Annotated in this window: 44 protein-coding genes (1 of these 44 running past the window's edge); 26 read left to right on the top strand and 18 right to left on the bottom strand. The window is 69.3% G+C overall.

Going from position 1 to position 57,671, the window contains the following annotated elements:
• The 7 genes from DSX2_RS12550 to DSX2_RS12525 all read right to left on the bottom strand — a co-directional run.
• Positions 1-600, bottom strand: the 5' portion of a protein-coding gene (locus DSX2_RS12550; protein ID WP_020881195.1) for a tetratricopeptide repeat protein. It extends 279 nt beyond the left edge of the window; only the first 600 of its 879 coding nucleotides appear in the window; it begins with the start codon at positions 598-600; the stop codon falls past the left edge of the window.
• 129 nt (positions 601-729) lie between these two features.
• On the bottom strand, positions 730-1,068 hold the full coding sequence (locus DSX2_RS12545; RefSeq protein WP_020881194.1) for an AzlD family protein: 339 nt from the start codon (positions 1,066-1,068) through the stop codon (positions 730-732).
• Positions 1,065-1,829, bottom strand: coding sequence for an AzlC family ABC transporter permease (locus DSX2_RS12540; protein WP_020881193.1), 765 nt, complete (start codon positions 1,827-1,829; stop codon positions 1,065-1,067). Before DSX2_RS12540 ends, DSX2_RS12545 begins: the two co-directional genes overlap by 4 nt.
• Positions 1,830-1,920: 91 nt before the next feature.
• Positions 1,921-2,784, bottom strand: a complete 864-nt coding sequence (locus DSX2_RS12535; protein ID WP_020881192.1) for an AraC family transcriptional regulator — start codon at positions 2,782-2,784, stop codon at positions 1,921-1,923.
• Positions 2,781-3,554 (bottom strand): MBL fold metallo-hydrolase, encoded by a 774-nt coding sequence (locus tag DSX2_RS12530; RefSeq protein ID WP_020881191.1) that lies wholly within the window; start codon positions 3,552-3,554, stop codon positions 2,781-2,783. The genes DSX2_RS12535 and DSX2_RS12530 overlap by 4 nt, the downstream gene beginning before the upstream one ends.
• 662 nt (positions 3,555-4,216) lie before the next feature.
• Positions 4,217-4,405, bottom strand: a complete 189-nt coding sequence (locus DSX2_RS18380; RefSeq protein WP_152512942.1) for a hypothetical protein — start codon at positions 4,403-4,405, stop codon at positions 4,217-4,219.
• Complete coding sequence (locus tag DSX2_RS12525) at positions 4,377-5,012, bottom strand: hypothetical protein (RefSeq protein ID WP_020881190.1); 636 nt, start codon at positions 5,010-5,012, stop codon at positions 4,377-4,379. Before DSX2_RS12525 ends, DSX2_RS18380 begins: the two co-directional genes overlap by 29 nt.
• 127 nt (positions 5,013-5,139) lie before the next feature.
• On the opposite strand from DSX2_RS12525, the gene rnd reads away from it, so the two are divergent.
• Positions 5,140-6,351 carry a ribonuclease D gene (rnd, locus tag DSX2_RS12520; protein WP_201764416.1) on the top strand — a complete coding sequence of 404 codons (1,212 nt, stop codon included), beginning with the start codon at positions 5,140-5,142 and terminating at the stop codon, positions 6,349-6,351.
• 118 nt (positions 6,352-6,469) lie between these two features.
• Here rnd and DSX2_RS12515 read toward each other — a convergent pair whose 3' ends face one another.
• Complete coding sequence (locus tag DSX2_RS12515) at positions 6,470-7,447, bottom strand: radical SAM domain protein (RefSeq protein WP_020881188.1); 978 nt, start codon at positions 7,445-7,447, stop codon at positions 6,470-6,472.
• Between the two features lie 15 nt (positions 7,448-7,462).
• Positions 7,463-8,125, bottom strand: coding sequence for a CatA-like O-acetyltransferase (locus DSX2_RS12510; protein WP_020881187.1), 663 nt, complete (start codon positions 8,123-8,125; stop codon positions 7,463-7,465).
• Between the two features lie 115 nt (positions 8,126-8,240).
• On the opposite strand from DSX2_RS12510, the gene DSX2_RS12505 reads away from it, so the two are divergent.
• Together DSX2_RS12505 and DSX2_RS12500 are read left to right on the top strand one after the other, a co-directional pair.
• Positions 8,241-8,534, top strand: coding sequence for a type II toxin-antitoxin system HicB family antitoxin (locus DSX2_RS12505; protein ID WP_020881186.1), 294 nt, complete (start codon positions 8,241-8,243; stop codon positions 8,532-8,534).
• Positions 8,531-8,755, top strand: coding sequence for a type II toxin-antitoxin system HicA family toxin (locus DSX2_RS12500; RefSeq protein ID WP_020881185.1), 225 nt, complete (start codon positions 8,531-8,533; stop codon positions 8,753-8,755). The genes DSX2_RS12505 and DSX2_RS12500 overlap by 4 nt, the downstream gene beginning before the upstream one ends.
• A gap of 458 nt (positions 8,756-9,213) precedes the next feature.
• On the opposite strand, the gene rlmD is transcribed toward DSX2_RS12500, so the two are convergent.
• Together rlmD and DSX2_RS12490 are read right to left on the bottom strand one after the other, a co-directional pair.
• Positions 9,214-10,590 carry a 23S rRNA (uracil(1939)-C(5))-methyltransferase RlmD gene (rlmD, locus tag DSX2_RS12495; RefSeq protein WP_020881184.1) on the bottom strand — a complete coding sequence of 459 codons (1,377 nt, stop codon included), beginning with the start codon at positions 10,588-10,590 and terminating at the stop codon, positions 9,214-9,216.
• Between the two features lie 5 nt (positions 10,591-10,595).
• Complete coding sequence (locus DSX2_RS12490; protein WP_020881183.1) at positions 10,596-11,756, bottom strand: DegT/DnrJ/EryC1/StrS aminotransferase family protein; 1,161 nt, start codon at positions 11,754-11,756, stop codon at positions 10,596-10,598.
• Between the two features lie 242 nt (positions 11,757-11,998).
• On the opposite strand from DSX2_RS12490, the gene DSX2_RS12485 reads away from it, so the two are divergent.
• Both DSX2_RS12485 and DSX2_RS12480 read left to right on the top strand, forming a co-directional pair.
• Positions 11,999-12,916 (top strand): NAD(P)-dependent oxidoreductase, encoded by a 918-nt coding sequence (locus tag DSX2_RS12485; RefSeq protein ID WP_020881182.1) that lies wholly within the window; start codon positions 11,999-12,001, stop codon positions 12,914-12,916.
• A gap of 118 nt (positions 12,917-13,034) precedes the next feature.
• The gene (locus DSX2_RS12480; protein WP_020881181.1) at positions 13,035-14,324 is read left to right on the top strand and encodes an HD-GYP domain-containing protein; all 1,290 of its coding nucleotides are present in this window, start codon (positions 13,035-13,037) and stop codon (positions 14,322-14,324) included.
• Positions 14,325-14,378: 54 nt separating this feature from the next.
• Here the strand turns inward: DSX2_RS12480 and DSX2_RS12475 are convergent, their stop codons facing one another.
• Both DSX2_RS12475 and DSX2_RS12470 read right to left on the bottom strand, forming a co-directional pair.
• Entirely contained in the window at positions 14,379-15,290 is a 912-nt protein-coding gene (locus tag DSX2_RS12475; RefSeq protein WP_020881180.1) for a DMT family transporter, read from the bottom strand.
• A 225-nt stretch (positions 15,291-15,515) separates the two neighbouring features.
• On the bottom strand, positions 15,516-16,229 hold the full coding sequence (locus DSX2_RS12470) for a superoxide dismutase (RefSeq protein ID WP_020881179.1): 714 nt from the start codon (positions 16,227-16,229) through the stop codon (positions 15,516-15,518).
• Positions 16,230-16,441: 212 nt separating this feature from the next.
• Between DSX2_RS12470 and DSX2_RS12465 the strand changes: the two genes are divergently transcribed.
• The 13 genes from DSX2_RS12465 (at position 16,442) to DSX2_RS17705 (ending at position 34,952) form a co-directional block, all read left to right on the top strand.
• Positions 16,442-16,693: a hypothetical protein gene (locus tag DSX2_RS12465; RefSeq protein ID WP_020881178.1), complete on the top strand. Its 252-nt coding sequence runs from the start codon at positions 16,442-16,444 to the stop codon at positions 16,691-16,693.
• Between the two features lie 190 nt (positions 16,694-16,883).
• Complete coding sequence (locus tag DSX2_RS12460; protein WP_020881177.1) at positions 16,884-18,383, top strand: alkaline phosphatase; 1,500 nt, start codon at positions 16,884-16,886, stop codon at positions 18,381-18,383.
• 85 nt (positions 18,384-18,468) lie between these two features.
• A complete protein-coding gene (locus DSX2_RS12455) occupies positions 18,469-19,602 on the top strand; it encodes a YibE/F family protein (RefSeq protein WP_020881176.1) in 1,134 nt (377 codons plus the stop codon).
• A gap of 235 nt (positions 19,603-19,837) precedes the next feature.
• Positions 19,838-20,071, top strand: coding sequence for a hypothetical protein (locus DSX2_RS12450; protein WP_020881175.1), 234 nt, complete (start codon positions 19,838-19,840; stop codon positions 20,069-20,071).
• Between the two features lie 158 nt (positions 20,072-20,229).
• Positions 20,230-21,123 (top strand): radical SAM/SPASM domain-containing protein, encoded by an 894-nt coding sequence (locus tag DSX2_RS12445; protein ID WP_020881174.1) that lies wholly within the window; start codon positions 20,230-20,232, stop codon positions 21,121-21,123.
• 21 nt (positions 21,124-21,144) lie between these two features.
• Positions 21,145-22,674 (top strand): hypothetical protein, encoded by a 1,530-nt coding sequence (locus DSX2_RS12440; RefSeq protein ID WP_020881173.1) that lies wholly within the window; start codon positions 21,145-21,147, stop codon positions 22,672-22,674.
• Between the two features lie 36 nt (positions 22,675-22,710).
• Positions 22,711-24,129: an MBOAT family protein gene (locus tag DSX2_RS12435; RefSeq protein WP_020881172.1), complete on the top strand. Its 1,419-nt coding sequence runs from the start codon at positions 22,711-22,713 to the stop codon at positions 24,127-24,129.
• 1 nt (position 24,130) lies between these two features.
• On the top strand, positions 24,131-25,333 hold the full coding sequence (locus DSX2_RS12430) for an alginate O-acetyltransferase (protein ID WP_020881171.1): 1,203 nt from the start codon (positions 24,131-24,133) through the stop codon (positions 25,331-25,333).
• 437 nt (positions 25,334-25,770) lie between these two features.
• On the top strand, positions 25,771-28,233 hold the full coding sequence (locus tag DSX2_RS12425; RefSeq protein ID WP_020881170.1) for a SpoIIE family protein phosphatase: 2,463 nt from the start codon (positions 25,771-25,773) through the stop codon (positions 28,231-28,233).
• Positions 28,230-29,645 carry a TolC family protein gene (locus DSX2_RS12420; protein ID WP_020881169.1) on the top strand — a complete coding sequence of 472 codons (1,416 nt, stop codon included), beginning with the start codon at positions 28,230-28,232 and terminating at the stop codon, positions 29,643-29,645. Before DSX2_RS12425 ends, DSX2_RS12420 begins: the two co-directional genes overlap by 4 nt.
• Positions 29,646-29,670: 25 nt before the next feature.
• On the top strand, positions 29,671-31,230 hold the full coding sequence (locus tag DSX2_RS12415; RefSeq protein WP_020881168.1) for an efflux RND transporter periplasmic adaptor subunit: 1,560 nt from the start codon (positions 29,671-29,673) through the stop codon (positions 31,228-31,230).
• A gap of 9 nt (positions 31,231-31,239) precedes the next feature.
• Positions 31,240-34,347: an efflux RND transporter permease subunit gene (locus DSX2_RS12410; RefSeq protein WP_020881167.1), complete on the top strand. Its 3,108-nt coding sequence runs from the start codon at positions 31,240-31,242 to the stop codon at positions 34,345-34,347.
• 41 nt (positions 34,348-34,388) lie between these two features.
• Positions 34,389-34,952: a hypothetical protein gene (locus tag DSX2_RS17705; RefSeq protein WP_020881166.1), complete on the top strand. Its 564-nt coding sequence runs from the start codon at positions 34,389-34,391 to the stop codon at positions 34,950-34,952.
• Positions 34,953-35,078: 126 nt separating this feature from the next.
• On the opposite strand, the gene DSX2_RS18085 is transcribed toward DSX2_RS17705, so the two are convergent.
• Positions 35,079-35,237: a DUF3309 family protein gene (locus tag DSX2_RS18085; protein WP_020881165.1), complete on the bottom strand. Its 159-nt coding sequence runs from the start codon at positions 35,235-35,237 to the stop codon at positions 35,079-35,081.
• A 410-nt stretch (positions 35,238-35,647) separates the two neighbouring features.
• Positions 35,648-36,796, bottom strand: a complete 1,149-nt coding sequence (locus DSX2_RS12395; RefSeq protein WP_020881164.1) for a geranylgeranyl reductase family protein — start codon at positions 36,794-36,796, stop codon at positions 35,648-35,650.
• 74 nt (positions 36,797-36,870) lie between these two features.
• Here DSX2_RS12395 and DSX2_RS12390 point away from each other — a divergent pair, with 74 nt between their 5' ends.
• Together DSX2_RS12390 and DSX2_RS12385 are read left to right on the top strand one after the other, a co-directional pair.
• Entirely contained in the window at positions 36,871-37,560 is a 690-nt protein-coding gene (locus DSX2_RS12390; RefSeq protein ID WP_020881163.1) for an HAD family hydrolase, read from the top strand.
• 145 nt (positions 37,561-37,705) lie between these two features.
• Complete coding sequence (locus tag DSX2_RS12385; RefSeq protein ID WP_020881162.1) at positions 37,706-40,606, top strand: insulinase family protein; 2,901 nt, start codon at positions 37,706-37,708, stop codon at positions 40,604-40,606.
• A 573-nt stretch (positions 40,607-41,179) separates the two neighbouring features.
• Here DSX2_RS12385 and DSX2_RS12380 read toward each other — a convergent pair.
• Positions 41,180-45,460: an acyl-CoA dehydratase activase gene (locus DSX2_RS12380; RefSeq protein WP_020881161.1), complete on the bottom strand. Its 4,281-nt coding sequence runs from the start codon at positions 45,458-45,460 to the stop codon at positions 41,180-41,182.
• Between the two features lie 92 nt (positions 45,461-45,552).
• Positions 45,553-46,299 carry a tetratricopeptide repeat protein gene (locus DSX2_RS12375; protein ID WP_020881160.1) on the bottom strand — a complete coding sequence of 249 codons (747 nt, stop codon included), beginning with the start codon at positions 46,297-46,299 and terminating at the stop codon, positions 45,553-45,555.
• Positions 46,300-46,507: 208 nt separating this feature from the next.
• Between DSX2_RS12375 and DSX2_RS12370 the strand changes: the two genes are divergently transcribed.
• From DSX2_RS12370 to DSX2_RS12355, 4 genes are all read left to right on the top strand, one after another.
• Complete coding sequence (locus DSX2_RS12370) at positions 46,508-47,098, top strand: N-acetyltransferase (protein ID WP_020881159.1); 591 nt, start codon at positions 46,508-46,510, stop codon at positions 47,096-47,098.
• A 136-nt stretch (positions 47,099-47,234) separates the two neighbouring features.
• Positions 47,235-50,576 (top strand): maltose alpha-D-glucosyltransferase, encoded by a 3,342-nt coding sequence (gene treS, locus DSX2_RS18895; RefSeq protein ID WP_020881158.1) that lies wholly within the window; start codon positions 47,235-47,237, stop codon positions 50,574-50,576.
• A gap of 16 nt (positions 50,577-50,592) precedes the next feature.
• The gene (malQ, locus tag DSX2_RS12360; RefSeq protein WP_020881157.1) at positions 50,593-52,107 is read left to right on the top strand and encodes a 4-alpha-glucanotransferase; all 1,515 of its coding nucleotides are present in this window, start codon (positions 50,593-50,595) and stop codon (positions 52,105-52,107) included.
• A 400-nt stretch (positions 52,108-52,507) separates the two neighbouring features.
• Complete coding sequence (locus tag DSX2_RS12355) at positions 52,508-52,765, top strand: hypothetical protein (RefSeq protein ID WP_020881156.1); 258 nt, start codon at positions 52,508-52,510, stop codon at positions 52,763-52,765.
• A 109-nt stretch (positions 52,766-52,874) separates the two neighbouring features.
• Here DSX2_RS12355 and DSX2_RS12350 read toward each other — a convergent pair whose 3' ends face one another.
• Positions 52,875-54,755, bottom strand: a complete 1,881-nt coding sequence (locus DSX2_RS12350) for a potassium transporter Kup (RefSeq protein WP_020881155.1) — start codon at positions 54,753-54,755, stop codon at positions 52,875-52,877.
• Between the two features lie 230 nt (positions 54,756-54,985).
• On the opposite strand from DSX2_RS12350, the gene DSX2_RS12345 reads away from it, so the two are divergent.
• Both DSX2_RS12345 and DSX2_RS12340 read left to right on the top strand, forming a co-directional pair.
• Positions 54,986-55,420, top strand: a complete 435-nt coding sequence (locus DSX2_RS12345) for a 4Fe-4S binding protein (RefSeq protein ID WP_020881154.1) — start codon at positions 54,986-54,988, stop codon at positions 55,418-55,420.
• Entirely contained in the window at positions 55,413-57,179 is a 1,767-nt protein-coding gene (locus tag DSX2_RS12340) for an aldehyde ferredoxin oxidoreductase N-terminal domain-containing protein (protein WP_020881153.1), read from the top strand. The genes DSX2_RS12345 and DSX2_RS12340 overlap by 8 nt, the downstream gene beginning before the upstream one ends.
• Positions 57,180-57,671: the final 492 nt, after the last annotated feature.

Genomic DNA, 57,671 nt, shown 5'->3' with positions numbered 1-57,671 from the left:
CGTGAGCAGGTGGTTGTAGGGTCGCGGGTCCTTGGGATCGCCCTTGATGGCCTCTTCCAAATATTCCACGGCCTCCTGGAACATGCCGCAGCGCACGAGGCGGCCGCCGATGTCCTGCAGGATGCCCGGCTCGCCCGCGAAGCGGTCGGCCGTCTTGCGGAAGGCCAGGCGGGCCTGGTCCATCTGCCCTTCCTTGGCCAGCTGCTGCGCGCAGAGGATGGCCTTGTCGATGGCCTGCTTGTAGGCGTAGACCTTCTCGTACTCGGCCTTCTCGATGGCCAGCCTGATCTTGTCGCGCAGGGACGAGAGGCGGGCCAGGAGCTGCTTCTCCTGCCCCTTGCCCAGCGCGATGCCCTTGGGCAGGAGCCCCTGCATCTGCGGCATGGCCGCGAGGGTACGCAGCACCTCGTCGATGAGGATGGTGATCTCGAACTTCTCGCGCCCCATGATCACGGGCGTGGCCACGAGCAGCGAGAGTGCGTCGCACAAGGCCTCAAGCGTCCTCGGCACGTCCATGCGGCCGACGTAGGCCTTGGCCCGCGCCACATGCTCCCGGATGGTCTTCACGCCCTTCTTCAGGCTCTGCAGATCCTCGGCCATATCGTCAAACTCCGCGCCCCGGGCGCATGCTCCCCCTGGTCTTTCGCGCCTTGTACGCGAAGGCGGCGAAGCTTGGCAAGTCGGCGGGAACCCTTGGGAAATCAGGCACTCAGGGCGGACAGTCCGGATTCAGCGGAAGAAACGGCGCAGGACGAAGACCGCGGCCACGCCCACGAACATGGCCAGGGGGAGGTTGCGCCACCTGGCGGCCACGCCCACGGTGACCAGGGAGGCGGCGGCCTCGGCCGGTCCCTGGGCCAGGACCGCGGGCGCGACGATCGCCGTGAGGATGGAGCCGGGCAGGGCCTTGAGGAAGGCCTCGCCGCGCGGGCCGAGGCGCATGCGGCTGGAGAGCAGCAGGCCGGCGGCGCGCGTGATGTAGGTGGCCACGGCCATGCCCGCGATGGCCAGCCAGGTGCGGGCGTCCGGGGAGAGGGCGTCGGAGCCGAGGAGATCGAGGAGGCTCATGCCGCGCCTCCCATGCCGCTCTCGGCCGCGCCCCCGGCAGTCTCCCCGGCTGTCGCTCCGGACGCCTCGGCGTCCCTGGGCGGCACGCGGCTGCCCGCGAGGGCTCCGGCCAGGCCGCCGGCCAGGATGTACCACTTGCCCGGCACCAGGGCCCAGACGACGAGCGCGACCGCGGCCGCGGCCCCCCAGGGCAGAAGGTCCGCCTTGCCGCGCCAGAATCCGGTGAGCAGGGCCAGGAAGACCGCGGTGAAGGCGAAGTCGAGCCCCAGGGCGGCCGGGTCGGCCAGCCCGCCGGTCAGCACCCTGCCGAGCCCGGTGGCCGCGAACCAGGCCAGCCAGACGCACAAGCCGCCGCCGACCATGTAGGCGCCGTCGCGCTCGCCGCGCGCATAGGCGGACATGGCCAGGGCCCAGTTCTCGTCCGCCATGAGGAAGACCGAGCCGTAGGCCTTGCCCGGGCCGAAGCTCCGGTACCACGGGGCCACGGCCGCGCCCATGAGCACGTGGCGCAGGTTGACCACGAAGGTGGTCAGGACCACGGCGGCCACGCTCATGTGCGGTCCCCAGAGGTCCAGGGCCAGGAGCTGCGAGGCCCCGGCGTAGACGAAGGCGCTCATGGACAGGGACTGCGCGCCGGAGAGCCCGGCCTGGCGCGAGAGCACGCCGAAGACGATGCCGTAGACGAAGACCCCGAGGCCGAGCGGCAGGGCGGCGATGAAGCCCCGGCGCAGGCCGTTCGCGGTGAAGGAGGGCGTATCCATGCGCCCCTTCTAGCCACGGCCCGGAAGGACGGCTTGTACGAAATTGCCGTGCGGAAGACGGCGTCGCCCTGTGCGCGTCGCCCTGCGCGCGTCACCCTGCGTAGACGCCGGGGGTGATGCCGTAGATGCGCTTGAAGTGGCGGGTGAGGTGGCTCTGGTCCGTGAAGCCCGCGGCCGCGGCGGCCTGGGCCGGGGGCAGCCCCTGGCGCATGAGCCGGGCGGCCGCCGCGCAGCGCCGCTGCACCAGCAGCGCGTGGGGCGTCAGGCCGTAGCGGCGGCGGAAGCTGCGCAGGAAGTGCCAGGGCGAGAGCCCGGCCTCGCGCGCCAGAACCTCCAGGGCCGGGCCGCCTTCCGCCCCGTCCCCCGCGTTCTCGGCGCTTCCCGCCTCGCGGATCAGGGCGAAGGCGCGGGCCAGCCCGGGCGCGCCGGGCTCGGGCCTGGGCGCGGGCAGGCTCGCGTGCCGGGTGAAGATCTCGCTGAAGGTCTCGCAGAACAGGGAGGCGCGCGCGAGGTCCAGGGGCAGCGCGGCCAGGGCCCCGTGCAGCCGGGCCAGGCGCAGGGCCAGCTCCCGGTCCTGGGCCAGGGGCGCGGCGAAGCGCGGCGTCTCCTCCGGCGCGCGGCCGAGCAGGCGCGCCACGAGCTCCGGCGCGGGGTAGAACATGCGGTAGACCCAGCCGTCCGGCGTGGCCGCCTCGCCCGTGTGCACGTCGTCCGGGTTGATGGTCGCCACGGCGCCCGGGGTCAGCACGTGCTCGCTGCCCTGGTGCGAGAAGCCCTCGGCCCCGGCCAGGCAGACGCCCACGGCGTAGGTCTCGTGCACGTGGGGCACGAAGCGGTGGGTGACGTAGGTCGCGGCCAGGAGGTCGAGCCCGGGCAGGGCCGGGTCGCGCCAGCAGTGGGCGAGCTCCTGCGCGCCCCGCGCGGCGTCCCGTGCGTCACGTCGCTCGGCGCTCACGGCAGGGCCTCCAGGCTGTCGCCCGGCTCGGGCAGCAGGGCGGGGATGGAACTCTCGCGCGTGAAGGCGGCAAGGGCGGCGCGGATGGCCGCGGCCTTCGCGTGGCGCTCCTCGCGCCGCACGTGCACGCAGGCCAGGGCCCCCACCCCGGCCTCGCGGGCCAGGGCGCAGGCCGCGGCCACCGAGGCGTGGCCCTCCATCTCGCCCTCGAAGCAGAAGGCCTCGTGCACCGCCACCGAGGCGCGTTCCGCAAGGGCCAGGCTCTCGGGCGTGGGGCGGCCGTCGCCGCTGTAGAAGCAGCTCGCGCCGTCCGGAGCCGATACGCGCACGGCGAGCGCCGGGGCGGGATGGCCCGCCGGGGCGAAGGAGAGGCCGAAGGGGCCGACGCGGACGTCCTCGCCCGGCCGCGCCTCGACTGGCTCGAGCGCGAAGGGGAGCCCGGCTGGCAGGGAGGAGTAGGCCAGGGGCAGGAGCGCGGCGAGCCTGTCCGCGATGCCGGGCAGGCCGACCACCGGGAGCGGCTCGGCGCGCCCGGCCAGGCGCATGCGCAGAAGCAGCGCGGGCAGGCCGAACCAGTGGTCGCCGTGGAAATGCGAGATGAAGACCCCGGCGAGGCTCAGGCAGGCGTCCGGCGCCGGCGCCAGGAGGGAATGGGCCGCGGTGAAGCCGCAGTCCAGGAGCAGCCCGCGCTCCCCGCTCCGGCAGAAGATGGAGGTGTTCGGCAGCCGCTCGTCCACGGCCTCGCCCACGCCCGCGAAGAGGACGCGCATGGCTAGCCTCCCCGCGCGCGGCGCGGCGAAACGGTTCCCGCACGGCGGGCGACTAAAGGGGGTGTCGAAGGGCGGGCGGATGCGGACATGGCTTTGCTGCCGAGGTTGGGCGCCGCGGCGCCGAGAGTCGAGGATAGCGGCGCGGGGGGCGAAAGAAAAGAGAAAAGGCCCCAGGACGGGGCCTTGAGAGATGAGAAGGCGGGATTAAGAGGATGGAGGTGTTTGGGTCTGCCGGACTTGCGAGGAATAAAGCAGGGAGCGTGCCAGAGGTCGGACACGCCACGTTATTTCCTCGCAACATGTCTGCATGACTTGTCATTTTATTATCTTCAGGCCACGCCGCATTCCGGTCGCACGCGCCCGGCGCCTCCCTTTCCAGACCATTTTGCACAAAATTGTATACCATTGAACAGGCGCTCACCCCGCACATGCCGGGCAGAGGCATAGGTAATTATCCAGAATAAATCTGTTTTACCAAAAAGTGTGAAGTTTACAAAAAAGGAAGGTCTTGGCCGCTGCTTTGCGCAAATGCAGCAAAGCGAAGAGCGGCCGGATGCCCGGCCCGCGGCCGAAAAACGCAGACGGCCCGGGCCGCAGGCATTCCTGGGGACCGGGCCGTGACAGGGCCGGAACGGGACCGCCGGGGCGGCCCGCGGCGTGGACTAGTCGTTCTGGAACGTGGTGGAGATGATGCGCAGCGTGACGATGACGCTGACCAGGCCGAAGAGGAACCAGAAGAAGTCCATGACCGCCTCCTGCGTTTTGCGTTGTGAAAAAGTTCCCGCTCTATAGCCCGCAGCCGCCCGTCTGGCAAGCGCGCCCCTAGCGGGGCTCCAGGCGCACGTCCGCAAGCCCCCAGGACTCCACGCGCCTCGCCGTGGGATGGCCCACGAAGCGCAGCCTGAGCTTGCCGTCCGCGAAGGAGCCGGGCTCGATGTCCAGGCTCACCGGGACGACCCAGTAGCCGAGTTCGCGCTGCGACAGAGGGGTGCGCACCAGCCCCGCGTTGCCGATGGGCTTGGACTCGTTCGTGCCCTCGATGCGGCAGGGGAACTCGGTCATGTGCAGGAGCGTCCTGTCCGCGCCGTCAAGCACGTCGAAGGTGTCGGCCTTGTCCGAGCCCGCGCTGTCCCAGCTGCCGATCAGGTAGAGGTCGAAGCGCAGGCGGTACTTGCCGGGCGTGAGGTTCTCGAGCGTCAGGGTCGCGGCGCTCGGCACGCTGTCGTTCCTGTAGTTGAAGGGGCCGAGGATGGTCGTCTTGCCCACCTTAAGGGTCTCGCTGACCGACCACTCCCCGCCCACCCCGGAGGCGAAATCGCCCCCGGACCAGGCCGTCTGCCCCATGGCCGGTCCGGCGGCCCGGGCCGTGCCGGGCAGGGCGGCTGCGCTGAACACGAGCGCCGCGCCGAGCAGCGCCATGATGGAAAAAGTCAAGAAATATGCCTTGCTAACGCGCATCCGTGCCTCCTTTTGAGCCGTCGTCCGGCCTCGGCCCCTCTCCCATTCGAGCAGACTAGAGCCTCGTCCGGGCGCCGTCAAGACGCCACGCTGGCGGTCCGGGCGTCTTTGGTATATAGCCACGCCCGTGAACACTCTCGATCTATGCCGCGTCTTCGGCAAGGCCATGCTCCGCTTCTGCCCCCTGGTCGCCGCGCCGGTCGCCGTCTCTGAAGACGACATGAAGCCTCGCTACGTGGCCGACGACGCCACGCTGCGCAAGGCCTGCGCCAGCTTCAAGCGCTCCGGGGCCATCGGCGTGGACACCGAATTCGTGCGCGTGCGCACCTATTTCCCCATGCTCGGCCTGATCCAGGTCTCGGACAAGCGCCGCACCTGGCTCATCGACCCCCTGGCCCTCTCGGACCTCTCGCCCTTCGCCGCCGTGCTCACCGACCGCTCCGTGCTCAAGGTCATGCACTCCTGCTCCGAAGACCTGGAGGTCCTCTCCTACCTCACCGGAGACCCGCCGGGGCCGATCTTCGACACCCAGATCGCGGCCTCGTTCCTGGGCCACGGCTTCCAGTCCGGCTACCAGCAGCTCTCCAAGGAGCTCTTCGGCGCCGAGATGGGCAAGTCCGAGACGCGCTCGGACTGGCTGCGCCGCCCCCTGTCCGAGAACCAGATCCGCTACGCGGCCATGGACGTGGCCTGCCTGCTGCCCATGCAGCGCGAGCTCTCCAAGCAGCTGCGCAAGCTCGGCCGCCTCTCCTGGGCCGAGGAGGAGTTCACGCGCATGCGCCGCGACTCCACGCGCGACTACGAGCCCGAGGAATACTACCTGCGCTTCGGCGGGCTGTGGCAGTACGACCGCCGCGAGCTGGGCCTGATGCGCGACCTCTTCGCCTGGCGCGAGCGCCGGGCCATGACCCGCGACCTGCCGCGCTCGTTCATCACCCAGGACGCAACCCTGCGCGCCCTGGTCAAGCACAAGCCCCTGACCATGCGCGACCTCTCGGACATGGAAGGGATCAAGCCCTCCTTCGTGCGCCGCTACGGCCGCACGCTCACGCGCATCGTGCGCGAGGCCATGAAGGCCCCGGAGGAGACCCTGCCCGAGACGCCGCAAAGGCCGCCCAACCCGCGCAAGGTCGGGCGCATGGTGGAGAAGCTCCGCCCCATCGTGGCCGAGACGGCGGAGAGCCTGGGCCTGCCGCCCGAACTCGTGGCCCGCAAGCGCAGCATCATCGACCTGACCGAGAACGTCCTGCGCGGCCAGGAAAATCCCCTGCCCGACGAGCTCTCCGGCTGGCGCAAAGGGGCCATCGGCGACAAGCTGCTGCAGGCCTTGAAGAAATAGCATTCTGCACCATACGCCGGAAACGGCGGGCAACGCGAAGGGGCGGGCGCAACCACACGGTGCGCCCGCCCCTTCGCGTTGGCGCGGCCGAAACAGCCGCGCACCACATGGACCCGCCCTACTCCTTTTCGCCCTCCTCGCGCAGCAGCCGCCGCATGAGCGCGAAGGCCGGCCGCTCGTGCCCCTCGTCCAGACGCAGGCCGAGCCCCCTGGCCGCCCGTCTGGCAGCGGCGACCTCGGCGGGCGCGGGCGTGCGGCAGAGCTCCTTGTAGGCGTGCGCCTGGCCGCAGGGCCGGTACTGGTCCATGACGTTCACGTACGTGTCGGGCGATATCTCCCGGGAGAGAAACTCGAGCCAGGCCGCGCTCCCGGCGAGGTCGCCGGGCATCACCAGATGGCGCACCAGCAGCCCGGACACGGCAAGCCCCGCATCGTCCAGCGCCAGGTCCCCCACCTGGCGGTGCATCTCGCGGATCGCGGCCCGCGCCGCGTCCGGATAGTCCGGCGCGCGGCAGAAGCGCGTCGCAGGGGCCTTGTCCCAGAACTTAGCGTCCGGCATGTACACGTCCACCACGCCGTCCAGGAGCCTGAGCGTGGAAAGCTCCTCGTAGCCGCTCGTGTTCCAGACCAGGGGCAGGTCGAGCCCCATGGCGCAGGCCGCGACCAGCGCCTCCAGCACCTGCGCGGCCACGTGCGTGGGCGTGACCAGGTTCAGATTCACCGCGCCGCGCGCCTGCAGCTCGCAGAACATGCGCGCCAGCTCCTCGGCCCCGGCCTCGGGAAATGCGCCGTCCCCCTGCGAAATCTCCCAGTTCTGGCAGAACGCGCAGTCCAGGCTGCACTGCGCGAAGAACACCGTGCCAGAGCCGCCCTCGCCCACGAGCACGGCCTCCTCTCCGAAATGAAGGTCGTAGGAGGCCACCTGCGCGTACCGGCCGGTGCGGCACCAGCCGAGCCTTCCGGCCCCATCTCCCCCAGTCCGGTCCACCCCGCAGCGCCGGGGGCAGAGATCACAGGCGGAAAGCCGCCTGAGCGCCGCCTCGGCCCGGCGCGCCAGCTCGCCCGAGGCGAAGAGCTCGACGTACCGCCCGGCCATGCGCTCCCCCGCCCCTTACGCCAGCATTGCGCCGAGCGCGTCCTGCGGCGAGTCCAGCACCGACTGGAAGGCGTCCAGCAGGCGCGCCAGGTGCCGCCCGTCCACCAGCGCGTGGTGGCCCATGACCGCGACCGGCAGCTTGAGCGCCCCGTTCTCGGGCGTGAGCCGCCCCCACGCCACGCGCGGCACCGTGTCGTCGGGCCCGAGCACCGGGAAGGTGAGGCTCGTGAAGCGCGTCCAGGGCAGGCTCGACAGGAACACCATGTCGTCGCGGTCGTCCGCGATGTTCGTGAGCCCGTCCGCCTGCTCCGCCTCGCGCAGCCGCGGCGCGTTCAGCGCCACGAACTCGGGCAGCGCCGCGGCGTGCGCCAGGATGCAGAAGTTGAACCGCCCGCCCGAGAGCGGCACGGTCACCGAGGGGTCGAGGCGCTCGTGCTCCACCACGTCCTCGCCCTGCCCGGTCTTCCGGATGCGCACCCGCAGCTCCGGCACCGAGTTGGCCGCCGTGCAGGCCGCCCAGGCGAGGCCCATGAAGAGCGGCAGGCCCGCGGCCTTGAGCCGCGCCTTGAAGTCGCGCGCGTCGAGCTCCGCGCAGATCGTGAACTGCGGCACGGCGTGCCGCCTGAAGAACTCGTAGTGCGAGCGCCTGGGCCAGGTGGAAAGGTCTATGGTCTTCATCTTCCCATGCTACCCGAGTCCCGGTGGCGCGACAAGACCGCCGCCCGGCGAGCCGATTCCGCGCGCCGCCCGGCGCAGGAATAATTGACCTCCCCCCGCCCCCTTGGCTACGACCATGGGCATGCGCACCTTCCGCGTGATCATCGAGCAGGACGAGGACGGCCTCTTCATCGGCAGCGTGCCCGAGCTGCCCGGCTGCCACGCCCAGGGGACGACCCGCGAGGAGCTCCTCGCCAACGTGCGCGAGGCCGCCGCGCTGTGCCTCGAGGTCCACGGCCGGGAGATCTCCTGCGCCCCGGACGGCGTCTGCGTCTGCCCCGACTGCCCCGATTCCCCGGATTCGCCGGATTCCCCGGATCCCATGGACCCCGCGGCCCCCTCCCTTGCAAAGCCGGACGGTCCCCCATGAGCCACATCCGCGCCGTGACCTCGGCCGAACTCCTGCGCGCCCTCGAGCGCCTGGGCTTCGAGCCCCTGCGCCAGAAAGGCTCCCACGTCTTCCTGCGCAACGCGCACGGCCGCGGCGCCGTGGTCCCCACCCACTCCGGACAGCAGATCGGACGCGGCCTGCTGCGCAAGATCCTCGACGAGACCGGCGTCACCTACGCCGAGCTCGACGCCTGCCTGTAGGCAAAGAAAAATGCCTCCGGCGGGCAGGGAGGGCTCCTCGCCCTCCCTGCACCCTCCCCGCAAGGGGTGACCCCTTGACCCGCTCCGCACGCCGCACGCCCGGACCACGAACACGGGCCGCCCGGGCGTGAAGGGATGTCGGGGCGGGACTGTCGCGCGCCGTGGGGTGGAGGAGGAAGAACCGGAGCGTTTTTTTCGCCGTCCTCTCCTTTGCCTGCGGCAAGAACAGCGAGCGCCTTTGAAGGCCCCTGGCAAAGGAGAGGAAAGAAAAAAGTTTTAACTGATTCCGATGAGTACGGACGGCGGCAACCGTGCCCGGTCTTGCGGCCTCTCACGCCCAGGCGGCGTCTGCCCGGCCGTCAGCCGTACCGCGCGCGAAGGGGGTCCAGGCTCAGCCTGGCGCGGGGTGGGTCCAGGGCGGGGGCGCGCAGCCCCCGCCCTGGCCGCCGGAGGCATTCCTACCTCCGCACGAGCAGGGCGACGGTCTCGACGTGGTGCGAGTGCGGGAAGAGGTCCACGGGCTGCACGGCCTGCACGCGGTAGGCCAGGGAGAGGCGCGAGAGGTCGCGGGCCAGGGTGGCGGGGTCGCAGGAGACGGCCACGATGCGATCCGGGGCGAGGTCGATGAGCCGGGTGGTGACGGCCTGGTCCAGGCCCGCGCGGGGCGGGTCGGTGACGACCACGTCGGGCCGGGGCAGGCCGGGGGCGAGCAGGGTCTTGGCCAGGTCGCCGGGGATGAAGCGGCAGTTGCGGCAGCCCAGGCGCTTGGCGTTCGCGCCCGCGTCGCCCACGGCCTCGCGCGAGACCTCGAAGCCCACGACCTGCTTGGCCGAGGGGGCGAGCGCCAGGGCCATGGCGCCGATGCCGCAGCAGCAGTCGAAGAGGGTCTCGGCGCCGGTGAGGGCGGCGAAGGAGGCGACCTGGGCGAAGAGGCGTTCGGCGGCCAGGGTGTTGGTCTGGAAGAAGGCCTCGGGCGAGAATTCGTAGTCCACGCCGCCGCAGGTCTCGGAAAAGCGGGCCCGGCCCCAGGCCACGGCTGTCTGCTCGCTCTGGGCGACCTGGGAGCGGGCGCGGCGAGTGCCGTGGACCACGGAGACGAGGCCCGGGCAGGCGCTGCCCAGCGCGTCGGCCAGGGCGCGCACGGCCGCGAGGCCCTCTGCGTGGGGCGAGGTGACGACCACGGCCATGACCTCTCCGGCGAGGTTTCGGCGCAGGACGAGGAAGCGCCAGAATCCGGCGTTCTTCGAGGGGTCGAAGGCGGCGAGGCCGTGGCTGCGGGAGAGCTCGCGGGCGGCCTCGCGCGCGGCGGCGAGCCACGCGCCGACCTCGCCGTCCATGAGGCGGCACTCGGCGACGTCGAAGACGGCCTTGCCTTCTCCGCGCGGGTGCAGGCCGAGGTGCAGCTCTTCCCCGCGTCCGGAAAAGGCGAACTCCATCTTGTTGCGGAAGCCCTGCGCGCGCGGCGAGGCCAGGGTGTCGAGGACCGGCGCGTCGGCGAGGTTGCCCACGCGGGCCAGGGCCTCGGCGACGAAGGATTTCTTCGCTGCCAGCTGGGCCTCGTAGGCGAGATCCTGGAAGTCGCAGCCGCCGCAGACGGAAAAGTGGGGGCAGAAGGGCGCGACCTCGTCCGCGGAGGGGGCGAGGACGCGTTCCACGCGGGCCTCGGCGTGGCGGGGCTTCAGCCGCTCGATGACGGCCTCGACCTTCTGGCCGGGCAGGGCGTGGTCCAGGAAGACGGCCATGCCGTCCACCCGGGCCACGCCCCTGCCGCCGTAGGCCAGCCGCTCCACCGCGCAGGCGATGCGCTGTCCGGCGGCCAGGGGCGCGGCGGGCACGGGACTCAGGCCAGGGAGGCGCGCACGGCGTCCGCGATCTGGCGGACGACGGGCTCCTCGATGTAGGGGTGCATGGGCAGGCTGACCACGTCGTGCGAGGCGGCCTCGCACACGGGCAGGTCGCCCGTCTTGTAGCCCAGGTGGTTGAACACGGGCTGCAGGTGCATGGGGATGCGGTAGTAGACCATGGTCGGGATGCCCTGCTCGCGAAGATGCGCGATGACGGCCTCGCGTTTCTCGGTGCGCAGGGTGTACTGGGCCCAGGCCGAGAAATACCCGGCGGGCACGTGCGGGGTCCGGACCACGTCCGAGAGCAGCTCGGTGTAGCGTTCGGCCGCGGCCTGGCGCAGCTCGAGCTCCAGGGGGAAGGCCTCGAGCTTGGGCAGGAGCACCGCGGCCTGCAGCGAATCGAGGCGGCCGTTGATGCCCACGGCCACGTTCTCGTACTTGTTGTCGCCGGTGCCCTGGCCGTGCACGCGCAGCGAGACGAGCCTGGCGTAGAGTTCCTCGTCGTCGGTGAAGACGGCTCCGCCGTCGCCGTAGGCGCCGAGCGGCTTGGCCGGGAAGAAGCTGGTGGCTCCGGCGTGGCCGTAGGAGCAGGCGCGGCGTCCCTCGATGGAGCCGCCGAAGGCCTGGGCGCCGTCCTCGAGCACGAGCAGGCCGTGCTTCTCGGCGACGGCCGCGATGGCCGCGTAGTCGGCGCAAAGGCCGAAGAGGTCCACCGGGATCACGGCGCGCGGGGTGAGCTTCTCGTAGCCCGCGGGCAGCGGATGGATGGAGGGGTCCTTCTTCTCGAGGGCCTCGACGGCGCGCTCGAGCCCGGCCGGGTCCATGTTGAAGGTCTTGGGGTCGATGTCCACGAAGACCGGGGTGGCGCCGAGCAGGGCGATGACCTCGGCCGTGGCGTAGAAGGTGAAGGCCGTGGTCAGCACGGCGTCGCCGGGCTTGATGTCCCAGGCCAGCAGGGGCAGGAGCAGGGCGTCCGTGCCCGAGGAGCAGGAGAGGCAGAAGCGGGTGCCCGCGAAGGCGGCCAGCTTCTCTTCCAGCTCGCGGACCTCGGGTCCCATGATGTACTGCCCGTGGGCCAGCACGGCGTCCATGCGCCGGCGGATGGCGGGCTCCAGTCGCGCGAATTGCGCCTTGAGATCGATGAAGGGAATTGCCATATGTAGTTCTCCTCGCGCCGCTCGTGCGGCGCACGCGGGCCTTGTAGCCCCGGGTGGCAAAAAGCACAAGCCGAGTGATTGCGCGGCTCTCGCGACTCCGGAGGGGCTGCCGCGTTTGCGTTTTCGTCCGCCAGGGGCTAGGTACGCTGCCGCGGGCCCGGGGATTTTTCCGGCCCCGCACGCACGGCGGAATCAATCTCTACCATCGCCGCGCCGCAGCGGCGAGAGGAAGTGAGAAGAAAATGAAGGTCACGGTTTTCGGAGGCTCGGGGTTCCTGGGCTCGCACGTCTGCGACAAGCTCGCCGCGGCCGGCCACGAGGTGACCGTCTTCGACCGCAGCGCCTCGCCCTGGCCCGTGCCCGGGCAGCGCACGATACAGGGCGACATCCTGGACGAGACCGCGGTGCGCGAGGCGGTCTCCGGAGCCGAGGCGGTCTTCAACTTCGCGGGCATCGCGGACATCGGCGAGGCCAACGTGCTGCCCGTGGAGACGGTGAAGGCCAACATCCTGGGCAACACGGTGGTCCTCGAGGCCTGCCGCCTGGAGAACGTGCGCCGCTTCGTCTACGCCTCCACGGTCTACGTCTACAGCGCCTCGGGCGGCTTCTACCGCTGCTCCAAGCAGGCCAGCGAGCTGTTCATCGAGACCTACCACGAGAACTTCGGCCTGGAGTACACCATCCTGCGCTACGGCTCGCTCTACGGACCGCGCGCGGACCTGCGCAACGCCATCTACCGCTTCGTGCGCCAGGCCATGGACGAGGGCGTGATCCGCTACTACGGCTCGCCCGACGCCCTGCGCGAGTACATCCACGTGGAGGACGCGGCCCTGGCCAGCGTGGAGATACTGAAGCCCGAGTTCGCCAACTCGCGCATCGTGCTCACCGGGCACCAGGCCATGCGCGTGGGCGACGTGATGAAGATGATCGCGGAGATCCTGGGAGGCGGCGTGCGTTTCGAGTTCTTCTCGGAGAAGGGCTCGGCGCACTACGAGATCACGCCCTACTCCTTCAATCCGCGCATGGGCCGCAAGTACGCGCCGCCGCTGCACATGGACCTGGGCCAGGGCGTCCTGCGCGTGGTCGAGGAGGTGCACCGCGAGCTGCACCCCGAGCTCGAGAACCACGACGGCGTGCTCCTGGGACGAGGCGAGGACTAGGGAAGGGACCGCTCCCGACGCCGGGCAATGGGTGATATAGGCGGTGTCGATGGCCTTGCCATAGGACGCGGCTCTTCTTATCGTCCTCAGAACGATTCATACGAGGATTTCTATCCGCATGGCGACCTTCAGCATCCCGGAATACCGGGTACACGTGGACCAGCTCCAGCCCGGCGTCTTCATCAAGCTCGACGGCGCGTGGTTCAACCACCCCTTCCTGTTCAACAAGTTCAAGATCAAGTCGCAGGAGCAGATCAACACGCTGCGCGACAGCGGCGTCACCGAGGTCATCTGCGTCCCGGCCAAGTCCGACAAGCTGCCGAGGCCCATGCCCGCGGACGCGCAGCCCAAGGCCGAGGCCGTGGTCAAGAAGAAGCCTGACGCGGCCACGGAGCGCATGTGGCAGGTCAAGAAGGAGCGCATCGAGAAGCTCAAGCAGAAGCGCGAGGAGATCAAGCGCTGCGAGGAGAAGTACGCCAAGTCCATCGCCGCGGTGCCCGGCATGCTCACGGGCGTGATGACCGGCTCGGGCGAGGCCGTGCAGAACGCCCAGGCCCTGGTCTCGGACATGGCCGACGTCTTCCTCTCGGAGAGGGACGCCATCGTCCACCTCATGGACACCAAGGCCACTGACGAAGGGCTCTACTACCACTCGCTGAACGTCTCGGTGCTCTGCCTCATGATCGGCAAGGCGTGCGGCCTGCCCGCCGAGGAGCTGAAGGCCGTCGGCGTGGGGGCCATGTTCCACGACGTCGGCAAGAACCGCATCGAGAAGAAGATCCTGCGCAACCCGCACCCCACCAAGGCCGAGCTGCAGCTCATCCACATGCACCCCAAGTACGGCCTGGAGCTCGCGGCCAAGGCGGGCGGCTTCACCGACCCCTCGCTCGCGGTCATCTTCCAGCACCACGAGCGGCTGGACGGCACGGGCTACCCCTCGCGCCTGTCCGGCACCAAGATCCACGTGGGCGCGCGCATCGCGGCCATCGCGGACATCTACGACAACCTGGTCAACAACCCGGACCAGCAGAAGGCCGTGACCCCGCACCAGGCCATGTCCTTCATGTTCGCCAAGCTGAAGACCAAGCTGGACATGCAGATCTTCGCCAACTTCATCCGCTGCCTGGGCATCTACCCCCCGGGCACCCTGGTGCAGCTCTCGAACGAGGTGCTGGGCATGGTCATCGCGGTGAACCAGAAGAACCCGCTGAAGCCCTCGCTGCTCATCTACGACCCCGAGATCCCCAAGGAGGAGGCCATCATCTTCGACATGGAGGAGGACCCGGACCTGCAGGTGGTCAAGTCCATCCACCCGGGCCAGCTCCCTCCGGAGATCTTCGCCTACCTGAACCCGCGCTCCAAGGTCACCTACTACATGGACCACGCGAACGAGGACTCGGCGAAGTAGCCGCCCCTCCGGCCGCCCTGCCCTTCCGTCTCCGCCTCGCCCACCCTTCGGGGCTCAGGCGCTCTGCACCGCTTCCTCCGCCGCCGTGCCCCTGCCGCGCGCGGGCCGGGCGGCGGCCGCGCCGCGCAGGGTGACCGCGCAGAGCACCACCGCGCCTCCGGCCAGGGCCCACGGTCCGGGCCGCTCGCCGTAGCCCACGGCCACCCACACGGGGTTCAGGATGGGCTCGAGCGTCATCACCAGAATAGCCTCCAGGGCGCAGAGCCTCCTGATGCACCAGGCGTAGAGGAGCAGAGAGACGCCCTGTTGCGCCACGCCCAGGTAGAGGAGGCCGAGCAGGCTCGCCGCGCCCGGCCAGGGCCCGCGCGCGAGGTCCGCGGCGAGGAAGGGCAGCCCGGCCGCGGCCGTGAGCAGGTGGCCGAGGAGGATGGAGCGCAGCGGCGAGGCCTCCTTCTGGCTGCGCAGGCTCAGGGTGAAAGCGGCATAGGAGAGCCCGGTGCCCACGGCCAGGAGGTTGCCCGTGAGGCCGCCGGGCGAGAGCCTGTCCAGGAAGAAGAGGACCATGCCCGCGAGGGTGGCCAGGACGAAGAGCCAGTCGCCGCGCCGCGTGGGCTCGCCGAGCAGGCGCGGGGCGAGGAGCGCCACGTAGACCGGCGCGGTGTAGGCCAGGAGGATGGCGTTGGCCGCGGTGGTCAGCTTGGTGGCCGCCACGTTGCTCACGAGCAGCCCGGCGTAGGCCACGGCGCCGCAAAGCTCGGCGCGCGAGAAGCGAAACCGCGCCCGGCCCTCCCCGTCCCTGCCCCGGGAAAGCCGGAGCGCCAGGACCAGGACAGCCGCGGCCAGGGCGCTTCGCGCGCCGGTGATGGCCATGGGGCCGAGGTCGATGAGCTTGATGCAAAGGCCCCCGGAGCTCCAGAGCAGAGCCGTGAGGGCGAGAAGGGCCACGGCCGCGCCGCGTCGGTTCATGGGCGACTCCGCTCGTTCGCCCGCCGCTGTCCGCGCCCGGGAGAGGACGCGCGGGGCGGGCCGGAAGGGCGCAGTCTATGCGCGGGGAAACGCGGGGGCAAGGGGGCGGCGCGGAAGACGCCGGGGAGGAGTGCCCCGGCGGACAGGGAGGAGGGCGCTTCCCTGCCCGCCGGGGATCCTTGGGGGTGTGAGAACGTTCGTGCCCGGCCGGGCCGGGCGAAAGCGTCAGGCCAGGTTCCTGGCCACGAAATCCCAGTTCACGAGCTTGTCGAAGGCCGCCTTGACGTAGTCGGGGCGCCGGTTCTGGTAGTCCAGGTAGTAGGCGTGCTCCCAGACGTCCAGGGTCAGGATCGGGGTATGGCCCAAGGCCACGGGCGTGTCGGCGTTGGCCGTCTTGACCACGGCGAGGCCGTCCTTGGACTTGGCCAGCCAGGCCCATCCGCTGCCGAACTGGGTCTTGGCCGCCTCCTCGAACCGGTCCACGAAGGTGTCCCAGGAGCCGAAGGCCGCGGCCACGGCGTCCTTGACCTTGGAGGGCGGGGTCTTGCCGCCCGGGGCCAGGCAGTTCCAGTAGAAGGTGTGGTTCAGCGCCTGGGCCGCGTTGTGGTACAGCCCGATCTTGTCGGGATCGCCTGCCACGGCCTGGACCACGCCTTCGAGCTTCATGGAGGCCATGGGCGTGCCCGCGACCATCTTGTTCAGGTTGGCGTAGTAGCCCGCCGTGTGCTTGCCGTAATGGAAGGAGACGGTGCGCGCCGAGATGACCGGCTCCAGGGCTTTCTCCGGATACGGCAGGGGCGGCGCCGGGAAGGGCTCCGCCGTGGCGGCGAAGGCCCGGCTTGCCGGGCCGAGCAGGCCCGTGGTCGCAAACACGGCGACCGAGGCGGCGGCGGCCATGGAGCTCTTGATGAAGCTGCGGCGGTTCATGGTGGGGGACATGATCCTTTCTCCTGTCACAGGGCTCTGGGGATTGTTTCCAGTATAGCACCCTGCCGGGTGCGGGGCACGCTGTCAAGCAGCCTTTCTCCCTTGGCCGCAGGATCACGAATTATACAAAATCTTCCATTATCCCTTGAATAACCTGACCTGTTTGCGTAGATAATGACATAAATGCGCAAAGCGCACATTTCCCAGCAAAGGAGCACGACGTCATGAAGGACATCTGGATCAAGGTCATCGAATACGCCTCGATGCCCCACCTCGGACTCTCCCGCAAGCTCAGGGCAGGCTACTCCATCGAGTTCAACGGCGACGGCAAGGTCATGGACGGCGACGTGGTCTTCGAAATATACGAGACCTATCTGCGCGTGATCTCGGAAGAGAAGGGAGAGGTGGCGAACATCTACTACGACTGGGAGAAGCTCGCCTCGGTCAAGACCACCGGCAGCCCGAAGAAGAAGTAGCCCCGGGCACGCCTTCCGCGCGCCGGCACGAATGCGGACAGGGCGCGGGGCTTCTGCCCCGCGCCCGTTTTCTTCGGCCCGAGCCTCTTCACGCCGTCCCGATATCGCAACCTCCATGTCACGCCCGCGTCACGCGGCGGCGCGACAAAATCGGGTGCCAAAAACACCCCACTTCAGGAGGACGACGGCAATGAAGCTTTCCCCCACCATCCGCGCCTCGGTCCTTGCCCTGGCCGCGGTCCTGGCCGTGGCCATGGCCCTTCCGGCCGGAGCCCAGGCGGCTGCCAAGCCCAAGTATGTCTTTCTCTTCATCGGCGACGGCATGGGTCTGCCCCAGGTCAGCGCCACCCAGTACTACTACGCGGCCAAGCAGGGCAAAGTCGGCGACGACAAGCTGCTGATGACCGCCATGCCCTACCAGGGCATCACCACCACCTATTCCGCCGAGTCGCCCATCACCGACTCCGCCGCCGCGGGCACGGCCATCGCCTGCGGGGTGAAGACCTACAACGCGGGCATCGGCGTGGACGTCCACAAGAAGCCCTACAAGAACATCGCCGAGCTGGCCCACCAGCACGGCATGAAGGTCGGCATCGTCTCCAGCGTGTCCATCGACCACGCCACCCCGGCCTCCTTCTACGCCCACCAGGAGTCGCGCAAAAGCTACTACGAGATCGGCATGGAGCTGGCCAAGAGCGGCTTCGAGTACTTCGGCGGCGGCGGCTTCCTCGACCCCACCGGCAAGAAGTCCAAGAACCCCCACGGCAACGTGCTCGACGCCGTGCGCGCCGCGGGCTACGACGTGGTCACGGACAAGGCATCCTTCGAGAAGCTCTCGGCCAAAAACGGCAAGGTCGTGGCCATCAACCCCCGCCTGCCCGACGACCAGGCCATGCCCTACGGCATCGACACCAGGCCCGGCGAGCTGACCCTGGCCGACTTCACGGCCAAGGGCATCGAGCTGCTGGACAACCCCAAGGGCTTCTTCATGATGGTCGAGGGCGGCAAGATCGACTGGGCCTGCCACGCCAACGACGCCACCACCACCCTGCGCGACGTGAGCGCCTTCAACGACGCCGTGGCCCAGGCCATGTACTTCATGAAGAAGCACCCCCAGGAGACCCTCATCGTGGTCACCGCCGACCATGAGACCGGCGGCCTGACCATCGGCTTCGCGGGCACCAAGTACGACAGCTTCTTCACCGTGCTCGACGGCCAGAAGATCTCCTTCACCGAGTTCACCGACGTGGTGCTCAAGAACTACAAGGACAAGGCCGCGGGCCACTACGACTTCAAGGACGTGGAGCCGCTCATCACCGAGAACTTCGGGCTCAAGTTCGCGGGCGATCCCAAGACCGACCGCACGGTGCTCAAGCCCTTCGAGATCGCCATGCTGCAGGAGGCCTTCGAGCGCTCCATGAAGGGCGAGACCGAGAAGCCCAAGGACGAGCAGACCTACCTGCTCTACGGCAGCTACGATCCCCTGACCATCGCCGTGACCCACATCCTGGACCAGAAGGCGGGCTTCGGCTGGACCACCTACTCCCACACCGGCGTGCCCGTGGCCACCTCGGCCGTCGGCGTGGAGGGCCAGCTCTTCGGCGGCTACTACGACAACACGGACATCTTCAAGAAGCTGGCCCAGGCCATGGGCATCTCCGCCACGCCCGTGACCCTGGCCGCGAACTAGCCACCTCCAGCCATACACCCCATAAACCGCGCGGCGGCGGGCCGATCCCCGCCGCCGCGCCCCATCCGGAGCCCGGAGACCTGCCATGCTCGCCCGCCTGCGCGCCAACCGCGACCTCACGCTCTCGCTCCTCTTCCTGGCCCTGTCCGCGGCCCTGTGGTTCACGCCCACGGGCTTCGAGAACCGCATCGACGCCACGGCCCTCCGCGCCCGGGCCCGGGTGGTGAGCGTGGACAACGACCGGGTGCTGCACTTCGGGATCATCAAGACCGGCTGGCAGACCCTGACCATGAAGCTGCTCGACGGCCCCTTCAAGGGGCAGACGGTGGAGGGCGACAACCTCCTGACCGGCAAGCTCGAGCTGGACAAGATCTTCGTGCCCGGGGACGAGGCCCTGGCCGTGATCACCACCACGCCGGACGGCAGGATCTCGCGCGTGAACCCGCAGGACCACTACCGCCTGGACAAGGAGCTGCTGCTCCTCGCGCTCTTCGCCGGGCTGCTCGTGCTCTACGCCGGGGCCACGGGAGCCAAGGCCCTGCTCTCCTTCGTCTTCACCGGCCTGGCCATCTGGAAGCTGCTCGTGCCCGCCATGCTGCACGACTACGACCCCATCTGGGTCACCCTCGGCCTGGTCACGCTGCTCATCTCGGCGGTCATCTTCCTGGTCGGCGGGCTGTCGCGAAAAGGCCTCGTGGCCTTCTGCGGGGCCATGCTCGGCCTGCTCACCACCTGCGTGCTCTCCCTGGCCCTGGCCCCGGGATTTCATCTGAACGGCGCGGTCAGGCCCTTTGCCGAGACCCTGCTCTACACCGGCTTCGCCCACCTGAACCTGACGCGCATCTTCCTCTCGGGCATCTTCCTGGCCTCGGCCGGAGCGGTCATGGACCTGGCCATGGACGTGGCCGCCTCCCAGAACGAGGTGCTGTGCAAGAAGCCGGACCTGCACTTCCGCGAGGCGCTGCGCTCGGGCTTCGCCGTGGGCCGGGCCGTGACCGGCACCATGACCACCACCCTGCTCCTGGCCTATTCCGGCGGCTACATGACCCTGCTCATGGTCTTCATGGCCCAGGGCACGCCGGTGGCCAACCTCTTCAACCTGACCTACGTGGCCGCGGAGATCTTCAACACCATGGTCGGCTCGCTCGGCCTCGTGGCCACCGCCCCGCTCACCGCGCTCATCGGCGCCTTCGTCTTCACGCGCAGACGCGCCTGCTGACGTGCCTGCCGACGGGCCTGCCGACTCACCCGGCGACGCGCCCGGCAAGCGGGCTTCGGGGCGCCTCGCCCAGGCCTTCGATCCCGCGCGGCGCAGGGTCCGAAGGCCGCGTTACGCCCCGGCCGTCCGCCGGTCACATCCGCCTCTGCGCCGCCACGGAAACGTCGTTTGTCGCGCAGCTTCGAGCAGCATAAAAATGGTCCGAAATATAACGCCCTGCCCGGAGCCCATTGCAATGGAAAAGGAATTTTCCCAGTTCACCGTCCTCGAGCTGGTGGACACCTTCAGCTCGATCTCGCGCTACGGCGGGGTCATGCCCGTGCGGCTGCTCGTCCAGATAGAGGGCATGATCGAGGAGCTGGTGCGGGCCGGAATCCTGCGCAGCGTGCACGTGCGCACGCCCGAGGGCTACCTCATCGAGGGCGTGCAGCTCACGGATCTCGGCCGCCGTCTCCTGGTGACGCGCTAGCCCGGCCGCCGCACGGCCCGGCGCGGCCGTTCCGGCGGCGCTTGTGACTCGAATCCGGCTCTGCTATGTGCATCCCGATTCGCTTCGTACCGCACCTTGACAACCTTCGCCGGGCGTCTTCTCTTTGCGGCACACCATCCGAAGCGTGGAGTCCGCTCATGCTGCCTGTCAAACTCGAGAAATTCGGCTTCGACATCGTGCACGGCTGCCAGCTGCGCTGCGTGGGATGTCCGAATTCCACCCTCGCGCCCAAGATCCGGCACGTGCTGCCCGAGGACTTCGCGGCCTGCCTGGACAACCTGGACGTCGCCGAGGTCAAGCTCATGCGGCTGTTCAATTTCGGCGAGCCGCTGCTGCACCCGGACGTGCCCGGGCTTCTCCGGCTCATTCCCGGCCGCTCCTTCTCGGTGCGTACGGTGGAGATATCGACCAACGCCCAGCACCACGACTTCGCCATGCTGGAGGAGATCTTCCGCACCGGCGTCCTCGGCAAGCTCGTGGTCAGCTGCGACGGCGACGGCACGCCCGCCGAGTACGAGCGGCTGCGCACGCCCGCCAAGTGGGAGAAGCTCGTGGCCTTCCTGGCCAAGGCGGGCGAGCTGCGCAACGCCTACGCCCCGGGCGTGCGGCTGCACACCCGGACCATCTGCGAGACCGACGAGGGCCGCCGCAGGTGGCTCGACACGCTCACCCCGCTCGGCTGGGACGCGGAGTTCCGCGTCTGGCTGACCCTGCCCGGCTCCAAGGACAACCCCTCGGGGCGCGAGGTGCGGGCGCAAAACGGCCTGTGCGAGTACATGCAGCGCCGCACCCTCTACGTGGACAGCGACGGCACCGTGGTCACCTGCTGCGTGCACCCGCAGGCCGGGATCTTCGGCAACCTGCGCCACGAGAAGTACAGCGCCATCTACAAGGGCGCCGAGCGCACGGCCTTCCTGAAGTCGCTCAAGACCGGCCGCGCGGCCATGCCCGTGTGCGGCCGCTGCGAGGAACGCCCCCACAGGAACAAGCTGCAGAAGCTGGCCGACCGCCTGTCCGGCGGCGGCCGCTGAGGCCCCGGAGACCACGCGAGAATGCTTCCCGTCATCGTCACGGAGGGCACGAGCGGCATCCTCGAGCTGCGCGGACTGCGCGGCCGGGAACAGTATTTCCCGGACAACGACCTCGAGGCCGCGCTCGAGCACCTCTTCGCCTTCTACGAGCTGCGCGCCGCGAACGGCAAGAAACTCAGGGACAACTACCGCCACCTGGGCTTCAACTGGCTCTCCTCGCGCGTCAACTTCCTCTTCTGGCGCTGCATGTTCCGCTTCGTGCAGTACGGGCCGCTCCTCGAACGGCTCGCCAGGCGCCGCGAACGGCCCTGGATCACCAACAGGCTGAACTTCGGACGCCTGTGGGACCTCATGCATCCCGGCTTCTCCCCGGCCAAGGGGCGCAGGCAGGCGGCCTTCGCGGCCCGGGTCGAGGAGCACAACCGGGCCGTGTCCGCAGAGCAGAGCGGCGGGGTGCTCTTCTACCGCTACGGCCCCTCGGACTTCCGCACGCGCGAGATGCTCTCGGTCTTCGAGGAGAAGAAGGCCCCCTTCGTCTTCAACTACTCGCCGAGCGCCAAGCTGCTGGACAAGGCGGGCGGGCAGCCGCACCCGGTCTATTTCCTGCACCGCACCATCCCGGGCGAGCCGGTCTTCAAAAATGAATACGACCTTTCGGCCTTTCCGCCGCTGACGCGCGCCTTCTACGCCGCGGCCGTCCGCTCCATCGAGGAGACCATGTCCTCGGGCGTGCGGGAGTTCGAGCGGCACAAGGAGAACCTCGCGCGGCTCAAACCCGACGTCTACTTCGGCATCGACGACGCCAACGAGGTCTACCCCATCCTCTTCGCCTGCAAGGAGCTCGGCATACCGAGCGTGGGCTACCAGCTGGGCATGTACGCCCGCCGCCAGGCCGGATACGTGATCGAGGGCTGGGAGCCGGGCGAGTACCAGTGGTTCGACAACGTCATCGTCTGGGGCCGCTACTGGGAGGAGGTCATCCGCCGCCACAGCCGGGTCTATCCGGAAGGCTTCTTCCTGCAGGGCGCGAACAAGCACAGCTACTCCTACGAGCGGCTCGAGTCGCCCGACTTCTCGCAAAAGAACGTGCTCGTGCCCTACGAGTTCTGGGGCAACACCCGGCTCATCGGCCGCTACATCCAGAAGCTCATGGACCTCGGCTACACGATCTTCTTCAAGTTCAAGCCGGACGAGCGGCCCCTGCGCCAGCTCGACAGCTACTGCCTGCCGCCCGAGTACCGGCAGCGCATCGTGCAGGTCTTCGACATCACGGACGAGCTCATGGCCAGGATCAACATCGTGGCCGGGGCCATGACCACGCTGCTCTTCGACCTGCTGCCCTACGGCAAGGAGACCTGGGTCTTCGAGACGGAGTTCAGGCTCCTCGACGACATGATCGAGGACGGCTTCGCCCGGCGCGTGCGCCTGGAGGAGCTCGACGACATCGTCCCCCCGGAGCGCGCCGACCGGCACATGGACTACGGCCGCCTGTTCAACGACACCCCCCTGGCCGAGGTGCTCGCGCGCCACGTGCTGTCCAGATTCAGCTAGGACTGGAATTCCCCGAGGCGGAGCGGTCAGGAACGCATGGTCTTCACCTCGAGCATCTTCCTCTTCTTCTTCCTGCCACTGGTGCTGGCGGGCAATCTCGTCGCCCCGAAAGGGACGCGCAACGTCTTCCTGCTGCTCGCGAGTCTCGTTTTCTACGCCTGGGGCGAGACCTTCTACGTGCTGGTCATGCTGGCCTCCATCCTGGCCAACTACGGCTTCGGGCTGGCGCTCGAGCGCGCCCGCGGAAGGCGGCGCGGCGTGGTCCTGGCATTGGCCGTTGTCTACAACCTGGTACAGCTCGGCTGGTTCAAGTACGCCGGATTCGTGGCCGGGAACCTGGACGCCCTGCTCGGGGCGCTGGGCCTGCCCGGGCTGCCGCCCCTCTCGGTGCACCTGCCCATCGGCATCTCCTTCTTCACCTTCCAGGCCCTGTCCTACGTCATCGACGTCTACCGGGGCGAGGTCGAGGTGCAACGCTCTCCGGCCAAGATCGCGCTGTACATCACCCTCTTTCCCCAACTCATCGCCGGTCCCATCGTGCGCTACAAGGACGTGGCCGAGCAGATCGAGTCGCGCCGCCTGACCTTCGACGGCTTTGCCGAGGGCGTGCGGCGCTTCGTGCAGGGCATGGGCAAGAAGATGCTCCTGGCCAACTCCATGGGCGCGGTGGCGGACAGCATCATGGCCGTACCGGCGGGCGACCTGCACGCCTCCCTGGCCTGGCTCGGCATCGCCTGCTACGCCCTGCAGATCTACTACGACTTCTCCGGCTACTCGGACATGGCCATCGGGCTCGGCCGCATGCTCGGTTTCGAGTTCTGCGAGAATTTCGACTTCCCCTACGTCGCCTCGTCCATCCGGGAATTCTGGCGGCGCTGGCACATCTCTCTGTCCACGTGGTTCCGCGACTACCTCTACATCCCCCTGGGCGGGAACCGCCTGGGAGCTCTGCGCACGAGCCTCAACCTGTGGACCGTTTTCCTCCTCTGCGGCCTGTGGCACGGGGCGAGTTGGAACTTCGTCATCTGGGGCGGCATCCACGGCCTGTTCCTGTCCCTCGAACGCACGCGCTTCGGCCGCGCCCTCGACCGGCTGCCGCGCATGCTGCGCCACGCCTACACGCTGCTCGTGGTCCTGGTGGCCTGGGTCTTCTTCCGCTTGGAGACGCTTCCCGAGGCCCTGCATTACCTGCGAGTCATGTCCGGCCTTTCCGGCGCCTCGGCCAAGACCTACGCCCTGAGCGCCTACCTGCCGCCGGAGAAAAAGGTCGCCCTGGCCGCCGGCATACTCTTGTGCGCGCCGGTGCTGCGCTGGCTGCAGACCACGCCCCTGCCGCACCCGGTGAGGGCCTCGCTGCGCGGGACAGAGGCCCCGGCCCTGGCCCTCGTCCTGTTGCTGTCCCTGCTGAACGTCGCGACCAGCACGTACAACCCCTTCATCTACTTCAGGTTCTAGGATGCGAAAGCCTTCCGGACAGGGCCTCGGCGGCATCCTCCTGGCGCTACTCTTCCTGGCGGCCGTCTTTCCGCCGCTGATGGGCTTCTTCACGGACCTTCACGCCCATGTCTCGCTGACAGAGAAGCGCGAGCTGGCGCCTTTTCCCGGCATTCCGGCGAGCCCCGGGGCGCTCAGGGCATTCCCCGGCGCCTTCGAGAAGTACTTCGGCGACCGTTTCGGCCTGCGCCAGCCCATGATCAGCCTGCACAACTGGATCGAGATCACGTTCTTCAAGCCGGACAGCTCGACCCGCGTGGTCAAGGGCCGGGACGGCTGGTACTATCTGCACCAGTCCATCGGGTACTGCACGCGGCAAAAGCCCCTGGATCAGGCACAGCTCGCGCAGTGGGCCGAAACCCTCGCGGCCCGGCGAGACTTCCTGGCCGCGCGCGGCGTCACGTACCTCTTCGTGGTCGCGCCGAGCAAGCCGGGCATCTATCCCGAGCACCTGCCGCCGGACGTCCGGCCAGCCGAAGAGAACGCCCTCGACCAGCTCTCGGCATACATTGCCGGTCTCCCCGGCAGGGTACCCCCGCCGCGAGCACCTTTTCCGCCGCCCCCGCCGCCGGATATCCCGTTCCTCGACCTGCGCCCGGAACTGCGCCAGGCCGCGCGGCAGGCACAGGTTTACGAAACCACCGACACCCACTGGAACGACAGGGGCGCGCTCGTGGCCGCCCTGCGCATCGCCGATGCCCTGCGCGAGCGCGGCGTCTTCCTGCCGCCGCCTCCTCCCTTCCGCGAGACCGTGCAGGAGCGCAACGGCGGCGATCTGGCCCAGATGCTCGGGCTGCAGTACGTGCTGCGCGGAACAGCGCCGCTGGTAGAGCCCGTGATCCCCGGTGCGGTCAAGCGCATCGTGCCCGACTACATGAGCCGCGCCTGGAGCTATTACCCCCCTACGGTCTGGGAGAAGAGGGGCCTGCCGGGCCACCTGGTCATGATCGGCGACTCCTTCACCATGAGCACCGCCTGCTCCTCGTTTCTGGCCGAGTTCTTCGGCCGCAGCGTGGCCGTCCACCGGGACCTGCTGCCGCCTGACGCCGAGGGCCTCGAGCGGATCGTGCAGGCAGAACACCCGGACGTCGTGGTCGAGGAGATCGTGGAGCGCAACCTCGTGCAGCCCGTATCCGCCACGCAAGGACTTCTCGCCCGCCGCTAGCCTCAAAAAGGCGTCCCCGCCTTTTCCGAGGTCCAGCCTATCCCCCCTTCCGGGGTCCGAAAAAATCATTGTGGCTCGCGCCCGGGGAGCCTCTATTCTTTCTCCTCTTGCCGGACCTTTGTGCAGTTTTGCGCCGCTCGATGTGCAGATGTCCGTGCAGATGTCTGTGCATATACGTGCAACGAATTGCACATGGCTCTCGTATCGAATTTCCAATTAATTGACATCATAGAATATTTCTGTTTGGTACGAGTCCTGCTTTCCACGATGCAGACTTTTTCGGGAGGGAATATGTCCGCGCGCGCCGACCAGATGGAACGCCCCTCCGCCAGGGAAAACCCGGCATCCCCCGGTCTGCCGTCGATGCGTCCGGGAGCAAAATCCCGCTGGCACAAATAGCCGAACTTCTGTTACCTGTTGAGGAAAAACCTCCGAGAATGACCGTGCGAATCCGTTGGAAGCTGCTGCTCCTCCTGCTGACCATCTCCCTGCTGCCCGCACTGGCGATCGGGCTCTCCGGCCTTTCGACCATGCGCCACATGGGCGCGGACGTGAGCCGACGCACGCGCGAGACGCTCTCCCTGCAGGCGCGGGCCAACCTGCGCCGCCTCATCGAGGACCACGCCCTGGTCCTGCACCGCGAGTTCGACCTGCTGCAGGCAGTGCTCGGCGCGCAGGCCCGCGACGTGGAGGACCTCCTCTCCCACCCCCCGCAGAGCGCGGCGCTCTATGTGCGCACCGTGTCCGAAGGCGGCATGGGCCAGGGCATGGGAGGCCGGGGAATGGGCGGCCGAGGAATGGGCGGCATGATGCGCGGCATGATGAACGGCATGGACCAGGACATGCGGCACATGATGGGCGGCACGACGCAGGACGGCACGGAGCAGCCCGGCCCTGGCGAAACCGGGAAGGCGGCGGTCCCGCAGGACGAAGGCCGCGATTCGGACTCCGATTCCGGCCGGATGGGCATCTTCTCGCCCGGCGCCGTGGCCGCGGGCGAGGGGCAGAGGTCAGCGGACATCCGCGCCCTCTCGCACATGGCCCCGCTGCACGCCCGGGCCCGCGACCTCCTGGGCGACCTGGCCCTGCGCCAGTTCACGGCCCTGGACGACGGGGTCTTCGCCTTCTATCCGGCCAGGGAGAGCCTGCCCGCGGGCAGCGTGCCCATGATGTACGATCCCCGCCGCATGCCCTGGTACTCCAAACCCCTCGAGACGGGCGGCATGACCTGGTCCCTGCCCTACGAGGACCCCTTCACGGGCGAGCCGGTGATCACCGTGAGCACGCCCGTGCGCCTGGACGGGCGCCCCGTGGGCGTGACCGCCATCTGCGTTCCCCTGGCCTTCCTGCTGCACCAGAACCCCCAGCACCTGCTCTTTTCCGGCCTGCACACCTGGATCGTACGCCCGGCCGACGACGCCGACGGCAACCGGGGGCTTCGCCTGGTCGCGGCCGACGTCTCCGGCGCCGACGCGCAGGCCGGAGCGAGGACCGAGCTCGAAGCCGCGCCCCCCTCTCCCGGAAACATGCGGCCCCGGGGCCAGGGCCTGGGCGCCGGAGCCGCGGGCCGGCGCGGCGGCCCTTTCCTCCACCGCTGGCGCCTGCCGCGGGCGCCCGAGTGGTTCAGGCTGAAGGACCCCGCCGTGCTCGAGGCCATGATCGCGGACATCGACGCGGGCAATTCCGGGGACAGGCTGGTGGACCTGGCAGGCAACCCGTCCGCCCCGGGCGCCTCCCAAAGTTCCGGCACCTCGCTCCTGGCCTACGCCCCGATCTTCCACGGCGGCACCGCGCTGGTCATCGCCGTGCCGGAGCAGGAGGTCGTGGCCCAGGCCACCGCAACCGGAGAATACATCACGGCCCAGGCCCGGAAGCACGAGCACACCGTGATCTTCGACCTCGCGGCCGTGCTGGCCGTCTGCCTGGGCGTGGCCCTGCTCGTCTCGCGGCGCATCACGCGCGTGGTGGCAAGCCTGGCCGGGGCCGTGTCCCGGGTCGCCAAGGGCGACTTCGCGGCCCGCGCACCGGTCATCGCCCACGACGAACTGGGCGACCTGGCCCAGACCTTCAACTCCCTGGTCCCGGCACTGGAGGACCAGGTGCGCATGAAGGAGACCCTGCGCCTGGCCCAGGGCATCCAGTCGCGGCTGCAGCCGCACAGCCTCCCCGCCGTCCCCGGCTTCGACGTGGCGGGCGGCAGCGACTCCTGCGACGAGACCGGCGGCGACTACTACGATTTCATCGGCCTGGCCGACGGCCGCCTGGTCGCGGCCGTGGGCGACGTCTCGGGCCACGGCCTGCCCGCGGCCCTGCTCATGGCCTCCATCCGCGGCTTCCTGCGCGGCCGCTCGGTCGAGCAGGGATCGCTCAGCGCGGTGGCCGGGGACGTGAACCGCCTCGTGCTCGCGGACACTTACGAGACCGGCGACTTCATGACCCTCTTCCTGCTCTCCCTGGATCCGGCGACCGGCGGGCTGGCCTGGCTGCGCGCGGGCCACGACCCGGCCTTCCTCTATGCCCCCGGCCACCCCCGGGCGGAGGCGGGCGGCGTGCTCGAACTCGCGGGCAGCGGCGGCACCGCCCTCGGCGTGGATCCGGAAGCGGTCTACCCGGAGAACGCCGGCGTGGCCCTGGCCCCGGGGCAGGTGGTGCTCCTGGCCACGGACGGCGTGTGGGAGGCCACGGACGGCGAGGGGCGGCAGTACGGCAAGGACAGGCTCAAGAGGCTGCTGGCCGGGGCCGCGACCGCCTCGGCCGAGGAGATCAGGCGGCTCGTGGTCGAGGACGTGCGCCGCTTCTCGGGCTGCGGCAAGCAGCAGGACGACGTGACCGTGGTGGTCATCAAGGCGCTTCAGGACACGGCGGCCATGGAAGACACGGCCATGGAGGAGACGAAATGACTCGCGGCACATCCTTTTTCCTGGCCATCGCGGCCGCACTCCTTCTTCCGCTGGCGGCCTTCGCCCAGGCGGCGCCCCAGGCTCCGGCCGCAGGGCCGATGGACCACGGCGGCACGCCCGGCGCCGCGCAGGCGCCCGCCCCGGAGGTCGGGAGATGGGCGCCGCCCGCGCTGCGCGAGCTCATCGAGGAGGCCTGGCAGGACAACCAGGACCTGGCCTCGACCAGGGAGCAGGCCGAGAGCCTGCGCGCCAAGGCGCCCTACGCCGGATCGCTCGCCGATCCGCGCGTCGGACTGGCCATGCTGAACGTGCCCGTGGACACCTTCAAGACCAACCAGGAGGCCATGACCCAGAAGCAGGTCTCGCTCTCGCAGAGCCTGCCCTGGTTCGGCACCCTCAGCCTCCGCGAGAAGGCGGCCGTGCTCCAGGCGGTCAAGCAGCGGCAGGTCTACGAGGCCCAGCGCCTCGCCCTGGCCGCCCAGGTCGCCCAGGCCTGGTTCGACCTCGGCTTCGTGGAGCAGAGCCTGGCCACCAACGCCCGCCTGACCGCCCTGGTGGACCAGATGATGCGCGTGGCCGAGTCGCGCTACGCCACGAGCGGCGGTCTGCAGCAGGACATCCTGCAGGCCCAGGTGGAGGCCACCAGGCTCCTGGACGAGAAGACGAGCCTCGAGCGGCGCCGCCGCACCCTGGCCGACCGCATCAACGAGCTCCTGAACCGCGACCACTTCGTGGAGGTCACGGGGCCGGGCGACCTGTCCCTGCCCGCCGGACGCCTGGAGGCGGACGAGCTCACGCGGCGCGCCGTGGCGGGGAACCCCGCCCTGGCCGCGCGCCGCGTGGAGGAGGAACGCTCCAAGGTCCTCGTGGAGCTGGCCCAGAAGGACTACTACCCGGACATGAACGTCAACGTGGCCTACGGCTTCCGCGAGAGCGACCCGAACACCGGCCTGGACCGGCCGGACTTCCTCTCCGCCGGGGTCAGCTTCTCCGTGCCGCTGTGGGCCGGAACCCGCCAGGACAGCCAGCTCGACTCCGCCAAGAAGGCGCAGTCCGCGGCCTCGCGCTCCGTGGCCGGGCTCGAGGAGGCGCTGCCGCACAAGGTGGACGCCCTGGTGGACGAAATCACCCGCACCCGGGACAACTACCGCCTCTTCAAGAGCGCCCTGCTGGCCCAGACCTCGCAGTGGGCCGAGGCCTCGCTCGCGGCCTACCAGACCGGCAAGGTGGAGTTCAGCACCATGATCGCGGCCCAGACCCGGCTTCTGACCTCCGAGCTGCAGGTCAAGCGCTACCTTTTCGACGTCTACGCCAAGATGGCGGCCCTGGAAGAGGTCGTGGGCGGCCCCCTCGATTCCGCGGCGGCCCAGGCAGCGCCCCAGGCAGCGCCCGCCCCGGCCCGGAACCAGTGATCCTTACGCGCCCAGGAGACAGCCAATGAAACGCATCGCACTCGCCACCGCAGCCCTCTTCGCCACCTTCCTCGCGGCCTCCTGGACGCCCGCGCCCGTTCCCGCCCCCTCCGCCGGGCTTCTCTCGGCCCTCCCGGGCCCGGCCGACGCGGCCGCGGCCGAGGGGCCCAAGGCCGGGGAGATCGACCCCAAGACCGGCAAGCGCATCAAGTACTGGGTCGCGCCCATGGACCCCACGTACATCCGGAACGAGCCCGGCAAGTCGCCCATGGGCATGGACCTCGTGCCCGTCTACCAGGACGAGGGCGGGGAGAAGGAGCCGAGCTCCACCATCCGCATCGACCCCGTGACCCTGCAGAACATGGGCGTGCGCACCCAGACCGTGGAGGAGAAGCCGCTTTCGCGCTCCATCCGCGCCATGGGCACGCTCGGCTACGACCAGTCGCAGAGCGCCGTGGTGACCACCAAGTTCAACGGCTGGATCGAGCGCATCTACGTGGACTACGTGGGCCAGCAGGTGAAGAAGGGCCAGCCGCTCTTCGACATCTACAGTCCGGACCTGGTCACGGCCCAGGAGGAGTACAGGCTCGCCCTGCGCCAGAACGCCGAGCTCGCGAACAGCGAATTTTCGAGCGTGCGCGAGGAGGCCAAGCGGCTGCTCGAGGCCTCGCGCACCAAGCTGCGCTACTGGGACCTCTCCCCGGCGCAGATCCGGCGCATCGAGAACGGCGGGGCGGTGAGCAAGACGATCACGGTCTACTCGCCGGTCAGCGGCGTGGTCACGGCCAAGAACGCCGTGCTCGGCAGCTACGTCAAGATGGGCGACAAGCAGTACGAGATCGGCGACCTCTCCACCATCTGGGTGGACGCCGAGGTCTACTCCTACGAGCTGCCCTTCGTGCACCAGGGCATGCCCGCCGAGATGGAGCTCGACTACATCCCGGGCAAGCGTTTCAAGGGCACGGTGCGCTACATCTATCCCTTTCTTTCGGCCCAGACGCGCACGGCCAGGCTCAGGCTCGAGTTCCCGAACCCGGGCATCGAGCTCAAGCCCCAGATGTACGCCACGGTCTACCTGAGCTCGAAGATCGCGGACAAGACCGTGGTCATCCCGCAGCAGGCGATCATCGACACGGGCGTGCGCAAGGTGGTCTTCGTGGCCCTGGGCAAGGGCCGCTTCGAGCCGCGCCAGATCGTCACCGGCCCGGTGGGCCAGGACGGCCAGGTCCAGGTGCTGAAGGGCCTGAAGGCGGGCGAGCAGCTCGTGGTCTCGGCCCAGTTCATGCTCGACTCCGAATCCAACCTGCGCGCGACCATCGAGAAGATGATGGAGGCGAAAAGCCCCAAGGCCTCGGGCCAGGCCGCGCCCGCGGGCGGTACCTCGGGCGGTACCTCTGGCGAGACCTCGGGCAGTGACCTCGACATGTCGGGCATGACCATGGATTCCGGCGGTTCCGGCAATTCCGGGACGTCCGCCGCCAAGCCCAAGGGCGACGACCTGGACATGTCCGGCATGACCATGGGCTCGCCCGCCCCCAAGGGGTCCGCGACCCCGGCGCCCAAGACCTCCCCGGACAAGAAGTAGGGGCCGCTCATGATCGCCAAAATCATCGAGCTGTCCCTGAAGAACAAGTTCCTGGTCCTGCTGGCCACGCTCTTCATCGTGGCCGCGGGCTACTGGGCCATGCGCTCCATGCCCCTGGACGCCATCCCGGACCTCTCGGACGTGCAGGTCATCGTGCTCACCGACTACCCGGGCCAGGCGCCGCAGGTGGTCGAGGACCAGGTCACCTATCCCCTGACCACGGCCATGCTCTCCGTGCCCTACGCCAAGGTCGTGCGCGGCTACTCCTTCTTCGGCGTCTCCTTCGTCTACGTCATCTTCGAGGACGGCACGGACCTCTACTGGGCGCGCAGCCGCGTCATGGAGGCCCTGAACTACGTCTCGGGCAAGCTGCCCGCGGGCGTCGCGCCCCAGATAGGCCCGGACGCCACGGGCGTGGGCTGGGTCTACGAGTACCTGCTGAAGTCCGACAACCACGACCTGGCGCAGCTGCGCTCCATCCAGGACTGGTTCCTGCGCTACGAGCTGACGAGCGTGCCGGGCGTGGCCGAGGTGGCCTCGGTGGGCGGCTTCGTCAAGCAGTACCAGGTCATCGTCGACCCCAACAAGCTCGAGGCCTACAACCTCTCCATCGACCGCGTGAAGATGGCCATCAAGCGCTCGAACAACGACGTGGGCGGCAGGGTCATCGAGATGGGCGAGACCGAGTTCATGGTCCGGGGCCAGGGCTACCTGAAGGGCGTCCCTGACATCGAGAACATCCCGCTCGGCACGGACAGGCAGACCGGCGTGCCCATCCTCATGCGCAACGTGGCCGAGGTGAAGATCGGCCCCGAGCTCAGACGCGGCCTGCTGGACGAGAACGGGCAGGGCGAGGTCGTGGGCGGCGTGGTCATCATGCGCTACGGCGAGAACGCCCTGACCACCATCGCGGGCGTCAAGAAGCGCCTGAAGGAGCTCGAGTCCGGCCTTCCCAAGGGCGTGCACATCGTGCCCGCCTACGACCGCTCGGGCCTCATCCTGCGCGCCGTGCACACGCTCACGCGCACGCTCATCGAGGAAAGCATCATCGTGGCGATCGTCTGCATGGTCTTCCTCTTCCACATGCGAAGCGCGCTCGTGGGCATCATCACCCTGCCCATCGGCGTGCTCGTGAGCTTCCTGCTCATGCGCATCCAGGGGCTGAACGCCAACATCATGAGCCTGGGCGGCATCGCCATCGCCATCGGCGCCATGGTGGACGGGGCCATCGTCATGATCGAAAACGTGCACAAGCACATCGAGCACGACGACGGCACCACGAGCCGCTGGCGGCTGGTCTACGAGTCGTCCAAGGAGGTCGGCCCCTCCCTCTTCTTCTCGCTGCTCATCATCGCGGTCAGCTTCCTGCCCGTCTTCACCCTGGAGGCGCAGGAGGGCCGCCTCTTCAAGCCCCTGGCCTTCACCAAGACCTACGCCATGATGGGCGCGGCCGTGCTGGCCATCACCGTGGTGCCCATCCTCATGGGCTACCTGATCCGCGGCAAGATCGTGCCCGAGACCAGGAACCCGGTGAACCGCTTCCTGATCTGGATCTACCAGCCCGTCATCCGCCTGGTGCTCAAGGCCAAGTGGCTGATCATCCTGCTCGCCGCGGCCTGCCTGGCGCTGACCTACATCCCCTGGAGGAACATCGGCTCCGAGTTCATGCCGCCGCTGAACGAGGGCGACCTGCTCTACATGCCCACGACCCTTCCCGGCATCTCCATCGCCAAGGCCAAGGAGCTCCTGCAGCAGACCGACCGCATCATCGCCACCTTCCCGGAGGTGGAGCGGGTCACGGGCAAGGCGGGCCGCGCCGAGACGGCGACGGACCCGGCGCCGCTGTCCATGTTCGAGACCACGATCATGCTCAAGCCCCAGGACCAGTGGCCCGCGGGCATGACCACCGAGAAGCTCGTGGAGCAGATGGACAAGGCCATCCAGATCCCGGGGCTCACCAACGCCTGGACCATGCCCATCAAGACGCGCATCGACATGCTCTCCACGGGCATCAAGACGCCCGTGGGCATCAAGATCAAGGGCGACGACCTGCAGACCCTCTCGGACATCGGCCAGAAGATCGAGGCCGTGCTGCGCGAGGTGCCGGGCACGGCCAGCGCCTACGCAGAGCGCACCACGGGCGGCAACTACCTGGACATCAAGGTCAGGCGGGGAGAGGCCGCGCGCTACGGGCTCTCCGTGGGCGACGTGGAGGACGTCATCAGCAGCGCCGTGGGCGGCATGAACGTGACCTACACGGTCGAGGGGCAGGAGCGCTATCCGGTCAACCTGCGCTACCCCTCCGAGCTGCGCGATACCCCGGAGAAGCTGCGCCGTGTCCTGGTGCCCCTGCCCGGCGGCGGCCACGTGCCCCTGGAAGAGGTGGCCGACATCCGCGTGACAAAGGGCCCGCCGGTCATCAAGAGCGAGAACGCGCGCAAGAACGCCTGGATCTTCGTGGACATCGGAGGCGTGGACATCGGCACCTACGTCAAGCGCGCCCAGCAGGCCGTGGCCGCCAAGGTCAAGCTGCCCCCGGGCTACAGCCTGGTCTGGAGCGGCCAGTACGAATACATGATCCGGGCCCAGCAGCGCCTGGCCGTGGTCGTGCCCATGACGCTCATCATCATCTTCGTGCTGCTCTATCTGAACTTCAAGAACGTCGGCGAGAGCCTGATCATCATGCTCTCCGTGCCCTTCGCCCTCACCGGCGGGCTGTGGCTCATGTATCTCCTGCACTTCAACATGAGCGTGGCCGTGGCCGTGGGCTTCATCGCCCTGGCGGGCGTGGCGGCGGAGACGGGCGTGGTCATGCTCATCTACCTGGACATCTCCTACAAGGCGTTCAAGGAGCGCTACGGCGCGGAGTTCAACCGCCGCCACCTGGCCGAGGCCATCGAGGAGGGCGCGGCGCTGCGCGTGCGGCCCAAGATGATGACCGTGACCGCGATCATGGCGGGCCTCGCGCCCATCATGTGGAACCACGGCACGGGCTCGGAGATCATGCAGCGCATCGCCGCGCCCATGATCGGCGGCATGATCAGCGCCACGATCATGACCCTCGTCGTGGTCCCGGCCATCTACGGCATCTGGAAGGGCTGGCGCCTGCCCAAGTAGGCGGCGCCTCACCGATATCTGAGCACCCCAAGGAGGACATCATGAACAGCATCATCACCCGCACCACCGGGCGCACCACCCGCCTCACCGCTTCCGGCACCGCCCGGCGCCTCGCCGCGGCCGCGACCCTCGCGCTGGCGCTCGCGCTGGCCGTGTGCACCGGCGCCTTCGCCATGCAGGGCATGGAGGGCCAGGGCTCCCAGCAGCAGGGCATGGACATGGGCAAGGGCCAGGACATGGGCGGCATGGACATGAAGGGCGGCGACACCATGGGCACCTTCACCCACACCGCCGAGGCCGACGGCTACAAGGCCGAGTTCCAGATCATGAGCCTGGCCTCCATGCACATGAAGGCCGAGGACGGCAAGACCCACCACGTCATGGTCAAGTTCTTCAAGCCGGACGGCACCCAGCTCACCAAGGTGGAGGCCAAGATCAAGGTCGTCGCGCCCTCGGGCAAGGACCAGGTCGAGACGCTGAAGGACTACTCCGGCACCTACGCCGCGGCCTTCGACCTCTCCGCCAAGGGCAAGTACGGCATCATCTGCCTGTTCAAGGCCGACGGCGGCAAGCACATGGTCAAGTTCTGGTATCCCGAGCAGTAGCCGGAGCGCGAAACGGAGCGCTTCATGAAAAAGGGCGGGAGGCCATCGGCCTCCCGCCCTTTTTCGCGCCGTCTGCGGGCCGCCCGCCCCTCCTCCGCCTTCTCGGGGAAGGCGGGAGGAAAACGGCTATATCTTGCCCAGCAGGATCAGGATCAGAAGCACGACGAGGATCGTGCCCAGGATGCCGCTCGGCCCATAGCCCCACCTCCGGCTGTACGGCCAGGCGGGGACCACTCCGAGAAGCATGAGAATGAGAATGATCAGCAAAATTGTGCCTACCGACATTGTCCATACTCCTGGTTCAGATGTTGCTTGCCCCGGGAAATGCATCCCGGACTGTCCATGCCAGATGCGCCGACTGCGCCGTGCCGCAGGCAGACTGCACATTCACGGGACGGCTTCGTGGACATGTCGAGACTCTTTACAGCATGCGGAGCAGGGGGTGGCCGTCGCATCACGATCGGCACGGAAAGAGGAAAAACGCATACATGCCGACCATCGGATATTCCTCGAATTCATAACACGACTTTGTTCTTCATAACAATGCAAAACGAATTTTTCCGGATACTTTCCCCTCTCCCTGCCTGTGCAGTGCGGCTATGGGCCGCGCAGACACCGGCCGAATTTCGTGCCGCGGAGGCGACCCGGGATCACGGAAGGAGAAAGATGGGGAGGAGGACGGAGGCGGAAGCGGCTCAGGCCCAGAGCATGCGCAGCAGGTACCAGGGCATGCGCCGCTTCAGATAGCGATTGAACTCGCGGTAGGTGCAGCGCCCGGCCAGGATGTCCACGTAGCGCAGCACGGTCTTTTTGTCCGAGAGCATGGCCTTGTACAGGTGGCGGGGGGCGTGTTCCAGGGCGCGCACGAGGCGCAGGGCGTGGCGCAGCTCCTCGTGCAGCGGGCGGGTCAGCTGCTCGAAGAGCGGCCCGGCCGCGAGGGGATCGCCCGCGGCGAGGGCCTCTGCCACCGCCTTCGCCGCCATCTGGCCCGTGCGGATGGCGTGGGAGATGCCCTCGCCGAGCAGCGGGTCGGCGAAGCCGCCCGCGTCCCCCGCGAGCAGGGCCCGGCCCCGGTAGACGGGCCGGTCCACCCCGCCCATGGGGATCTTGTGGCCCTGCAGGCGCACGGGCCTCTCCACGCCGTGGGCGCGCAGAAGCTCCATGAGATGGGCCACGGCCTTGCGGCGCTCGGTGCCCAGCTCGCCCATGCCCACGGAGGAGTCCGTGCGCCTGGGGAAGACCCAGCCGTAGCTCACGCGGCAGATGCCGAAATGAAGCACCAGGGGCTTGCCGGAGACAGCGGCGCCGGGCGCGGAGTCCGGAGCGTTGGGCACGTCGGCGCAGACGCAGTAGTTGTACTCGTGCGGCGAGTCCGGGGGACGCACGGCGTGCTTGAGGCGGCCGGACGCCCCCTCGCACACGAGCAGCAGGCGCGCCCGCGCCTCGCCCGCCGAGGTCCGGAGCCTGACCCCCTCCCCGTCCTCGGCGAAGCCGAGCACCTTCACGCCCTCGCGCACCTCGGCCCCGGCCTCGCGCGCCTTGTCCACCAGCAGGGCGTCGAAACGCTCCCGCGTGACCAGCACGCCCGTGCGCCACGGCGGCGCGGCCAGGGTGCGGCGGGCGTCGATGCACAAAAGCCCGCCGTGGTAGTCGCGCTCGATCAGGTCGTCGGGCAGGGGGAAGTCCAGGGCCTTGACGGCGTGCTCGGAGAGGGCGCCGCCGCAGGGCTTGGGCCTCGGGAAGCGGTCCTTGTCGAAGAGCAGCACGGAGAGCCCGGCACGGGCAGCGGCCCGCGCCGCAGAGGCTCCGGCGGGTCCGGCACCTGCTATGGCGAGATCGTGCATGCGTTTTACTAGCGTCAAGCCGTCCGTTTTTCCAGCCTTGACTTGCGCGGCGTTTGGCCCCATCCGAAGGTGCCATGAACGTGGACTGCCCCGACTCCCGGCTGCATGCCCTGATCCTCGACTTCGACGGCACCCTGGCCGAGCTGTGCCTGGACTTTGACGAGATGAAGCGCCGCCTGGGCGCCCTGGCCGAGTCCTACCTCGACGCCGCGCCCGCGCCCGGCGCCAGGCCCGCGCTCGAATGGCTCGACGAGCTGACCGGACGCATCGCCGAGGCCGAGGGCCGCGACACCGCGCTCGAGTTCAACTCCCGCGCCCGCTTCCTGATCATGGACATGGAGCTGGCCGCGGCCAGGCAGGGCCGCCTCTTCCCCTTCACCCGGCCCGCCCTCGCCGAGCTGCGCGCGGCAGGGCTCGGGCTCGCGGTCATCACCCGCAACTGCTCGCCCGCGGTGAACATCGTCTTCCCGGACATCCGCGACTTCGTGGACGTCTTCCTGGCGCGCGAGGACGTGGCCCGGACCAAGCCGGACCCCCTCCACGCCCGCACGGCCCTGGCGGCCCTCGACGTCGCGCCCGGCTGCGCCCTCATGGTCGGCGACCACCCCCTGGACATGGCCACGGCCCACGCCGCTGGCATGCACGCCGCTGGCGTGGCCTCCGGCCGGGTGGACGAGGCCGGGCTCCTGGCCGCGGGCGCCGACCTGACCGCCCCGGACCTGCCCGGACTGCTCGCGCTGCTGCGCTGCCGCAACCTCTTCTAGCCCTTTCGCGGCACCCCTTCGCCCGCATCCCTTCATCGCACCTTCCGGTCCCGCGTCCCTTGCCCCGCCCGCCACCCGCGCGGCGTTGATTTGTGCCGCGCGTCGTGTAGGATGCCAAAAGGCCCAATCACCCTTTGGAGGAATCATGTCACACGGCTTCACGCTGCTTCGCGAGGAAAACGTTCCCGAGATCCAGTCCACCGCGCGCATCTACCGCCACGACGCCACCGGCGCCCGCCTGCTCTCCGTGATCGCCCCGGACGAGAACAAGGTCTTCGGCATCGCCTTCCGCACCCCGCCCAGGGACTCCACGGGCGTGGCCCACATCCTGGAGCACTCCGTGCTCTGCGGCTCGCGCAAGTACCCGGTCAAGGAACCCTTCGTGGAACTGCTCAAGGGCTCGCTGCAGACCTTCCTGAACGCCTTCACCTACCCGGACAAGACCTGCTACCCCGTGGCCAGCGCCAACCTGCAGGACTTCTACAACCTCGTCGACGTCTACCTCGACGCGGTCTTCTACCCCCGCATCACCGAGCACATCTTCAAGCAGGAGGGCTGGCACTACGAGCTCGACGCTCCCGAGGGCCCCCTCTCCTACAAGGGCGTGGTCTTCAACGAGATGAAAGGCGCCTACTCCTCGCCCGACTCGGTCCTGGCCGAGCTCTCGCAGCAGTCCATCTTCCCGGACACCACCTACGGCCTGGACTCCGGCGGCGACCCCGAGCGCATCCCGGACCTGACCTTCGCGCAGTTCACGGACTTCCACCGCACCTACTACCATCCGGCCAACGCCTGGATGTACTTCTACGGCGACGACGACCCCGAGGAGCGCCTGCGCCTCCTCGCCGCCTACCTCGACGAGTACGGCCCCCTGGAGGTCGATTCCGAGGTCAGGCCCCAGCCGCGCCTCCCCGAGCCCCGGCGCATCGAGCGCGGCTACGCCGCGGCCGAGGACGGCGGCAAGGCCATGGCCACCCTCAACTGGCTCCTGCCCGAGACCGTGGAGACCGAGGCCAACCTGGCCTTGCGCGTGCTCGAGGAGATCCTCCTCGGCATGCCCTCCTCGCCGCTGCGCAAGGCGCTGCTCGACTCGGGCCTGGGCGAGGACGTGACCGGCGGGCTGGAGACCGAGCTGCGCCACATGTACTTCTCCGTGGGGCTCAAGGGCCTCGATCCCGTGACCGCGTCCGAGTCCCAGGCGCGCATGGAGGAGATCGTCGCCCGCGTGCTCTCCGGCCTCGCGGACACCGGCATCCCCAGCGACCTCCTCGAGGCAGCCCTGAACACCGTGGAGTTCGCCTTCCGCGAGAACAACACCGGCCGCTTCCCGCGCGGCCTGGCGCTGTGGCTCAGAAGCCTCTCCACCGGCCTTTACGGCGGCGATCCCCTGGCCCTCATCTCCTTCGAGGCCCCGCTGGCCGCGCTCAAGATGCGCCTGGCCTCGGGCGAGAAGGTCTTCGAGAACATGCTGCGCGAGCACTTCCTGGACAACCCCCACCGCTCCGGCGTGCTGCTCACGCCCGACCCCGAGCTCCTCGCCCTGCGCGAGCGCATCGAGGGCGAACGGCTGCGCGCCGTGCTGGACGCCATGGACGACGCCGCCCGCGCCCGCACCATGGCCGAGGCCAAGGCGCTGCAGGAGGAGCAGGCCGCGGCCGACTCGCCCGAAGCCCTGGCCTCCATCCCCATGCTCGGCCGCGACGACCTGCCGCGCGAGAACCGCCGCATCCCCGGCGACCTCTCCGTGTACCGCGGCGCGCGCCTGCTCGCGCACGACCTGCCCACCACGGGCATCGCCTACCTCGACGTCGGCTTCTCCATGGCCTCCCTGCCGCGCGAGCACCTCCCCCTCGTGCCCCTCTTCGGCCGCGCGCTGCTCGAGATGGGCACCGCCAAGGACGACTTCACGAGCCTCACGCGGCGCATCGCCCGCGTCACCGGCGGCATGGGCGCCCTGCCCCTGACCGCCACCGTGCGCGGCGAGGAGAAGACCGCCTCCTGGCTCTTCATGCGCGGCAAGGCCACGGCCGAAAAGGCCGCCGAAATGGCCGAACTCTTCCACGACGTGCTGCTCACCGCGCGCTTCGACGACCCCGAGCGCTTCAGGCAGATGCTCCTCGAGGAAAAAGCCCGCACCGAACAGCGCATGGTGCCCGCCGGACACGGCTTCGTCTCCTCGCGCCTGGCCGCGCGCTTCACCACCGCCGGGCTGGTCTCGGAGATGATGGGCGGCGTGGACTACCTCTTCACCCTGCGCCGCCTGCTCGATGCCCTGGAGACCCAGTGGCCCCAGACCCTGGAGACCCTCGAGTCCATCCGCAGGACGCTCCTCACCCAGGGCGCGCGCATGATCAACCTGACCGCGGACGAGACCGCGCGCAGCGCCCTCGAACCCGGCCTCAACGCCCTCATCGACGCCCTGCCCCAGGCCAGGACCAAGGAGCTCGCCTGGAAGCCCAAGCCCTTCCCCGCGGCCGAAGGGCTGACCATCCCCGCCCAGGTCAACTACGTGGGCAAGGGCGTGAACCTGAAGAGCCTCGGCATCGAGCCCGGCCGCGCCGCACCGGCGGTCTCCCGCTGGCTGCGCGCCGCCTACCTCTGGGACCGCGTGCGCGTGCAGGGCGGCGCCTACGGCGCCTTCTGCTCCTACGACGAGGTCTCCGGAAACCTGTTCATGGTCTCCTACCGCGACCCGAACCTCAAAAAGACCCTCGCCACCTACGACGCCACCGCCGCCTACCTCGAAAAGCTCGAACTCTCCCAGGCCGAGCTCGACAAGGCCGTGGTCGGCGCCATCGGCGACATCGACTCCTACCAGCTGCCCGACGCCAAGGGCTTCACCTCGCTGGCGCGCCTGCTCACCGGCCGCACCGAGGAAGAGCTCCAGGAACGCCGTGAGGCCATCCTGGGCAGCACCATCAAGGACTTCCGCGACTTCGCACAGGCCGCCGCGGCGCTGCGCGACCACGGCCAGACCGTGGTCATGGGCCCCGAAGACGGCATGAAGGCCGCCGACCTCGGCCTGAAGCTGACGCGCGTCCTGTAGCTGGGAGAGGAATGCCTCCGGCGGCCAGGGAGGGGGCTGCGCGCCCCCTCCCTGGACCCTCCCTGCGCCAGGCTGAGCCTGGCCCCCTTCCGCGACAGACCTTCGGATCATTCGGCGAGACGCCGCCTGGGCGTGACCGGCCGCGAAAACGAATCGGGCGGGATTTCGTCTTCGCGCCAAGGCGCGCGAAGACGAAACCCCGCCCGAAGTTGCCGTCGGGGAGGACTCCCCGAACCCCTCGCCCACGACCGAAACGTTTCCCGGGAACTTCTTTCCTCTCCTTTGCCGAGCGCCTTCAGGGGCGCTCGCTGTTCTCGCCACGGGCAAAGGAGATGGCGCGGTCCGGATTTTTCCTCTCCCGCCTTCTTCGGCGGGAGAGGAAAAATCCGGACCGATCTTCACCGCATCCAGTGGCGCACGACGCCCCCACGCCCAGGCGAACCAGGGTTCATGGGCCGACGTTGGGCATGCGAAGGCGGGTCGAGGGGGTGACCCCCTCGCGGGGGATGGTCCAGGAAGGGGCGAGGAGCCCCTTCCTGGCCGCCGGAGGCAATTCTTCCCTCCGGGCCTCGATCAGACCCGCCTGCACTGCTCCATGAAGGTTTCCAGGGCCAGGGCCGAGGCGGGCTGGGGGGTGCCGTCGAAGGGCAGGGTGATGGCGGGGACGCCGTGTTCCTCGGAGACGCGACGGAGCATGGCCTGGGCCACGGTGCCGGGCATGCAGCCGAAGGGGATGGCGTTGACGATGCCGCGCGCGCCTCGTTTGATCATGTCCACGGACTTGCCCACGGTGAGCACGGCCTCGCCCTCGAAGGTGTCGCGCAGGTAGGGCGCGGCGAATTCGAGCACGCGTTCGGTGTCCGGTTCGGGCACGGTGGGCAGGTGGGGGGCGGCGGCGTGCTCCTGGGCGTGGGCGATGCGGGCCTGGGTGCGCTGTTCGAGCCAGAGCTTGAGGAGTCCGCGCAGGTCGCGGTCGAGCTTGGCCCGGCGGCGGGCGATGAAGCCGACGTAGAGGATCCATTCGTCCATGGGCGCGAGCCAGGCGCGGCCTCCCAGGGCCTCGATGCGGCGGACGAGGTCCTCGTTGGAGAAGCGGGAGGAGCGCACGAAGATCTCGCCGACCACGCCGACCAGGGGCCTTGGGGAGTCGTCGCGGGGCAGGGCCTGGAAGGCCTCGGCCGCCTCGCGGGCGAGGACGGGCAGGTCGCAGCCGCCGTTGGACAGGCCGTGTTCCAGGCGGGCGGCGAATTTCTCGTACAAGGCGTCGGCGCTGCCGGGCTCGGCTTCGCCGGGCCGGTACTGGTGCAGGCATTTGGTGAGCAGGTCGAAGGCCACGATGCCTTCCCAGGCGCGCCGCGAGAAGCGGCGGCCCACGATGCCGAGCTCGTGGTAGAGGCGGCGGCCCTGCACGGGCGAGAAGAGGGCGGCCGCTTCGAGCCCGGCGGCGTCGAGCACGCGGCGCTGCAGCACGTTGTAGAGGCCGAAGCGGCAGGGGCCGGAGCCGCCGGGCATGAAGAAGGCGGTGTGGGCCGGGTCGAAGTCCGGGGCCTGCGCGGCCTTCAGCATGTGGGCCGTGGTCACGGCGCAGGGGTAGCACTCCTTGCCGGAGAGGTGGCGGTAGGCCAGGGCCAGGGAGTCGGCGTCGGCGTCGTCCATGACGCGCGCCTCGAGGCCGCAGTGGCGGAAGGCGGCGGCCAGGGCGCGGGAGTGGTCGCACATGGGCGGCACGAGCACGGTGCGGCCCACGGCGCCGCGCCTGCGCGTGATCCAGGAACCGCGCCCGGCGCGGGGCGCATGGCCGCGGACTTCGGAGGCGGTGCGGGCGCCCGGGGAGTGCGCCGTGGGGGCGGAGGCGGCGATGGTGCCGCCGATGCTGTCCAGGAAGGCCTCGAGCCGGGTCACGGCCCCGGCGTCCGCGCTGTGCTCGTCGATCTCCACGTGCAGCCAGGGCTTGGCCTGGGGGGAGTCGCCGTTGCCGGAGGCGTCGGGCCGCATGGCGTCGGCGAAGAAGTGCAGGATGAAGGAGTCCGGGCCGCAGGAGAAGTTGCCGATGTAGACCGGGAAGAGGCGCGGGTCCTTCTTGAGCAGCCGGGCCGCGGCCAGGATGCGCCTGCCCGAGCGCCAGTACATCTCGGGCATGGGGTCGCCGCGTTGTCCGCTCATGCGCGCGTGCTCGGGCGCGTCCGGGTCCAGCGGCAGGAAATCCATGGGGATGGCTGTCTCCTCGAGGCTCGCGAGCTTGGAGGGGATGCCCAGGTTCATGCCCGCGTCGAAGGCGTTGTAGGGCCTGCCCACGAGGACCAGGGCGCGTCCGGTGAGGTTGGCCAGCACGCTGCGCCCCTTGTCCTGGATGCGGCGCGAGAACTCGGCCTGGGCGGCGTGCCCGGCCCTGACGGCGCGAAGGGCCTCGGCCTCGGACACGCCGAGGCTTTCGGCGATCTCCCCGGCCAGGGCCTTGTCGCCCAGGGGGAAGCTGAGCGTGGGGGCCACGATGTCGAGGTCGGCGAAGGAGGCGCGCGCCTGGTAGGGAAAGCTCTGGGTGAGGGGGCAGGCCTGGGCCGCGCCCTCGATCTCGTCGCGCGAGCCGCCGGGCTCGGCCAGGTCCACGAAGCTCGGGATGAAGAGGCGGGCGAGCCCCGCGTCGGCCAAGGCGCGCACGTGGCCCAGGGCGGCCTTGACCGGGAAGCAGGTGTCGGCCAGGGCGGCCTCCACGCCTCCGGCCACCACGCGGCGCGAGGTGGCGGGCGAGAGCACGGGCTCGTAGCCCAGCTCCCAGAGGACGGCGGAGAGGAAGGGCAGCCGCTCGTGCAGGAAGAAGACCATGGGCAGTCCGATCTTCCCGCGCGGGGCCGCGCGGCCGGAGGCGGCGTGGGCCCGGGCGCGCTCCTCGTGGGCGGCGCGCAGGGCGTGGTCGCGGAACTGGAAGAGGTCCTCGCCCTTTCCGGGCTTGCGGCGGATGTCGTACTTCTCGCAGCGCCCGCCGTAGAAGAGCTTTTCCGGGCGGCCCTCCAGGGTCACGCGGTTGATCTCGCAGCGGTTGTCGCACTCGGCGCACTGGAACGACATCAGGCTGTAGGGGATGCGCGCCAGATCCCAGCCCTTGAAGGTCGAGGACTCGGGATTCTTCCTGGCCTGCATGTGGTCGCGCGCGATGAGGGCCATGCCGATGGCGCCGGTGACGTCGTGGTGGGGCGGGACCACGACCGGGCGGCCGAGGCGCTTCTCGAAGGCCGCGACCACGGCCTTGTTGAAGGCGGTGCCGCCCTGGAAGAGGACGTTCTCGCCCACGGCGCGGCCGAGGACCACGCGGCCGAGGTAGTTCTCCACGATGGAGTAGGCGAGCCCGGCCAGCAGGTCGCCGCGCTCCCCGCCTCCGGCCAGGGCCTGCTGCAGGGAGTTCTCCATGAACACGGTGCAGCGTTCGCCCAGGCGCCGGGGCGAGGCGGCGGAAAGGGCCATGTCCGCGAACTCGCCCTTGATGGCGATGCCGAGCTTCTCGGCCTGCTCCTCGAGGAAGGAGCCGGTGCCCGCGGCGCAGGCCTTGTTCATCTCGAAGTCCACGATGGTGCCGTCGCGCAGCGAGATGTACTTGGAGTCCTGGCCGCCGATCTCGAAGATGGTGTCCACGTCCGGCACGAAGGCCGCGGCGCCGCGCGCCTGGGCCGTGATCTCGTTCTTGACGATGTCCGCGCCCACGAAGTCCGCGATCATGTAGCGGCCCGAGCCCGTGGTGCCCACGCCCGCGACGTCCAGGGAGACGCCGCGCGCCGAGAGTTCGTCCGCGATCTCGGCCAGCCCCCGGCGCACGGCCTCGATGGGCTTGGAGGCGGTGCGCAGGTAGCGCTTGGCCACCACGCGGCCGCTTTTGCCGACCACGGCCAGGTTGGTGGAGATGGAGCCGATGTCGATGCCGAGGTAGAGCGGCTCGCCGGGCACGGGGTCCTCCACCGGGTCCTCGGGCCGCACGTGGCGCTCGGTGAAGCGGTCGCCCGGGGTGCGCAGGGGCGTGAGTCCCGCCTGGGGCCGCTCCGCCCGGCCGCGCGAGGCGGTGAGCCCGGCCGCGTCCAGCGGTCTGGCCTCGCCGGTCTCGGCGGCGCGCAGGGCCGCGCCCGCGGCCGGAAAGAGGGTGGCGTTCTCCGGCACCGTGACCGGCAGGCCGAAGACCTCGCGCATGGCCCGGGCCACGCCCGCGTTCAGCGCCACGCCGCCCACGAAGAGCGCGGGCAGGGGCACGGGGCGGCCGCGCACCACGGAGCCCTTGACGTTCCTGGCCACGGCGAAGCAGAGCCCGGCCGCGATGTCGGCGAGCGGCGTGGCGATCTGCTGCAGGTGGATCATGTCCGACTTGGCGAAGACCGAGCAGCGGCTGGCGATGTGCGGCGGGTGCTCGCTCTCGAGCGAGAGCGCGGCGAAGTCCTCGATGGACAGGCCCATGCGCTCGGCCTGCTGGTCGAGGAAGGAGCCCGTGCCCGCGGCGCAGACCGAGTTCAGCGCGAAGTCGGCCACGCGGCCCTGGTCGAGGAGGACGAACTTGGCGTCCTCGCCGCCCATCTCGATGACGCAGGCGGCGTCCGGGGCGAGGGCGGCGCAGGCCCGGCCGAGCGCGGCCAGCTCGTTGACGTAGGGCACGCCCAGGAGGCGCGAGAGGGTCTTGCCCGAGGAGCCGGTGCAGGCCGCGGGCAGGCGCAGCGCCTCGGGATCGAGTCCGGCGAGGATCTCGCGCGCCGTTTCCAGGGGGCGGCCGCCGTGGCGGCGGTAGAGGGAGAGGGAGATGTTGCCGTCGGCGTCGATGACTGCGCATTTCACGCTCACCGAGCCTGCGTCGATACCGAGGAACGTGCTGCCCGCGAACATGCTGCAAGACCCCTGTGCGGTAAGAAATGTCCGGTTCTGGGAACGTTTTAGCCCTGGCGGAGGTTTCGGGCAAGTGGTGCGGCGGATTCTTTTCAGTCCCGTGACGGCCTGCGGTAGACGCGCGCCCTGGCGGCGGCCCGGGCGGCCCGGGCCGCGATGAAGCGCACGAAGCGCCGGGAGGCGGAGAGATCCGGGTTCAGGAGCAGCGACTTCTCGAGCCGGGCGCGGGCCATGGCGGGCTCGCCCTTCTCGTAGAGGGCGCGGCCCATGTTGAAGAGCAGGTGGTCGTCGTCCGGGGCCAGATCCGCCGCGCGCTCGTAGCAGCGCAGCGCCAGGTCGTAGAGCCCGGCCTTGCGCAGCCGGATGCCCAGGGCGTTGAAGAGGTGCTTGTGCTCCGGGTCGAAGGGCGCGGAGAGGTTCAGGATGCGCTCGAACACGGCCCGGGCCTTGGCCTCGTGCCCGGCCTCGAGCAGCATGAGCGCGGCGTCGAAGCTGGCGCGCACGTTCTCCTCGTTGATGCGCTGCGCCGCGGCCAGGTCCACTCCGGCCAGGGGCAGGGCGCGGGGATCGTCGTAGCTGCCGAGCCCCAGGATGTCGTCGGCCTCCTGGCGCTTGTGGGCCACGCTCTCCACGTAGAACTCGGGCTCGGCCTCGAAGCCCGCGAGGAAGGCCGCGCGCTTCACCACGCGGGAGGGGCCCGCGGGCACGAAGTTGCGCGACAGGGGCTGCACCCTGAAGTCGCCGTCCGCGAGCTCGCGCACGGTCCAGTAGACCTTGCGCGCCTCGCCGCCGGACTCGTCCGCTTCGATGCTGGAGAATATGCCCTTGCTGCGGTTCACCGTCTTCGTTCTCCCGGTCTGGTCTGGTCTGGTCCGGTCTGGGCGGGCCGCGGCGGGGCCGTGTCCGCGCGGGGCGCCAAAGGCCGCCGCCACTTCCCATCCTGCACGGTTCATAGCTCCATAGCCGGGCCGAGGCAACCGGCCCGGCCCCGGCGCGTCTCCTCCCTCACCCCTTGAGGCGCGCGAAATTCGGCTCTATACCTGGGGCATGAACCACACGACGAAAGATACGGAACCGGCCGCACCGGGCCTGGCCATCGCGCTTCTGGGCACCGCGCCCGGCGACGGGGATGCGGTTCGCGCCATGCTCTGCGACCTCCTCGTGGAGGCCGTGGAGCACGGCGCCTCGGTGACCTTCATGCATCCGCTCGCGGCCGGAGAGGCCAGACGATTCTGGGACGACACGCTCGCGGCCGCGGCACGGGGCGAACGGCTGGTGCTCGGCGCCTTCGACGGTCCGCTCCTCGTGGGCACGGTGACCCTGCGCCTGGACGTCCCGGAGAACCAGCGGCACCGCGCCGAGGTGGTGAAGCTCCTGACCCGCGTGAGCCACCGCGGCCGGGGGGTGGCCACCTCGCTCATGCGCGCGCTGGAGGAGCACGCCGCGGCGCGCGGCTGCACGCTCCTGGTGCTGGACACCGCGGCCGACGGCGGGGCTTCCCGGCTCTACGAGAAGCTCGGCTACATCCTGCTCGGCGAGATCCCGGACTACGCCCTGACGCCCAGGGGAAACATGACCGCGGCCCGCTTCTACTGGAAGCGCATCGGCCCCGCCGCGGAGGGCGCCCCGGCCTCCTGATCCGCCTCGCCTCTCCGGATTTCCGGCGCCTGGCGCAAAGACCCGCCCGACGCGCGGCCTCGCCTTGAACTCCCCGCCCGCACAGGCTACAAGTGTAGGCTGCAAAACCCCGTTGTACCCCCCAAGCGAGGAGCGCATGAGCAACGCGAACGGGCCGCTCGCACACGACCCCCTGTGGTTCAAGGACGCCATCATCTACGAAGTCCACGTCAAATGCTTCGCCGATTCCGACGGCGACGGCATCGGCGACTTCAAGGGACTGACCTCCCGCCTCGACTACCTGGCCGACCTCGGCATCACGGCCATCTGGCTCCTGCCCTTCTATCCCTCGCCGCTCAAGGACGACGGCTACGACATCGCGGACTTCATGCGCGTGCACCCGGACTACGGCACCCTGGCCGACTTCCGGGCCTTCCTGCGCGCGGCCCACGCGCGCGGCATCCGGGTGATCACCGAGCTGGTCATCAACCACACCTCGGACAACCACGCCTGGTTCCAGCGCGCCCGGCGCGCGCGCCCCGGCTCGCGGCAGCGCGACTACTACGTCTGGAGCGACACGCCCGAGCGCTACAAGGACGCGCGCATCATCTTCAAGGACTTCGAGACCTCGAACTGGTCCTGGGACCCGCTGGCCAAGGCCTACTTCTGGCACCGCTTCTACTCCCACCAGCCGGACCTCAACTACGATTCCCCGGACGTGCGGCGCGAAGTGCGCAAGGTCATGGACTTCTGGTTCGACATGGGCGTGGACGGCATGCGCCTGGACGCCATCCCCTACCTCTTCGAGCGCGAGGGGACCAACTGCGAGAACCTGCCCGAGACCTACGCCTTCCTGAAGGAATTGCGCGCCCACGTGGAGGCGCGCCACAAGGACAAGATGCTCCTGGCCGAGGCCAACCAGTGGCCCGAGGACGCAGTGGCCTACTTCGGCGACGGCGACGCCTGCCACATGGCCTTCCACTTCCCGCTCATGCCGCGCATGTTCATGTCCGTGCAGATGGAGGACCGCTTCCCCATCGTGGACATCCTGGACCAGACCCCGGCCATCCCGGAAAACACCCAGTGGGCGCTGTTTTTGCGCAACCACGACGAGCTGACCCTGGAGATGGTCACGGACGAGGAGCGGGACTACATGTACCGCATGTACGCCCGCGACCCGAGGGCGCGCATCAACCTGGGCATCCGCCGCCGCCTGGCCCCGCTGCTCGAGAACGACCGGCGCAAGATCGAGCTCCTGAACGTGCTGCTCTTCTCCATGCCCGGCTCCGTGGTCCTCTACTACGGCGACGAGCTCGGCATGGGCGACAACTACTACCTCGGCGACCGCGACGGCGTGCGCACGCCCATGCAGTGGTCGGCCGACCGCAACGGCGGCTTCTCGCGCGCCAACCCCCAGCGCCTCTTCCTGCCCGTGATCATCGACCCGGAGTACCACTACGAGGCGGTGAACGTGGAGAACCAGGAGCGCAACCGCTCCTCGCTCCTGTGGTGGATGCGCGGCATGATCGCCATGCGCAAGCGCTACAAGGCCTTCGGCCGCGGCACCATGGACTTCATCCTGCCCAGGAACCCCAAGGTCCTGGCCTACGTGCGCTCCTTCGGCGAGGAGTCCATCCTGGTGGTGGCCAACCTCTCGCGCTACCCCCAGATGGCCGAGCTCGACCTCTCGCCCTTCCTCGGCCGCACGCCGGAGGAGGTCTTCTCGCGCCAGGCCTTCCCGCCCGTGCGCAGCGAGCTCTACTCCCTGACGCTCGGCCCCTACGGCTCCTACATCTTCGTGCTCAGGCCCGAGGAGAGCGCGGCGGAGCCCGTGCGCGTGCCCGAGCTGGCCCTGGCCGCGCCCGTGGGCGGCTTCCTGGACAGCGAGGTGCGCGAGGCCCTGGAGGGCACGGTGCTGCCCGAGTACGTGCGCCGCCGCGGCTGGCTGCACAAGGACCAGAAGCTGCGCTCCATGGAGCTCCTCGAGGTCCTGCCCGTGGGCTCGACGCGCGCCCCGGCCTGGATGCTGCTCTGCCGCGGCATCTCGCCCGGCTATGCGCCCAAGGCCTTCAACCTGGTCATCTTCCTGGCCCAGGGCGAGAGCGCGGACAAGATCATGATGGACAGGCCGCGCGAGGTCTTGTGCTCCTTCACGGGCGGCGAGGGCCACCACGGCGTGGCCGTGCTCTCCGAGGGGCTGCCCGCGGCCGAGCCGTGCAGCGCCCTGCTCGAGCTGGTGGCGCGCAGGCGGCGCATGCAGGGCTGGTCCGGCGAGCTCTCCGTGGACGTGGTCGGCCACTTCGCGCGCAAGGCGCTGGGGCACAAGGACGAATGCCGCACCTCGCACTTCGTCAGCCAGCGCATCAACACCATCGTCTTCTTCGGCAGCGAGTGGTGCCTGAAGATCTTCCGCCAGGCCGAGGAAGGGCCGAACCCGGACGTGGAGATCGCCCGCTACCTGCGGGAGCAGGCGGGCTTCACGGGCACCCCGGCCATCGCGGGCAGCCTGCTCTACCGCCCGCCGGGCGCGGACGATCCGGTGACCGTTGCCGTGCTCAAGGAGTACATTCCGGCCGAGTCGGACGCGGCCCACGTCTGCCGCGGCCTGCTCTCGCGCTTCTTCGAGCGCGTCCTGGCCGAACGGCCGGACGCGGCCAAGGCCCCGCGCCAGCAGGGATCGCCCACCCTGGCGGCGCTCGCGCCCCTGTCCGAGGCGGCTCGGGAGTTCATCCCGGAGTCGGACCTCGAGTTCCTGGCCGCCTGCGGCCGCAAGACGGCCGACCTGCACCTGGCGCTGGCCCGCGATACCGCTGACCCGGCCTTCACCCCCGAGCCCTTCTCGCGCCTCTACCAGCGCTCGGCCCACCAGACCATGCAGAGCGGCATGAAGCGAAGCCTTGCGAACCTCACCCTGGTCATGCCCGGCCTGCCCCCGCACCTGGCCGAGCGCGCGGCCGAGGTCCTGGCCGGGCAGGACGCGCTGCTCTCGGTCTTCCGCAACTTCTCGCGCCACAAGATCAGGTGCCTGAAGACCCGCGTGCACGGCGACCTGCACCTGGAGCACATGCTCTGGACCGGCCGCGACGTGCTTTTCATCGACTTCGAGGGCAAGCCCGAAAAACCCCTGCCTCAGCGCCGCCTCAAGCGCTCGCCCTTCCGCGACCTGGCGGACGTGCAGCGCTCCCTGACCGCCCTGGCCTGGGAGGGACTGCACGCCACGAGCCAGGTGCGGCCCGAGGACCGCGACCGCCTGGCGCCCTGGCGCGACGTCTGGCAGAGCGCGGCCTTCGGCGCGTTCCTCTCGGCTTATCTCGAACGCGCGGGCGACAGCCCCATCGTGCCCGAGACGGCGGAAGACGCCGCGGCCATGCTCGACGCCTTCATCCTCGAGAAGGCCTTCCTGGAGCTCGGCCGGCTCGCGGCCGGCAGCCTGGACAGCGGGCAGAGCGAGGTCCTGCGCCTCCCCCTGCACACCATTCGCCGCCTGCTCGCACGCTAGCGGCAAAGGAGCACACATGCACCGGCAAAGCGGCATCCTGCTTCACCTGACGAGCCTGCCCTCGAGCTACGGCATCGGGGACCTCGGCCCCGGCGCGACGTGGTTCGCGGACTTCCTGGCCGCCTCCGGCCAGGGGCTGTGGCAGATACTGCCCATCGGCCCCACCTCTCCGGCCATCGGCAACTCGCCCTACTCCTCCTTCTCCTCCTTCGCCGCCAACCCGCTGCTCATAAGCCCGGACCTCCTGGTCCAGGACGGCTGGCTCGAGCACACGGACCTGGGCGAGCCGCCCACGGGCGCGCGCGGGCACTGCGCCTATCCCGAGGCCGAGGCCTACAAGCTGGGGCTTTTGCGCACGGCCTTCGAGCGCGGCCGCGAGCGGCTCGAGGGCGAGCTGCTCTTCGCCCAGTTCCTGGAGGAGCACGCCTCCTGGCTCGGCGACTACGCCCTGTTCGCGGCCATCAAGGAGGAGCAGGGCGGCCGCATGTGGACCGAGTGGCCCGCGGAGCTGCGCGACCGCCTGCCCGGCGCCCTGGAGGACGCGCGCAGGCGGCTTTACGAGCGCATCCAGTACGTGCGCTTCGAGCAGTTCCTCTTCTTCTCGCAGTGGCGGGCCTTCCGGAAGATGCTGCGCGAGCGGCGCATCCAGCTCGTGGGCGACGCGCCCATCTACGTGACCTTCGACTCGGCCGACGTCTGGGCCAACCCCGAGTTCTTCAAGCTCGACCAGGAGAAGCAGCCCGTCTTCGTGGCCGGAGTGCCGCCGGACTACTTCTCCGAGACCGGCCAGCTCTGGGGCAATCCGGTCTACGACTGGGACCGCCTGAAGGAGAGCGACTTCGCCTGGTGGACCCGGCGCGTGGGCCACAACCTCTCGCTCTACGACTACGTGCGCATCGACCACTTCCGGGGCTTCGCGGGCTACTGGGAGATTCCGGCCGGGGAGAAGACCGCGATCAACGGCCGCTGGGTGGACGCGCCGGGCATGGAGTTCTTCGGCGCCCTGGAGGCGGCCTTCCCGAGCCTGCCCATCATCGCCGAGGACCTGGGCGTGATAACCCCGGACGTGCGCGAGCTGCGCGACACCTTCGGCCTGCCGGGCATGAAGATCGTGCAGTTCTGCTTCGGCCCCGGCATAGGCGCCAACCTGGACGCCCCGCACAACCACGTGCGCACCTGCGTGGCCTACACCGGCACCCACGACAACAACACCACGCGCGGCTGGTATCTGGACGAGGCCTCGGACATGGACCGACAGCGGCTCTTCGCCTACGTGGGCCACGGCTTTTCCGACCACGAGGCCCCCTGGGAGCTCATCCGGCTGGTCTGGCGGAGTCCGGCGGCCTTCGCCCTGTGCCCCATGCAGGACCTCCTCGCCCTCGGCGCCGAGGCGCGCATGAACACCCCCTCCAAGCCCCAGGGCAACTGGGAGTGGAGGCTTTCCTGGGACCAGGTGAACGACGACCTGTGCAGGCGGCTGCGCGAGATGACCGAACTCTTCGGCCGCTGCAAGGCCCCCTGCGGAGGGTAGCCGGTCCGGCGAAACAGGCCGTTTCGGCAACCTTTTTCCCGCTCCGTGCGGAGAGCCGGATTGCGGCGGAATCTCCGGCTTTCCGTCTTTTTCCCGACCCCAGGTTCTGCAGCGCCCGCCCCAAACGGCGGTCTTGCGGGCATGGCGGCGCGCCGTCGTCCTGCTTTGGCGGAGACTGCAACCTTTTTATTTCTCTCCTGAAATCGGCCGCAGACATCGTGCCCCGACGGACTGCGGCGGTGTTTCGCATCCTGCCCGTCCCCGCCCCGCGATCGAACAACGGCGCGGGTCGCGGGATTTCATTTTTTTTGTGGACAGACGGCGGCGCTATTCTACAATTCACGCGCTCTCATCCCCAGGGGGCTGAGATGCGACACGCAACCCCAAGGAGAATCCTATCATGAGCGAACGCAAGTCCGTGTTTGCCCGCTTCATCGCCGCTGCCGCCGCCGCCCTTCTGCTCGCCGCCTCGGTGCCCGTCTTTGCCCAGCAGGACGCCACCGAGTCCACGACCATGGAGAGCCCGGCCCAGCCCGCCAAGAAGGCCCAGAAGAAGGCCCCCAAGGCTCACAAGAAGTCCGAGACCAAGGCCCACAAGAAGGCCCCCAAGAAGACCAAGAAAGCCAAGAAGGACGCGGCCGCCGCTCCCCAGCAGTAGGCGTGTTCCATAGCCTGCCGGTCTGTCCGGCGGGAAATGAAGAAGGCGGCCGCGCATGCGTGGCCGCCTTTTCTTTTTGTCAGGGGAAAACGGGGAGGCGGGAAGCGGGCTAGAGCTTGACCTGGCTGCCCAGTTCCACGATGCGGTCCGGCGGCAGGCCGTAGAAGGCCGTGGCCGAGCGGGCGATGCCGGACATGAAGGCGAAGAGGCGCTCGCGCCAGCCGGACATGCCCGAGCCGCCGCTGGCCACCAGGGACTCGCGGCCCAGGAAGAAGGTCGTGTCGTGGATGTCGAACTCCCAGCCGTCCAGGACGAGGTCGTGCAGGGCGCGGGGGACGTTGGGCGACTGCATGAAGCCGTAGCGCAGCGTCACGCGCGTGATGCCGCCGGACAGGGGCTCGATGAGCTTGCGCTCGCTCCTGGGCACCACGGGCCGGTCCTCCGTGACCACCGTGAGGATGGCCACGCGCTCGTGCAGCACGCGGTTGTGCTTGAGGTTGTGCAGCAGCGCCGGGGGCACGATCTGCGGGTTGCCAGCCATGAACACGGCCGTGCCCGGCACGCGGGCCGGGGGCTCGTGGGCCAGCAGGGTGGGCAGCTTGTCCAGGGGCACGGCGCCCGCCACCATGCGGCGCGCCAGCACGTGGCGGCCGTCCTTCCAGGTGGCCATGAGGGCGAAGAACATGCCCGCCACGAGCAGCGGGAACCAGCCGCCGTGCACGATCTTCAGCGCGTTGGCGCCGAGGAACGCGATGTCCGCCACCAGGAAGCCCAGGCACGGCAGGGCCGCGGCCAGGCGGCTCCAGTGCCAGCGCCGCCGCGCCACGGTGTAGAAGAGCGCCGTGGTGATGACCATGGTCGTGGTCACGGCGATGCCGTAGGCCGCGGCCAGCGCGCCCGACGACTCGAAGCCGATGACCAGCCCCACGCAGCAGATCATGAGCAGCCAATTCACGGCCGGGACGTAGATCTGCCCGCGCTCCGTGGCCGAGGTGTGCTCGATGGCCAGGCGCGGGCTGTAGCCGAGCTGCACCGCCTGCATGGTCAGGGAGAAGGCGCCCGAGATGACCGCCTGCGAGGCGATGACCGTGGCCGCCGTGGCCAGCAGCAGAAGCGGGGTCAGGGCCCAGGTCGGGGCCATGAGGTAGAAGGGGTTGGTCACCGCGTCGGGACGCTCCAGAAGCAGCGCGCCCTGGCCGAAGTAGTTGAGCACGAGACCGGGCAGGACCACGGTGAACCAGGCCAGGCGGATGGGCACGCGGCCGAAATGGCCCATGTCCGCGTACAGCGCCTCGCCGCCCGTGACCACCAGGAAGACCGCGCCCAGGACCACGAAGCCCGGCAGCCCGTTGTGCATGAAGAAGGCTGCCGCGTAGGCCGGATCCAGCGCCCACAGCACCTCGGGCCGCTTGACGATCCAGGACACGCCCATGACCGCCAGCACCGCGAACCACACGAGCGTCACCGGGCCGAAGACCCGGCCCACGCCGGCGGTGCCGTGGCGCTGCACCATGAACAGCCCGATGAGGATGGCCACGGTCAAGGGAATGATGAAGTGCTGCACCGAGGGCGCCGCCACCTGCAGGCCTTCCACGGCCGAAAGCACCGAGATGGCCGGGGTGATCATGCCGTCGCCGTAGAGCAGGGCCGCGCCGAACAGGCCGAGCGGGATCAGCAGCCTGCCGACGCCGCGCTCGCTGCCGCCGTGCGTGGCCAGGGCCATGAGCGCCAGGATGCCGCCCTCGCCCTGGTTGTCCGCCTGCAGGATGAACAGCAGGTACTTGCAGGAGATGATCAGGATGAGCGCCCAGAAGATCAGGGAAAGCACGCCGAGCACGTTGGCGTGCGTGGTGGCCAGGCCCATCTCGCCGAGAAAGCACTCGCGGAGCGCGTAGAGGGGGCTCGTGCCGATGTCGCCGTAGACCACGCCGAGCGCGGTCAGCGTCAGGGGGAGAAGCGGGGTCTTGCCCGCGTGCGTCTGATTTTCCATGCTACCGTGAATCTGTTGCGGGACGCTGAACGCCCGCGGAAGTTTCCGACACCTACACTGCTCGGCGCCCCTGTGCAATCCTTGCCGCAGGGGCGTAAAATTGATTGCAATATCACAACCCCGCGGCATGGTCGACCGAAGGCGTTGGACAGTCACGAACTTTTGTGCAACCTTGAAGCGTCGGTTTCCTTTCGAAAACTCCCGGAGCCTTCCCGGAGGGCATTCAAATAATGAAAATACTGCGCGCGCCGCGCATGGACCGCTGCATCGGGTGCCACTCGTGCTCCTTGGCCTGTGCGCGCCAGGTGCACAAGAAATTCTCCTGGCACATGGCCGGCATCCGCATCAAGTCCAGCGGCGGCATAACCACCGGCTACGAGGCCCAGCTCTGCCTCGGCTGCGAGCCCGCGCCCTGCGCCGTGGCCTGCCCCACCGGCGCCTACTCCCAGCGCAAGGGAGGAGGCGTGCTGGTCAAGATGAAGCTCTGCATCCGCTGCGGCCGCTGCGCCGAGGCCTGCCCCGTGGACGCCATCTTCCTGGACGACTCGAGCACCCCCTACGTCTGCATCCACTGCGGCCAGTGCGTGCCCTTCTGCCCGCACGACTGCCTCGAGCTGCGCGAAAAGCCCGAACACGTCTGCGTGGGAGGGACCTGCGATGTCTGACAATCCCTTCCGCGTCTGCATCGTCCACCTCGACGAGGCCAAGGCCGAGATCGTCTCCTTCGGTGAGAAGAACGCCCTCATGGGCGGCAGCGGCTTGGCCGCCGCCCTCTTCGAGAAGTACGGGCTGCCGAGCGAGCCCTGGTCCCACCCGGACCAGCCGCTCATCTTCGCCATCGGCTGCCTCTCCGGCTACTTCCCCCTCATGAGCAAGGTCGTGGCGGGCTTCAAGTCGCCCTACCACGACCAGTACGCCGAATCCCACGCCGGGGGACGGCTCGGCCTGTGCATGCGCTTCTCCGGCTACGACGCCGTCGTCCTCACCGGCCGCGCCAAGACCCCCTGCGCCGTGCACGTGGGCAGCCGCAGCGTGGAGGTCCAGGACGCCAACTACCTCTGGGGCGCCAACGCCTTCACCACCGGCCGCATCATCCGCCGCGCCTTTCCCGGCTCCTCCGGACACCGCAGCATCCTGCGCATCGGCCCGGCCGGAGAAACCCTCTCGGCCTACGCCTGCATCAACGTGGACACCTTCCGCCACTTCGGCCGCCTGGGCTCCGGCTCGGTCATGGGCGTGAAGAACGTCAAGGCCATGGTCGTCACCGGCGACGCGGACTTCGACCTGCCCGGCGACCCCAAGGCCTACACGGCCCTGTTCAAGAAGGTGCACCAGGAGATGACCGCCACGGAGATGATGAGCAAGTACCACAACCTCGGCACGCCCGGGAACGTCATCCCCCTGAACGAGCTCTCCTCCCTGCCCATCCGCAATCTCCAACAAACACGCGATCCAGACGCAGTGGGCATTTCCGGGGAGAAGTTTGCGGAAGACCTGCTGATCCGCAACGCCGCCTGCGCGGGCTGCCCCGTGGGCTGCATCCACGTCGGCATGCTGCGCGAACAGTTCCAGGCCGAACACCGCTTCCAGATCCGGCAGGTCTCCTACGACCACGAACTCATCTTCTCCGTGGGCGCCATGCTCGGCGTCATGAACGCCTCCCACGCCCTGGCCCTCATGGACGAGGTCGAAAAGCAGGGGCTCGACGTCATGAGCGCGGGCGTGGCCCTGGCCTGGGCCACCGAGGCCCAGCAGAAAGGCGTCGTTTCCCGCGAACAGACCGGCGCCGACCTCGCCTTCGGCAACGTCGAGGGCTACAAGCACGCCATCTGGTCCCTGGGCCACGCCGACAACGAGTTCTACCGCGACCTCGCCCAGGGGGCCATGACCGCCGCGAGAAAATACGGCGGCGAGGACTTCGCCTGCGTGCTCGGACAGGAAATGGCCGGATACGCCACCGGAGAGACCTTCTTCGCCTCCCAGTCCCTCTCCTTCCGCCACTCCCACCTGGATACCGGGGCCTACGGCTACGACCAGAAAAAGCACGACAAGGACGTGGACAAGGCCGTCAAATACCTCGTGGACGACGAACGCGAACGCGTCCTCCTCACCTGCATGGTCTCCTGCCTCTTCGCCCGCGGCGTGTACAAGAAGGAACTGCTCGCCGAATGCCTCTCCGCCGTCGGCCTGCCCGACCTGGCCGCGAACATGGACGCCCCGGCCGAGGCCATGCAGCGCCTGCGCTGGCGCATGCGCCTCGCCACCGGCTACGATCCCGCCAAGACCCGCGTGCCCAAACGCTTCATGCAGATCGAGACCTGGGCCGGAAAAATGGACCAGGACTACCTCGACTCCCTGCGCTCCGCCTACACCGACGCCATCCGCGAACTCGGCGCAAAGCCCGAGCCGACTGCCGAGGCATAGCGAGAGCTGCTGCCTCCGGCGGCCAGAGGGGGGCTGCGCGCCCCCCTCTGGACTCCCCTGCGCCAGGCTGAGCCTGGACCCCTTTCGCGACGAGACGCGGGATGAATAGGCAGACGCCGCCTGGGCGTGTCCGGCCGCAAAAAGGAATCGGGCGGTATTTCGTCTTCGCGCCAAGGCGCGCGAAGACGAAATACCGCCCGAAGTTGCCGTCGGGGAGTGACCTCCCCCAACCCCTCCGTCTTTACACGAAAAATCTCCCCTCGACCTCTCCCCTCTCCTTTGCCGGAAGGCTTCAGGCGCGCTCGCTGTTCTCGCCGCAGGCAAAGGAGATGGTGGCGGGCCGGATTTTTCGCTGTCCGGCGAAAAAAACGGCCCGGTCTTCCGACCGAGCCGACGCTCACCACAGGCCCTCCTCCGACCGAGCCCCCACGCCCAGGCCGCCCGTGTCCGTTCTCCGGGCGTGCCGCGCGCGAAGCGGGTCCAGGCTCAGCC

The organism is Desulfovibrio sp. X2, assembly GCF_000422205.1.
Classification (GTDB): Bacteria; Desulfobacterota; Desulfovibrionia; order Desulfovibrionales; family Desulfovibrionaceae; genus Alkalidesulfovibrio.
Note: the sequence above shows the minus strand (reverse complement) of the source record. Positions and strands in the feature narration are given on the sequence as shown.

What these genes read in the sequence shown, in the direction of transcription:
- DSX2_RS12445 (WP_020881174.1), top strand. Translation starts at nt 20,230, where the DNA reads ATGCTGCCTGTCAAACTCGAGAAATTCGGCTTCGACATCGTGCACGGC.
- DSX2_RS12450 (WP_020881175.1), top strand. Translation starts at nt 19,838, where the DNA reads ATGGAAAAGGAATTTTCCCAGTTCACCGTCCTCGAGCTGGTGGACACC.
- DSX2_RS12385 (WP_020881162.1), top strand. Translation starts at nt 37,706, where the DNA reads ATGTCACACGGCTTCACGCTGCTTCGCGAGGAAAACGTTCCCGAGATC.
- DSX2_RS12465 (WP_020881178.1), top strand. Translation starts at nt 16,442, where the DNA reads ATGAAGGACATCTGGATCAAGGTCATCGAATACGCCTCGATGCCCCAC.
- DSX2_RS12370 (WP_020881159.1), top strand. Translation starts at nt 46,508, where the DNA reads ATGAACCACACGACGAAAGATACGGAACCGGCCGCACCGGGCCTGGCC.
- DSX2_RS12545 (WP_020881194.1), bottom strand. Translation starts at nt 1,068, where the DNA reads ATGAGCCTCCTCGATCTCCTCGGCTCCGACGCCCTCTCCCCGGACGCC.
- DSX2_RS12340 (WP_020881153.1), top strand. Translation starts at nt 55,413, where the DNA reads ATGTCTGACAATCCCTTCCGCGTCTGCATCGTCCACCTCGACGAGGCC.
- DSX2_RS12455 (WP_020881176.1), top strand. Translation starts at nt 18,469, where the DNA reads ATGCTCGCCCGCCTGCGCGCCAACCGCGACCTCACGCTCTCGCTCCTC.
- DSX2_RS12395 (WP_020881164.1), bottom strand. Translation starts at nt 36,796, where the DNA reads ATGCACGATCTCGCCATAGCAGGTGCCGGACCCGCCGGAGCCTCTGCG.
- DSX2_RS12380 (WP_020881161.1), bottom strand. Translation starts at nt 45,460, where the DNA reads ATGTTCGCGGGCAGCACGTTCCTCGGTATCGACGCAGGCTCGGTGAGC.
- DSX2_RS12440 (WP_020881173.1), top strand. Translation starts at nt 21,145, where the DNA reads ATGCTTCCCGTCATCGTCACGGAGGGCACGAGCGGCATCCTCGAGCTG.
- treS (WP_020881158.1), top strand. Translation starts at nt 47,235, where the DNA reads ATGAGCAACGCGAACGGGCCGCTCGCACACGACCCCCTGTGGTTCAAG.
- DSX2_RS12410 (WP_020881167.1), top strand. Translation starts at nt 31,240, where the DNA reads ATGATCGCCAAAATCATCGAGCTGTCCCTGAAGAACAAGTTCCTGGTC.
- DSX2_RS12475 (WP_020881180.1), bottom strand. Translation starts at nt 15,290, where the DNA reads ATGAACCGACGCGGCGCGGCCGTGGCCCTTCTCGCCCTCACGGCTCTG.
- DSX2_RS12500 (WP_020881185.1), top strand. Translation starts at nt 8,531, where the DNA reads ATGAGCCACATCCGCGCCGTGACCTCGGCCGAACTCCTGCGCGCCCTC.
- malQ (WP_020881157.1), top strand. Translation starts at nt 50,593, where the DNA reads ATGCACCGGCAAAGCGGCATCCTGCTTCACCTGACGAGCCTGCCCTCG.
- DSX2_RS12430 (WP_020881171.1), top strand. Translation starts at nt 24,131, where the DNA reads ATGCGAAAGCCTTCCGGACAGGGCCTCGGCGGCATCCTCCTGGCGCTA.
- DSX2_RS12510 (WP_020881187.1), bottom strand. Translation starts at nt 8,125, where the DNA reads ATGAAGACCATAGACCTTTCCACCTGGCCCAGGCGCTCGCACTACGAG.
- DSX2_RS12425 (WP_020881170.1), top strand. Translation starts at nt 25,771, where the DNA reads ATGACCGTGCGAATCCGTTGGAAGCTGCTGCTCCTCCTGCTGACCATC.
- DSX2_RS12530 (WP_020881191.1), bottom strand. Translation starts at nt 3,554, where the DNA reads ATGCGCGTCCTCTTCGCGGGCGTGGGCGAGGCCGTGGACGAGCGGCTG.
- DSX2_RS12540 (WP_020881193.1), bottom strand. Translation starts at nt 1,829, where the DNA reads ATGGATACGCCCTCCTTCACCGCGAACGGCCTGCGCCGGGGCTTCATC.
- DSX2_RS17705 (WP_020881166.1), top strand. Translation starts at nt 34,389, where the DNA reads ATGAACAGCATCATCACCCGCACCACCGGGCGCACCACCCGCCTCACC.
- DSX2_RS12420 (WP_020881169.1), top strand. Translation starts at nt 28,230, where the DNA reads ATGACTCGCGGCACATCCTTTTTCCTGGCCATCGCGGCCGCACTCCTT.
- DSX2_RS12490 (WP_020881183.1), bottom strand. Translation starts at nt 11,756, where the DNA reads ATGGCAATTCCCTTCATCGATCTCAAGGCGCAATTCGCGCGACTGGAG.
- DSX2_RS12515 (WP_020881188.1), bottom strand. Translation starts at nt 7,447, where the DNA reads ATGGCCGGGCGGTACGTCGAGCTCTTCGCCTCGGGCGAGCTGGCGCGC.
- DSX2_RS12415 (WP_020881168.1), top strand. Translation starts at nt 29,671, where the DNA reads ATGAAACGCATCGCACTCGCCACCGCAGCCCTCTTCGCCACCTTCCTC.
- DSX2_RS12390 (WP_020881163.1), top strand. Translation starts at nt 36,871, where the DNA reads ATGAACGTGGACTGCCCCGACTCCCGGCTGCATGCCCTGATCCTCGAC.
- DSX2_RS12355 (WP_020881156.1), top strand. Translation starts at nt 52,508, where the DNA reads ATGAGCGAACGCAAGTCCGTGTTTGCCCGCTTCATCGCCGCTGCCGCC.
- DSX2_RS18085 (WP_020881165.1), bottom strand. Translation starts at nt 35,237, where the DNA reads ATGTCGGTAGGCACAATTTTGCTGATCATTCTCATTCTCATGCTTCTC.
- DSX2_RS12345 (WP_020881154.1), top strand. Translation starts at nt 54,986, where the DNA reads ATGAAAATACTGCGCGCGCCGCGCATGGACCGCTGCATCGGGTGCCAC.
- DSX2_RS12350 (WP_020881155.1), bottom strand. Translation starts at nt 54,755, where the DNA reads ATGGAAAATCAGACGCACGCGGGCAAGACCCCGCTTCTCCCCCTGACG.
- DSX2_RS12480 (WP_020881181.1), top strand. Translation starts at nt 13,035, where the DNA reads ATGGCGACCTTCAGCATCCCGGAATACCGGGTACACGTGGACCAGCTC.
- DSX2_RS12435 (WP_020881172.1), top strand. Translation starts at nt 22,711, where the DNA reads ATGGTCTTCACCTCGAGCATCTTCCTCTTCTTCTTCCTGCCACTGGTG.
- DSX2_RS12460 (WP_020881177.1), top strand. Translation starts at nt 16,884, where the DNA reads ATGAAGCTTTCCCCCACCATCCGCGCCTCGGTCCTTGCCCTGGCCGCG.
- DSX2_RS12485 (WP_020881182.1), top strand. Translation starts at nt 11,999, where the DNA reads ATGAAGGTCACGGTTTTCGGAGGCTCGGGGTTCCTGGGCTCGCACGTC.
- DSX2_RS12470 (WP_020881179.1), bottom strand. Translation starts at nt 16,229, where the DNA reads ATGTCCCCCACCATGAACCGCCGCAGCTTCATCAAGAGCTCCATGGCC.
- DSX2_RS12525 (WP_020881190.1), bottom strand. Translation starts at nt 5,012, where the DNA reads ATGCGCGTTAGCAAGGCATATTTCTTGACTTTTTCCATCATGGCGCTG.
- DSX2_RS12505 (WP_020881186.1), top strand. Translation starts at nt 8,241, where the DNA reads ATGGGCATGCGCACCTTCCGCGTGATCATCGAGCAGGACGAGGACGGC.